Genomic DNA, 57,671 nt, shown 5'->3' with positions numbered 1-57,671 from the left:
AATCCGATGACACCACCCTGGCCGGCCGGGTCGCCGAAATCGCCTCCCGGCTGACCGAGGCCGCGGCGGCCCCGCAGGACGTGACCGTCGACGATCCGCTCGTCTTCCGCACGGTCTTCGGGGCCGGCCGCGGTCCTGTGACCTCGGCACGCAACCCCATCGCCCCACCCGTGGACGTCGACTTCGACGGCGAGCAGGCGGTGGGCCTGGTGACCCTGGGCCTGCAGTACCAGGGCCCGCCCAACCGCGTGCACGGCGGTATCGTGGCCCTGTGCTTCGACGATGTGCTCGGCGCCGCCGCCCATGTGGGCGGCCGGGTCCCGGCCTTCACCCGCGAGCTGACGATCACCTACGATGCGGCCACTCCCCTGGATACGCCCCTGGAGTTCCGCGCCTGGATCGAGTCGGAGTCCGGCCGCAAGCGCTTCATGGCCGGCGAGGTCAGAGCAGGTGGACAGGTCACCGCCCGGGCGCGCGGGCTGTGGATCTCCCCGCGCGAACCCATCGAATTCCCCGTACTGTAGGAGGACCAGGATGACAAACTACCCCATGACGACGACACCGTATGCCGAACACACGGCCCGCCTGGCCCGCGAACTCACCGCAGCGCTGACCACGCTCGACGACGATGCGGAGCTGGCGGGCCGGGTGCGCGTCCTGGCAGCGGAACTGGCCCGGACCTCGGCGGCACCGCAGGACGTCGTGGTCGACGATCCTTATCCGCAGTCCGTCTACGTGTCCACGGGCATCAACCCGATCGCCTCGGCGCGCAATCCGATCGCCCCGCCCATGCCGATCCGCTACGAGGGCGATATCGCCGTGGGCGAGGCCTCCCTGCCCCTGCAGTACCAGGGCCCGCCGAACCGCGTGCACGGCGGCATCCTCGCAGCCTGCTTCGACCAGGTCGCCGGAGCCGCGGCCCATGTGGGCGGGCGCCGCCCGTCCTACACCCGGGAGCTGACGATCACCTACGACGCCGCGACTCCCCTGAACACGCCGCTGGTGTTCCGCGGCTGGATCGACCGCGAGGAGGGCCGCAAGCGCTTCATGGCCGCCGAGGTCACAGTCGACGGGCAGATCACCGCCAGGGCCCACGGCCTATGGATCGCGCCGCGCGACCCAGCTGACTTCGGGAAGTAGTCTGCAGGGTGGCCGATAAACCCGAAGGACCGTGGTACGCATACGCCCCGCGCAGCGGAGCGGTCTTCAAGGGCGGCGACCCGGATGGATCCACGGCCGGTCCGGAGGACGACGAGGAACCGATGCTCGATGCGCAAGGGCGCAGAACGATCCGGTTCATGGAGGAGTACACCGTCGAATATCCCTTCTGGGAGGTCGGCCCAGGACCACTCGACGCCGCAGACCTGAGTCTGTCGGATGCGCTCGACCGGCGCTCCCGCAAGCTCATGGAGTTCTGGGAGGCGCATCACGAGTACGATTCGGGTTGGGACGCCGAGTCCAACCGCAATGAGTGGTACCGGCGCGGCGATGAGGTGATCGGGCACCTACTGCGCGAACTGGGCCCGGACTTCGTCGTCAGGGATGAGCGCTGGTCCTGAGCGCGGGACCAGCGCGAGAAGCGATATAGGCTGAACACCACTATGGAAGACCACGCCGTTCCCCTGCTCGACGATACGGACCTGCGGATCGTCGCCTGTCTGCGCGCATCCGGGCGGGCCACGGCAACGGAGATCGCCGAGGCCGCGGACATCGACTACGCCGCCGCCCGCCGGTGCCTGGCCCGCCTCCTGGACTCCGACACCGTGCAGATCACCGCCCTGGTCGACCCTGCACTGCTGGACCAGTCAGTCGTGGGCTTCCTATGGTTGCACTCACGCGCACTGCATACGGACATCGGCGTGCGCCTGGCGGCCAAACACGGAGTGAACTGGGCGACCCTGACCATCGACGGGCGCACCGCCGTCGCCCAGATCAACTGCGCCACGCCCGCCGAATTCCTCACCCTGACCGATGAGATCCGCTCCTGGCCGGGCGTCGACGCACTGGAGTCGGCGATCGTCATGCGCTCCTATATCGGCCCGCGCTCGGCCAGCACCTTCCGGCTGCCGGGGGCCTCGGCCACGGCCGAGCACTCCCCCACCCAGTGGCTGGGCAGCACCGCTCTGGAAGCGGTGGACGATACGGACCGGGAGATCCTGCACGTGCTGCGCGCCGATGGCCGCGCCACCCTGACCCAGATCGCCGAGGCCGTGGACATCCCGCTGTCCACCGCCCGCCGCCGCGTCAACCGGCTGCTCAGCTCGCCTGGCGTGCGCATGCAGTGCCGCGTCAAGCCGGCGGCCCTGGGCCTGGACTACTACGCCGGGGTCAGCATCAGGGTGCACCGCGACGCCGGCGGCCTGGCCCGCACCCTGGCCGTGCACCCGGCGACCTCCTGGGTGTCCGAGGTGACCGGCCCTGCCGCCGTGACCATCGAGTTCCTGGCCGCGGACCAGGCGGAGATGACCCGCGCGATCGACGCGGTACTGGCCGATGAGCGGGTCGCCGATGTGCGCGTCGACTACTACTCGCAGAACGTCAAGGACACCGGCCTGTGGTGACCGCTGGACACCCGCCTCAGTGATCGAGCATGTCGGCGGGGCTGCACCCGACCTTCGGCACTTCCTTGAGCTCGGGATTCTCCTTGTAGATCTCGTCGAGCAGCGAGGTGTCGAACAGGTCCTCGCGCTTGATATCGCCGAACCCCGACTGGGCCAGTGACTGCATGTTCTTCTCGATCAGGTCATCGCTCATCGTGAACAGCCCGTTCTTGCGCGTCTCATCGGTGACCATGATCTGCGAGTCCGCGCACAGGATCTTCTTCTGCGCATCCGCGTCGAGCCCCAGGTCCTTGCCGTAGGTGTGCAGGGCGTAGTCCGCGGCCTGGTCCGGATCTGCCAGAGCATCGCGCCAACCGCGCACCTCGGCCTTCAGCGCCGCCTTGATCTGCGGTCGCTTGGTCTTCAGCGCATCGCCGGTGACCTCATAGCAGTACGTCATATTGTGGATCCCGAACTGGCTGACCAGATCGCGCCGGTAATCGAAGCCGATGTTGTTCAGCGCCACCATGTACTCCGGCCCGAAGGCCAGCACCGCGTCGACCTCGCCGCCGGCCAGGGTCGTCGCATCACCCTGCCAGGGCACCACGGTCACGGACTTCGGGTCGATCTTATTGGCCTCGAAGATCGCCTGGATGACCGGTTGATTCGCGTCCTGGACCGCGATCTTCTTGCCCACCAGATCCTTGGCCCCGGCGATCCCGGAATCAGCCGCGGAGATCACCGCGATCGGCGTCTCCTGGTACTGGCAGCCCACGATCGACAGCGGAGCGCCGGCCTTGATCGCCTGGGCGGCGTAGTCGGGCCCGTCGATGCCGTAGAGCGCATTGCCCTGCACCACGTCGCTGGCCACCGGGGGCGAGGCCTGGCCGCCGGAGAGCAGCTCCGCCTTGGAGAAGCCCTCGTCGGTGTAGTAGCCGTGCTGATCGGCGAAGTAGGCGCCGGCCGCGGTGATGTCCTTCTGCCAGGACAGGCGCACATAGAGTTCGCCGAACTCGCTGGTGTCGGCCACGGACCCGCAGCCGGTCAGGGCCATGACGCCTGCGGTGAGCACGGCGCCCAGGGACAGGCCCCGGCGCTTGGAGAAGAGTTTCATACCAGCCTCCTGGACCGGCGGTAGGCGATTTCGATGAAATCGACCAGCGCATAGAGGATCACGGACGCGGCGGTCGCGAAGACGACGCCGGACCACAGGCCCGCGAAGTTGAACTTGGTGACGTCCTGGATGAAGGCGGCGCCCAGGCCTGTGCCGGTGGCCAGCCATTCGGCCATCAGCGCGCCCATGATGGCGTTCGGCAGGGTCACCCGCAGGGCGGAGAACAGATACGGCACCGAGGCCGGCAGCACCACGAAGCGCGCCTGCGCACCGGACTTCCCGCCCAGCGAGTCGACGATCCCCAGCAGCGCCTTGGGCGCCGTGGCCATGCCCTCGAGCATGATGAGGAAGGCGGGGAAGAACACGATGATCGCGACGATCACCGTCACCGCGGTGTAGGACCGGCCGATCGCGATGAACATGATCGGGGCGATCGCCACCAAGGGGGCGGCTCGCAAGATCATGGCGATCGGCATGATGAGGTCGGCGAACCAGCTCACGCGGGTGGCCAGCAGGGCGCACAGGATCGCCAGCACGATGCCGACGGCGAACCCGCCCCCGGCGTCGCCCAGGGTGATCCACAGATTGTGGAAGACCTCGGCGCGACCGGTCGGATCGGCCGCGAACAGGTAGCCGGCCACGTCCAGCGGGGACTTGCCGATCACCGGGTTCATATCGGCCAGGCCGATGCCCACCCACCAGATCGCCACCAGCACGATGGCCGAGCCGATGATGCCGAAGACGTTGACCCAGATCCGCTGATCGGGGCTGGACTGCACGGGCGTGATGTCCGCAGCCCAGCGCAGCAGGCGCTTGCCGATCCACGCGACGATCGCATACCCGATGCTCGAGACCAGCACCATGACGACGATGATGCCCCAGGCCCGGTCGATCTCCAGTTCCTTCTGCGCGCGCACCAGGACGACGCCCAGGCCGTTGTCCACCCGGCCCAGGTACTCGCCGAAGATCGCGCCCATCAGCGCGCCGGGCACTGCCAGTTTCAAACCGGAGAACAGGTTGGGCAGGGCGTACCACCAGCGCACGAAGCGCAGCTTCTGGCCCTTCGACCCGCCCAGGGAGTCGACGATCGACAGCGTGCCCTTATCGCTCATCGACAGGCCGTCGATGACGTTGTTCAGGGTGATGAAGAGGACCGCGGCGGCCGACAGCACGACCATCGGGGTGCGCCCGTGCAGGGCGGTGACCAGAATCGGGCCGATCGCCACGATCGGCACGCTATAGGCGAAGAGCGCCAGCTGGGATACGAAGGGCCTGATCACGGGGAAGAACGCGGTGAGCGCGCCCAGCAGGATCGCCAGGCCGTTGCCCCAGACGAAGCCCTGGGCGGCCTCTCCCAGGGTGGCCAGCAGATTGCGGCCGTAGAAGTCCCAGCCGTCGGCGAACAGCCGGCTGAACACGGCGCCGGGTCCCGGAACCACCCCGCCACGCGATTCGAAGGCCAGGGCGGTCAGCCACCAGACCACCACGACCAGCACCAGTACGCCCGCATAGCGGGTACTGCGGACCAGGCGGGTCACTGTGCGTCCTCGCCGAACAGGATGTCGGAGATCTCGTCGACGACCCGGTGGAACTCGGGGCTGCGCAGGGTCTCGGCGGTGCGCGGACGCGGAATCGGGACCTCATAGACGGCGGCGATCGTGCCGGGGCGCCCGCTCATCACGATGACGCGGTCACTGAGCAGCACGGCCTCGGGGATCGAGTGGGTGACCATCAGGGTGGTGGGCTGGGAGGCCAGCCAGATGTCCTGGAGTTCGAAGTTCATCCGCTGTCGGGTGACATCGTCCAGGGCGCCGAAGGGCTCGTCGAGCAGCAGCACCTCGGGGGTGCGGACCAGGGCGCGCGCGATGCTGGCGCGCTGGCGCATGCCGCCGGAGAGCTGGCTGGGGTAGGCCTTGGCGAAATTGCTCAGGCCCACCAGTTCCAACAGTTCGTCCACCCGGGGGTGTCCACGGTTTCCCCTGCGATCTTGTACGGCAGTTCCAGGTTCCCCCGCACCGTGCGCCAGGGCATCATCGCGGAATCCTGGAAGGCCACGCCCACCCGGTGGGCCCGGCGGACCGCGTCGGGGCTCTGCCCGTGGATCGTGGCGGTGCCGGAGAATTCCGTGTCCAGGCCACCGAGGACGCGCATCACGGTGGACTTACCGCAGCCCGAGGGCCCGATGATGGACACGAAGTCGCCGCGGCTCATCGCGAAACTCACATCGGTCAGCGCTGTGACGTCGCCGGAGCGGGTGTGGAAGACCTTCTCCAGGTCATTCACCTGGACGCCGGGCGCATTGCCGCCCGGGCTGGTAGGTACAGGGGTGGGGCGGTCTGTCGCCATGAAGGACTCCGAAATCTCCGGTAAGAGGGTGCCGTGAAGGCGCGATGACTGGTGTTGCATAGCATATTTCGCCGTTGCTATCCTGGCAACTATTGAACGTCTTACCGGCTGAGCTGACAAACTCTTGCCATCGATACACATGTATTGGCATATTCCTAGGAGCCGCCCTGTGACCGCACCCAAAACCGTCGACACCATCGTCGAACATGCCTATATCGTCACCTTCGACGACGCCGGCACCGTCCTGGCGGACGGCTCGATCGCGATCGCAGACGGCGCGATCACCGCGGTCGGCGAGGCCGCGGACATCGCAGCCGCCTACACCGCCGCCGAGGTCATCGACGGGCGCCACCGGCTGGCGATGCCCGGCCTGATCGACGCCCACACCCACATCGCGCAGACCATGATGAAGGGCCTGTTCCCCGAACTGCAGCGCAAGGGCAAGCAGGAATGGCCCGTGTGGCGCCGCTACCTCATCCCCTTCGAGGCGAACCTCTCGGGTGAGGACATGGAACTGTCCATGCAGCTGGCGGCGGCGAACATGCTGGCCCACGGCACCACCACCTTCTACGACGCCGGCGGCCCACACCCGCACCACACTGCGCGCGCGGCCCTGGCCACCGGAATGCGCGGGATGATCGGCCGGTCCACCCTGGACGACTCCACGGAGATCCCCGAATCCATGCGGATGACCACCGACGAGGCGATCGAGGAGAACATCCGCCTGGTCGAGGACTACCCCGCCGGCGGTCTGATCACCGGTTCCATGGCGCTGCGCCAGATCATGAACTGCTCCCCGGAGCTCATCACCACGATCCACGCCGAGGCCCTGGCCCGCGGCGCCAAGGTCCACTCCCACCTGCTGGAGGGCACCGACGAGATCGACTACGCGGTGGCCCGCTACGGCAAGCGCCCCATCGACTTCCTCGTCGACCTCGGCGTCTTCGATGAGACCCTGCACGCCGCCCACGCGGTCTACGCGACCCCCTGGGACGTGCAGAAGTTCCGCGAACACGGCCCCAGCGTGGCCCACTGCCGCAACAACTACAACTTCGGCACCCCGCGGGCCCTGGAGTACTGGCGCGCAGGCGTCCCGATCGGCCTGGGCACCGACGGCGCCGCGACCAGCCAGGGCATGCTCGACATGTTCCGCATCGCCTCGGGCGTGACCATGGGCCAGCAGTACACCTACGGCCCCGTGGTCCACGAACTCGACGCGATCGCCCCGGACGAGGCCCTGCAGATGGCCACCCGAGGCGGCGCCGCCGCGCTGGGCATGGCCGGGCGGATCGGCCAGCTGACCGCCGAGGCCAGGGCCGATATCGTGCTGCTCGACCTCGACAGCGTCGACGCCTCGGTTTCGGTCACCCCGTTCAGCTACCTGGTCGATGGCGCGACCGGTCACGATGTCGATACCGTGTTGGTCGACGGGCGCACCGTCGTGTCCGGCGGCGAGGTTCTGACCGTGGACGTGGACCGCGTCGTGTCCGCCGCGCGCACCCGCCAGATCGAACTCGTCAACGACTTCAACGTCTTCTAAAAGGAGAAAACCCATGGAACCCTTCGACCTCGACGGCGGCCGCAGCCACCTGGTGCCGGAACTCATGGTCCTCGACATCGCCAAATCCCGGACCTTCTGGGTCGACCTGCTGCCCAGCGAGGTCGTCATGCACCGCGAGGCGCACGACTACCTGCGCATCGGCGAGGCCGAGATCATGATCTGCCAGGCCACCCGCCACTGGTCCACCGGCCCCTTCGATCCGCCGCTGGGCCGCGGGGTCAACTTCAAGATCTTCATCGACGACCCCGACGCGCTGCGCAATGAGCTGGTGGCCGCCGGCTACCCGATCTTCGAGGATATGAGCGAGGAATGGCCCGTGCAGGACGGCCTGGCCCGCGGCTACCGCCAGTTCCTCGTGCAGGACCCCGACGGCTACCTGGTCCGCTTCGCCAAGAAGCTCGGCGTGCACCCCGAAGAGGAGGAGACCGCACCCCCGGCCGACGCCGTTTTCGCCTCGGACACGGACGCCGAGGCAGCCACGAACGCCGAAGACCGCGCATGAGAGACTGACCACATGTATTTCTCCCCCGCTATCGCGAACATGCCCGCCTCCGGAATCCGTCGCATTGGAGAACTGGCCGCGGCCCGGCCCGGCACCATCACCCTGCAGGTCGGCGAACCCGATGCCGACACGCCCGCGAACATCAACGCGGCAGCCGCCAAGGCGATGACCGATGGCCACACGCACTATGAGCCGAACGCGGGCATCGTGCCCCTGCGCAAGGCCCTGGCGCACAAGGTCACCACGGTCAACCGGGTGCCGGCCGACTGGTCGAACATCGTCGTGACCAATGGTGCGGTGGAGGGCCTGTTCACGGTCCTGGCCAGTGTCGCGCAGGCCGGGGACGCGGTCATGATCCCGGACCCCAGCTGGCCGAACTATTCGATGATGGCCAAGATCCTGGGGGTGACCGAACAGCTCTACCCGATGGACACGCGCACCGGCGCGATCGACGTGCAGGTGCTGGAATCGATGGTCACGCCCGCGACCAGGGCGATCATGATCAACTCGCCCTCGAACCCGCTGGGCACCCTGCTCAGCCAGGAGAACCTGCGCGAGATCTACGATTTCGCGGTCCGCCACGACCTGTGGATCCTCGCCGACGAGGTCTACGACCAGTTGGTCTTCAACGGCACCATGGTCTCCATGGGCCGCGTCGAGGCCGATGCACTGGGTCTGCCCGACGATCAGATCCCGGCTGCCAGCCGAGTGATCAGCGTGTACTCCTTCTCCAAGACGTATGCGATGACCGGCTGGCGCGTGGGCTACCTGGTCGTGCCCGATGCGCTGACCGATGCGCTGACGAAGATCCAGGAGCCCGTGGTCTCCTGCGTCAACACCCCCGCCCAGTACGCGGCCCTGGAGGCCCTGACCGGCCCGCAGGACTTCGTGACCGAAGCGCGCGCCCGCTACGGCGAACGCGCCAAGCTGGCCCAGCGCCTGTTCGCCGATGCCGGCATCGACGTCACCGCCCCGGACGGCGCCTTCTACCTGTGGGTGGACACGCACGGAGATGCCCAGGAGATCGCGGAGAAGCTCGTGATCGACCACGGCGTCGCGGTGGGTCCCGGACCGGCCTTCGGACCCTCGGGCAAGAGCGCGATCCGCCTGACCCTGGCCTCTTCGGAAGCGGACCTGACCGAGGGCATCCGGCGCATCATCAACTCCGGGCTCATCGAATAATGGATCTCGGCGGCGAACTCTTCTCCGGGCCCCGGCAGTGGGACCGCTGGCCGGCCGGCGATGAGCTGGGCCGGGCGAATCTGCTCGACGCGGCCAACGTCCTGCGGGCGGCCTCGGCGATCCGCACGGGCAAGCGGTACTCGCTGGCGCTGGTGCTCAACTCGGCCGCCGGCGACGCCGTGCTCGAGGGCCGGCCGGCCACCGAGCACCGGATGCTGCGCGAGCACGCGGACTACGTGTCCGGGCGCGTGGCCGAGGTGCCCGGCGGGATGCGCTCGACCGACGACACGATCATGCTGGCCTGCCACGGCACCACGCACATCGACGCACTGGGCCACGCCTACGCCGGGGACACGCTCTACGCCGGGGTGCCGGCTGAGTCCACCAATGGTGGGTTGGAGCATGCCGATATCGCCGCCGTTGCCGCCCGCGGCGTGGTGGGTCGCGCCGTGCTGGTCGACCTGCCCCGCTTCCGCGGCACCGAACGCGTGCCACGCGGTGAGCACATCACCATCGCCGAGGTGAAAGCCGCCCTGGCACACCAGGGCACCCGGGTGCAGGCCGCGGACACCCTGTTGATCCGCACCGGCACGGCGCCGTTCCTCTCGGTGGAGGAACCGGTGGACGAGCCGGGGCTCAGTTTCGAGCCGGAGCTGCTGGACTTCCTCGACGAATTCGATATCGCGGGCCTTGGCACGGACACCCTGTGCAATGAGCAGGCACATTCGTCGACAGTGGCAGCGGACTATCCGCTGCACGTGGTGCTGCAGCGCAATCTGGGGATCCTGTTCCACGAGGCCCTGTGGTTGGAGGACTGGGCTAACGACTGCGCCGCCGACGGTGTCTACGAGGCCTTCTACGTCGCAGCCCCCTGCGCCTGCGCCATGGGTCCGGTGGGCCCGTGAACCCGATCGTCATCAAATAATCCAAGCGTCAGGAGCATCATGTCAGCCGCCACCCCCAGCATCATCGCCTCCCTCGACGGACGCAGGATCGTCGCCGTGCTGCGTGCGTCTTCCGCCGATGCCTACCGTCCCGTCGTCGCCGCCCTGGTCGAATCCGGGGTCGAGGCGATCGAGCTGACGCTGACCACGCCTGGCACTCTTGAGGCCCTACCGGAACTGGTCGAGCAGTTCCCCGACGCCCTGCTGGGCGTGGGGACCGTGCGCACCGCCGAACAGGCGAGCGCCGCGGCTGCCGGGGGTGCGAAGTTCGTGGTGGCGCCCAATCTCAATGAGTCCGTGGTCGCCGCAGCACACGCCGCCGGTGTGCCCGCCCTGCCGGGTGTGATGACCCCCAGCGAGGTCGCCCTGGCCCTGGAACTGGGCTGCGATGCCGTGAAGGTCTTCCCCGCCCAGACCCTGGGCGCGGGCTATTACAAGCATCTGCAGGGACCGTTCCCCGGACTCCAGGCAATCCCCTCGGGCGGCGTCGACCTGGCCGAGGCCCGGGCCTGGTTGGCAGCCGGGGCGCCCGCCGTGAGCGTGGGCGGTCCGCTGCTGGGCGACGTGTTCAAGGGTGGTTCGGTGGACGCGTTGCGGCAGCGCACCGCCGAGTTCGTGGCGGCACTGAACGCATGATGGAGTTCCGGCACGTCGTCAGCATCGGCGAGACCATGGGCTTGATCCGGGCGGGGCAGGCCGGGCGCCTGGCCCCCGGGTCCGCACTGGTCGCGGGCATGGGCGGGGCCGAGTCGAACTTCGCGATTGCCCTGGCCAGGTTGGACCGGCCGGCGGCGTGGATCAGCTGGGTGGGCGATGACGACTTCGGCCGGCTCATCATGCGCGAGCTGCGCGCCGAGGGCGTTGTCGCAGTGCACCAGGATTACGCCGAGGGCGCACCCACCGGTCTGATGGTCAAGACCACTCCCCTGCCGGGGCGGCAGTCGGTGACGTATTACCGGAAGGGTTCGGCGGCCTCGCGCATGACACCGGCCGATGTGCCGGACGATCTGATCGCCCAGGCCGGGGCCCTGCACATCACGGGCATCACCCTGGCGATCTCGGAATCGGCCAGGGATACGGCCTTCCATGCCGCCCGGGTGGCCCGTGCCGCCGGGGTGCCGGTGTCCTTCGACGTCAACCACCGCGGCAGGCTGTGGACCGAGGCCGCGGCCCGGCCGGTCTACCGTGAGTTCGCCGCGCTGGCCGATATCGTCTTCGCCGGGCCGGAGGAGGCCCGGCTGGTCCTGGGTTCCAAGGAGTCGGACATCGAGTGCCTGCTGCACGGCCTGGCAGAGCTGGGCTCGGGCCTGCCCGTGATCAAGGACGGGGCCAATGGCGCCCATGCGCTGGTGGACGGCACGTCGATCTTCCAACCCGCGGTGCCCGTGGCAGCGGTCGACACGGTGGGTGCAGGCGATGGCTTCGCCGCGGGCTTCATCGATGCCCGGCTGGACGGGTTGGACGCGGCCCGGTGCCTGGAGTTGGGCGCCCAGGTCGGCGCCTTCGCCTGTTTAAGCCACGGCGACTGGGAGGGCTACCCCACCCGCGCGGACCTGACGGCCTTCGCCTCCGGCGGCGACGCGGTGAACCGCTAGGGTTTCATGTATGACGAACGCCCAGAGCCCGGAACCACATTGGCAGCCCAATCGGCGGGATATCGATTGGACGTGCGATCCGGTGCCCTCGGCGCCATACGAATTCCATCGTGGCCTGGCCGGCTATGCGCCCACTACCCTGGTCGACCTGCCGGAGCTGGCGCAGGAGCTCGGCGTGGCCCGCGTCCTGGCGAAAGACGAGTCCAACCGATTCGGTCTGCCCGCGTTCAAAGCGCTGGGTGCATCCTGGGCGCTGCATCGCGCCCTTGAGGCGCGCGGCGGCGACGCTCAGGAACAGTTCGCCGTGGTCACGGCCACCGATGGCAATCATGGCCGGGCGGTGGCGCACTTCGCCCGGCTGGCAGGCCATCCATCCCGCATCTTCATCCCGGCCGGGGGCGTCCATCCCAGCGCGGTCATGGCCATCAGGGCAGAGGGCGCGGAGATCGTCGAGGTCGCGGGCAGCTACGACGATTGCGTGCGGGCCGCCGCGGCCTCGGCCTCCGAACAGGGCGACGTCCTCGTGCAGGACACCGCCTGGGACGGCTACCGGGATGTGCCGACGTGGATCGTCGAGGGCTACACGACCATGTTCACAGAGCTCGATGCCCAACTCGGGGCGCTGGGCGCCGGTGAGCCGGATGCGGTATTCGTGCCCACCGGAGTCGGATCCCTCCTGCAGGCGGCGCTCGCACACTACCGCGCACGCAACGCGGTGCCGGGGACCGCCGTCATCGCCGTCGAACCGAGCGATGCGGCCTGTATTGCGGCGAGTCTGCACGCAGGTCGGCCGGTTTCGGTCGATACACCGGGGACCATCATGTCTGGGCTCAACTGCGGGACGCCGTCCTCGCTTGCCTGGCCATTCATTCATCACGGTTTGGACGCCGCGGTGGCCGTTGCAGATGCCGAGGCCGTGGCCGCCGGGCACCGACTCGCCGAGTTCGGGGTGGCGGCCGGACCCTGTGGCGCCGCGGCCCTGGCCGGTGCCCGACGTGCACTACTCGGTGACGACGCCGCTGAGCGCCGCCGTCACCTGGGTGTGAACGCCACGAGCACGCTGGTGTTGACGATCACCGAGAGCATCGAGGCGAACCCTCTCGACTAGCTCTCAAGCATCGCAAGCGCAGATCGTTCAACCACTCAGATGGCGAATTCCTCGACCACGCGGTTGTCCAGCAGCGGGATGATCTTGGCCTTGCCGATGGCCGCGAAGTGCTCGGACTCGCGGTGCACGGTGAAGGCATCGGCGTCGACATAGCGCTCCACGATGAGGATCTCGCCGGCGTTCGAGCCGGGGGCGTAGAAATCGTAGGACACATTGCCGGCCTCCCGACGGCTGGCCTCGGTCAGTTCGACCAGCAGTTCGAGCACCCGCGCCTCGTTGCCGGCGGCCGGGTAGTAGTGGGCCAGCGCTAGGAAATGCGCGGTCTGTCCGGCGGTCTTGTCATCGGTCATTGTGTCTCTCCTTATTACAGTCCGACGGTGTCGGGCTTACAGCCTGATTACGGAACTTACAGCGTGAAATCCCACAGCTCGCTCTGACTGGTCGACACCGCGAGTGCCCCACGATCGAAGGCGCGGCGGATATCGTCCTCGGTGCGTACGAAACCGGCCACGATGAACGGCCCCAGCTGCTCCAGGAAATCCCTGTCCACGAACGGCACGACCGGCCAGGGCATGAGCTGGACGAAGTGCGCATGGCTGGCCTTCACGGTCGCCGCCGCCCTCTTCAGGTTCGACCGGTCGGTCACGAAGACCTTCTGCACGGCCAGCATCCCCATCCCCGCGGCCCGGGCCACTGCCTGGGAGTGCGTGGACACGATGCCGGGCACGCCGACGCCCTTGAGATAGTCGAGACCGTCGGCGTTGGCGGTCAGCCCCGCCACGGAATCGACGTTGAGCAGCGGTAACGTCGGGGCCTCGGCCAGGCGTGAGAACACGTGGTCGAGGCGGGACAGGGGCTGGTTCGCGACGAAACTGAAACGCGTGGGTCCCGCACAGAACTCCTCCAGGCCGGCCTCGCCGAACAGCGTGCCGATCACCGGATTGTCGTGCAGGATCTGTTCCAGGGCCATCGTGCCCACCCCTATCCGCCTACCCTCGACTGCGCAGGACTCTACTCAGAGCCCCAACTTACCCGGGTTCAGAATCCCCTTGGGATCCAGGGCCTTCTTCAGATCGGACAGCACGGTGAAGCCGGTGCCCAGCGAATCCGCGACATAGGGCGAGCGCAGCAGCCCACAGCCGTGGTGGTGGCTGATCGAGGCGTTCTCCTCGATCAGCACGCTGTTGACGGCCTGCCACACCTGGTCGTACCAGGCCTGGCGCTCATCGGGTTCGACGGTGCCGCGCAGCGAGAAGTACAGGCAGGCCCCATCGACGTAGGCGTGCGACTGGTGGGCCGAACCCGCATTGGTGCCGGGCACCGCGTTGATCGCGGCGACCACGCGCTCGTAGATGCCCGGCAGCTTCGACCAGGGCGCCACCATTTCCAGGGTGTCGGCGACGAAGCCAGCGCTGGCCTTGAAGCCCTCGGCGGACTTGCCGGTCAGGTAGCGGGTGTCCAGCCTGGTCTCCAGGATCGCGTCCTGGTCGAGCACCACGGCGTCCTTGCACACATCCGCGACAACGGCCATGACCGCGTCGATGATGATGGGGTTGCCCTCATCGGCGATGAGCAGGACGTTGGTCTCCCCGTGGCCGAATTGCACGCCGGATTCCAGTTCGTCGTACAGGCGCAGCACGGCGGGGTTGGCCCCGCGCTGCAGGATCTCGCGGCAGGCGTCCAGCCCGGCGGCGAAGCTCGGGAATCCGAAGGCCAGGGCCTTCGTGTAGTCGGGCAGGCGGTGCACCCGCAGGCTGACCGAGGTGATGACGCCCAGGGTGCCCTCGGAGCCGGTGAACACCTGGTTCAGGTCGGGGCCGACGGCTGCGCGCGGGCTGCCACCGGTGGACACCAGGGTGCCGTCGGCCAGCACGACGTCCAGGCCCACGACCATGTCCTCGATCTTGCCGTAGCGGGTGGACAGCTGTCCGGCGCCGCGGCAGGCGACCCAGCCGCCCACCGTGGAGATGCCGAAGGAGGAGGGCCAGTTGCCCGCGGTGAACCCGCGGTCCTGCAGCCACTGCTCGAAGATGTCGCCGAAGATGCCCGGCTGGACCGTGATGATCTGGCTCTCCTCGTCGAAGTCCAGCACCTGGTCCAGGGCCAGCACGTCGAGCACCACGCCGCCGGCGGCCGGCAGGGCCGAACCGGTGACATTGGAGCGGGCGGCCGAGGCGGTCACGGGCACGCCGGCCTCGTTCGCCGCGGCCAGCACGGCCTGGATTCCCTCCACGGAGGAAACCTTGACGATGACGGTGTCGGGGTACTGGCCGCGGTGATCGGTTTCGGCGATCATCGTGCCGGCCCACCAGTCGCGCACTCCGGCGGTGACGGCAGCGGCCTCGGTGACGACCTCGGTCACGCCTGCCAGGCCGGCCAGGTTCTCGACGAACCCGGCGGGCAGGGCCGAGGTCTGGAACCGGGCCGTGGTGGCCTCGGGTGCGGCTTCACGGGCGAACTTCGGCACGGTGTGCGCGCCCACGGTGTAGTCGCCGCGGTTGTACTTGCGTTTGAGGGCTTCCTTGCTGAGCATCAGGCATATTCCTTGTCGTTGACGTAGGTGTTCAGGGCGGTCTTCTCGGCTTCGATCCCGGTCAGGTAGTCGGCCAGCTGCGCATCGGCGCCGGCGCGGTCCGTCACGCCTTCGGCGACCAGCAGATCGGCCACTGCGGGGGCTGCCGCGGCCGAGGCGTCGCGGGCGTGCAGGCGGGCGCGCATCCGGCGGTCGAGCACATCGGAGATCGTCGTGGCCATCTCGCGGCGGATCGCGTAGACCGCCTCACCGGTGCGGTACGGCAGGCCCTCGACCAGCGGGGCCGAGGCGCCGGCCTCGTGCTCGATGATGTCGGCGACGAAGTGGCTCTCGTTGCCGTAGCGCTCACCCAGGTGGGCGACCAGGCCGCCGGTGGCGGTGGTGGACTGCGCATCGTAGCCGGCGCCGCCCAGCAGCGGCTGCTTGACGGTGCGGGTGCGCGCCTTGGAGTCCAGTACCTTGGCCACTGCGTCGATGGTCTGTTCGGCCATGTGGCGGCTGGTGGTCAGCTTGCCGCCGACCACGGTGACCAGGCCGTCGGAGTCGATGCGGATCTCGTGGTTGCGCTTGACGTCCACGGACTTCCCGCCCGGTGTGGCGGTCAGCGGGCGGGTGCCGGCGATGGAGCCGAGCACATCGTCGGCGTCCAGGTCCGTGTTCAGCGCCGTGCGGGTGCCCGAGATGAGGAAGTCGCGCTCATCGGCGGTGCAGTAGACGTTGTCCAGATCGCCCTGGTAGTCGTCGTCGGTCGTGCCCAGCAGCGCGATGTCGCCCCACCGGGTGATGGTGGCGCGGCGGGCGCGGCCGGGCACGGGGGTCGTCACGGTGCAGTCGTTGCGGATCTTGGACCACGGCACCGCGATGTGCACGCCCTTGGCGGGGCGGATCGGGGGCACATCGGCGTCCGGGTGGGCGCCGTGCCAGTCGCGCAGCCAGGAGCCGGTGGCCATCACCACGGTCTTGGAGCGCACGCTGAGGCTGCGGCCGTCGGAGGTCTCGACCTCGACGCCGGAGATCTTGCCACCGGAGCGGCGGATGTCGGAGACCTTCGCGTGGTTGAGCACGGTCGCGCCGAAGTAGGCGGCGGTGCGCGCCACGGTCAGGGTCAGGCGGGCGTCGTCGACGCGCGCGTCGTAGTACATGAAGCCGTACTTCAGGCGCTCGGACTTGAAGGTCGGGCAGTGGGACAGCACCTCATTGGGCGCCAGCTTCTGGTGCAGGACGCCCTCGCGCCACCCACCGGCCAGGTCATAGGTCCACAGCAGGGCCTCGAAGCCGGCGGCCAGGCGCGGGTCGAACACGCCGTTGTCGGTGAGCACGGGGAACAGGAAGGGCAGGCGCTGGATCAGGTGCGGGGCGTTGTTGCGCAGGCGCTGGCGCTCCAGCAGGGAGTGGCGCACCAGCGGCAGATTCCCCTGTTCGATGTAGCGCAGGCCGCCGTGGACCATCTTCGAGGACTTCGACGAGGTGCCCGAGGCGAAGTCGTCCTTCTCGATCAGCGCGACCTTGAAACCGCGGGACGCCGCGTCCAGGGCCGCGTAGCTGCCCGTGATGCCGCCGCCGACGATGACCACGTCGTAGACGCTCGATTCCAGTTCGTCGAGCATTTCGCGCCGGCTGAAGCCCAGGGGGTTCTCCAGCACCATCTTCGCGCGCGCGTCGTTGACTTTTCTTCCCGGAAGCGAAACCATCCGAGTCTCCTTACTGTTCCTGTGAACTACCGGTCCGTAGAACCTGCGTAGACGGCTTGTGGAAAATTATGGGGCATCAGGCTGCGTCCAGGGCCGCGCGCTGGCGGTCCACGAAGGCCCGCCAGGAATCCGTGCGCTCGATCCGTTGGTCGTCCGTCAGCTGCGGTGTGAAGACCTGCGGGCGGCCCATGGCGGCCGCGGCGTCCGGCAGGGAGTCCCAGAACAGGCCCACCCCGGCCAAGAAGGACGCCCCGCGCAGAGTGGCCTTGTCCGTGTCCGGGTAGCGCAGCATCGGCACTCCGGTCAGGTCGGCCTGCATCTGCACGAGCGGATCGGACTGGCTCAGTCCCCCGCCCACGCACAGCCGATCGGGGCGGACACCTGCCACCGCGACGTTCGCGTCGACCGACTGGGCCACGCACTGCGCGATCCCCTCGAGCATGCCGACGGCCACCTCGCCACGGGTCGTGGACAGGTCCATCCCGGAAATCGAGGCGCGCACCCGCGTGTCGATCACCGGCAGCCGGATCCCCGTGAGCGCGGGCACGAAGCGGGGCGCGGTACCCGTCCACAGGGTCTCCCGGGAGGCCAGTTCGGTGATCTCCAGGGGGTCGACGAACATGCGCATCTCGCGGCACAGCCAGTTCAACGCGGACCCGGTGGCGGCGGTGAAGTTCTCCACCGCCGGCACCGTGGCGCCGGCCCGCCAGCCCACCGTGCCGGTCACGGCCTGGGGCACGGTGACGTCGAGTGCGGCGCGGCTCGCCAGGATCTGGTCGATGAAGCTGCCGGTGCCGTGGATGCAGGTGGATTGTCCGGCGTCGAAGCAGCCCAGGCCCAGGATCGCGCCGTGTTGGTCGCCCATCACGGCGCGGATCGGCAGTTCGGCACCCAGGATCTCCGGGGCGAGGCGGCCCAGCTCGGTCGCCCCGTCGTCCGTGATCTCCGGCAGCAGTTCGACGGGGAAGCCAAGGGCGGCGATCCAGTCGTGCAGGTACGCATCACGGCTCAGATCGTAGCCGCCGCAGGCGGCCAGATTGGTGGGCGTCGTGATGTACGTCCGACCGCCGGTGAGCTTCCAGGTCAGCCAGGTGTCGACCGTCCCGAACCGCAGGGTGCCGTGTTCCAGCGCCCGGGCCACCTCGGGTTCTGGCAGGCGTTCGGCTGCCCACAGGTACGGCGAGCGCACCCCGGCGGGTCGGCCCGTCGTCCGCCGCAGTTGAGCGTCCCAGTCACCGGCGTATTCCGCCAGCTTCTCGGCGTAGCGGGTGTCCTGCCAGACCATCGCGTGCCCGTAGGGCTGACCCGTCGCCGCATCCCACAGGCCCGAGGTGGCCCGCTGGGTGGCCACCGAAACGGCCACCGGCTCGATCCCCAGGTCGCGGGCGCGCGCATGGGCGTCCCGCAGCACCTCCAAGGTGACGTCCCACAGCAGTTCGAAGGACTGCTCGACGACGCCGGGAGCCGGATTGTGTGTTTCCAGCTGCCGGTAGGAGATGTAGGGGATGTCGCCGGATTCGGTGACGATGGCCGCGCGGGTGCCGGTCGTTCCCTCGTCGATGGCGAGGATGCCGCGCTGGGTCGGATTGCTTGACACGCTTGGTTCTTCCTATATCTTTCCGGGTTCTCCGTTACTCATGCGGTTGCGCTCATGCGGCGAACTGCGGGGCGTCCGTTTCCTCGTCCACGTTCGTCGCGGCCCTGGTCGGTTCCCACTTGATGACGGCGCAGATGATGAAGGCGGCCAGCGGGAAGACGGAGACGATCAGGAAGGTCGGGCCCAGGCCCAGCGATTCCTGCAGCAGCGGGAAGACCAGCAGGCCCAGGGCCGCGCCCAGGGCGCCGATCGCACCGATGAAGCCATTGGCGGTGGCGCGGACCTCGGAGCGGAACGACAGCGAGGACAGGGACTTGCCGTTGGCGGCCGGGCCGATCGCGTAGGCGAAGATGAACAGCGAGGGCAGCACGAAGCCCAGCCATATGGGCAGCTTGTCATAGGCGAAGCCGAAGATCACCAGGATGACGAAGACGATCAGGAAACCCCACTTCGAGGCGATGCGCTGACCGATCTTGGTCGACAGCAAGGCCGAGGCGAAGCCGCCGATGATGCCGAAGACGTTGAACACCAGGGAGCCGACGGAGTTGAACACGAAGTCGCTGCCGAACAGGGCCACGGCGATGATCGGCAGGTACCAGCCCACCCCGAAGTACTGGATGGACTGGACCAGCTGCACGGTGGCGGCCAGGATGGTGCGCGGCAGGTAGGTGCCGCGGAAGATCAGGGCCAGGTTCTTCAGGCCCTTGCTGGCCACGGGTGCGCCCTGTTCTTCCGGGGCGACCTCGCCCGCGACGAATTCTTCGCCGTAGGCCTTCGACATCGACTTGGCTGCTCCGGCCAGTTTGCCGCGGCGGGCCTGCCAGGTGGGCGATTCGACGAGGAACTTCCACTGCAGGACCAGCAGCACCAGGGAGACCAGGCCACACACGGCCAGCAGGTAGCGCCAGATGGAGTCACCGGTGCCCACCTGGTAGAAGATGATCGCCAGCACCAGGTTCAGCGACACCGCGGTGTACCAGATGCCCTGCCAGGTGTTCAGGCGTGCGGCGAAGCGCTTGGGGGTGAACTCGGCGAGCATCGCCATCGCAATGGCGAAGTCGATGCCATAGGCCATGCCGACGAAGACGCGGCCCACCGCGACCTGGAACACACCGGCGGCGGTGAAGGCCAGGACCGAGCCGAGAACAGCGAAGATCTTCGCTGCGATCAGCGGGGGGACGCGGCCAATCCGATCGGCGACGGCGCCGCCGATCGGGTTGAACAGCAGCGCGACCCATGAGGACAGCGATGTCAGCAGGGCGACCTGGCCCGCGGACAGGCTCAGGTCCTTGGTCATGGGGCTCAGGCCCGCGCTCATCGCCGAATTGGCCAGGGCCTCTAGGAATAGACCGCCCAGCAGCAACCACCAGATGATGCCGGCGCGTCCCCGGATCCCGGGGCGCGCATCGATGTAGTCGGAAACGTCGCCGACTCCGCGGATGACAACCGCCATAGTGTGACCTCCTTGTCGTGGACCTCCACAGGGCCGGACAAGGAATGAGGATGAGGGTTGAAAAAAGGGCAGCATCCGACCACTGGTAGGAGGTCTAAGATTCTTGCCCTACGGATCGCAACTATAGGGCATAGTTAGGGGATGCTCAACCCTACCCGCGCCGAGTTCCTCACCGGCCAGTTCGGTCCGCCGGATCACACGATCCTGCACATCTCCGATACCCACATCACCGCAGCCGGGCCATTACTGGGTCGCATCGACCCGCTGGCGAACCTGGCCGGGCTACTCGCACGGGTCCAACGCTCCTCGATCTCACCCGATGTCCTGCTGTTCACCGGGGACCTGACCGATGCCGGGGAACCCGCCGCCTATGCCCGACTGCGCTCCCTGGTCGAACCAGTGGCGCAATCGCTCGGGGCGCAGGTGCTGTGGCTGATGGGCAACCACGATTCCCGTTCGGCCCTGCGCCGCGGACTTCTCGATCTACCCGGCACCGAGGCACCCCTGGACCGCGTGCATATGCTCGGCGGGCTGCGCCTCGTCGCCCTGGACACCTCGGTGCCCGGCGAGGACTACGGGGAGTTGTCCGCGGCCCAACTGGACTGGCTGGCGAGTGTTCTAGCCGAGCCGGCCCCCGAGGGCACCGTACTGGCCATGCACCATCCGCCCCTGCCCAGCCCCCTGGGCGTGGGAGCCTCGATCGAACTGCACGATATCGCCGGGCTGGAACGGGTGGTGGCGGGCACCGATGTGCGCGCAGTGCTGGCCGGGCACCTGCACTATGCCACGACCTCGACCTTCGCCGGATCGATTCCCGTGTCCGTGGCCGCTGCGACCTGCTATACCGAGGACCTGCAGGTGGTCTTCCCCTATGCCAACGGGGTCGACGGCGGGCAGAGCTACAACCTGGTCCACGTCTATCCCGACCGGCTGTTGCACTCGGTGGTACCGCTGGGCGACTTCGCCACGGTCATGGAGTTCACGGAGGCGGATCTGCGGGAGGTTACGAAGGGTTAAGGGTCGCTTCCGGCGGGACGACGGAATGAAACCACTCATAGGATTCAATGAGACAAACATCGAAAACTATTTTCGATTAAACCCTTCCCATTATGAGTGATCTGCGCTACACTTGAAGTAGGTCAGGAAACCCGAATCGGACAGCGAAGTCCCGTCAGGTTTTACGGCTCGTCTTCCCCGACATTCATCAAGCACGCACGCGTGTAGCCAGTTCGGCCGGCGTTTCGGTCGGGATACGGGAGGAGGGGAGAGATCATGACCATCGATTCCACCCTCCCACGTGCTGGTTTTCCCGATGACGACCAGAACGCAGGGGCCTTCGCCCGTCCAGCAGACCCCTTACTGACCCCCGACGATTGGGAGCGTTTGCAGGAGATCGCTCCGGAACTCGCTGTTGCGGCCGAGGCCCTCACTGGTCTGGGTGCCGGTGTGGGCACGGATCCCAGTCTCGACGCTTCCGACCTGCTCCTGGTGCTCAAGGGAATCGAACACCTGTCCCGCGTGACCACCTCGACGGAAGCTGTTGTTCTGGCGCGGGCCGAACACGAGGTGCCCACCGTTGATTATGGTGCGAAGACTCTTCCGGCCCTGGTGACTCGCCTATTGAGGATTGATGGGGCGACCGCCCGGCGGCGGGTGCGGTTCGCACACGCGATCGGTGCCGGCCGGTCTCTAACGGGTGCGCGTCTGGAACCCGCCTACCCCCATGTTGCCCTCGCCCTGGCGGACGGGGGTGTGTCGGTGGATCAGGCGCAGGCGGTGATCCGGGAGATCGAGAAGATCCCCACCCAAGTGCGACACGTCCATCACGCCACGGCCGAGAGACTACTCGTGGACACGGTGCCGAGTGTTGATGTGGACCAGGTCCGCGTGTTGGGTTCTCGGATCCGAGCCTACCTGGATCCCGATGGACGCTTCGCCGAGATCCCACCGTTGGTTGATGAGTATCACGTGACCGTGACGCCGCGGAGGAATGGTGCGTGGAATCTCACGGGTCTACTGGATCCGGTGACGGGCGGGAAATTGCATGGTTTGTTGACCAATCGGCAGGAACCCGGACAGGACACGAGCGAAGTGAACTCCGGGGAGGCCCAGCGAGTCGGCACTGATGTGCCCGACGGTGCGGAATCCGTTACAGCTGATGTGCCGCCCGGTGCCCTGCCACCTCAGGATCCACCGGCGACGGCGGTGACGGTCGATGGCCGGCCCACCACGAAGGCGGATCATCCGTTTGGGTATCGGGAGCGGCCCGATGGCGCCAGGCGTCATGACATGTTCGCCACCTTGATTGATCGGGCTGCGGGTTCGGGTCCGCAGGGTGCGGGGATGGCCCTGATCGTCACGGCGACTGCTGAAGAGTATGCGCAGGGCAAGGCGGAGGTCGAATCCACTGCCGGCCCGATCGGGTTACAGGATTTGGAGTCCCTGTCTCCGGGTGCGCTCGTGTATTTCCAGGCCAACCAGCCCGGGACGCGGGAGGTGACTGTGAGGAGTGCGGGCAGGTTTGCTACGCGGCGGCAGGTTGAGTTGATTGCGGCCAGGGATCGGGGGTGCACGTTCCCGGGCTGCGATATGCCGGTGGGGTGGTGCGATGCCCACCATATGATCCCCTGGTCCTCCGGTGGACCCACGACGGTGGAGAATTTGACCTTGGCGTGCCGGTTCCATCACACGTGGCATGACCAGCATGGGTGGAGGGCCGAACTGATCGGGGGCCTGCCGGCGTGGATTCCTCCCCGGCATGTCGATATCGAGCAGCGGCCGGTGTTTCATTCCCGGTTCGCTGCTGCCCTGGTTGATGTGAGTGCTGCGCGGAATGCGGCGGGTTTGCCGCCGGTGTGGGTGCCGGAGGATTTCTCCCCACCTTACTGGGACACAGCATCAGACCCACCTGATCCACCAGGCTCACCGAACTCCTTAGGACTGTCCAGTACTCCGAGCGCAGACCCTCCGGGTACCGGCACGCGGTGGGGCACCCACGGGTCCTATGCCGCCTCGGACACGGACGATACCGACGTCCCGCCCTTCTGAAGCCCGGTCAGGGCACTGGAGCGCCCAGCGGCATTCATCGCGTGCATTACTTATCCGACCAGCGCAGGGCGTCGGCGAAGATCCACTGCAGCAGCCGGTCGGTGACATAGCCGCACAGACCCAGGGTCGCCATCGCGGCGATCACGTAGTCGAAGCGGAACTGGTTGTAGGAGTCGATGAGCACATAGCCCACGCCGGACTTCGCGCCCAGGATCTCGGCGACGACCACGGTGGTCCAGGCGATGCCGGTGGCCACCCGCAGGCCCGTGACGATACTGGGCGAGGCCGCAGGCAGCACGATCTTCATGATGAGCTCCGTGGGCTTGGCCCCGAGCATCCGGCCCGCGCGCACCAGCCCCGTGTCCACTCGGGACACCCCGGCCAGGGTGTTGACGTAGACGGGGAAGAAGGTCGCCAGTGCCGTCAGGAACACTGCGGGCTTGTCTCCGATGCCGAAGATGATGAGCGCCAGGGGCACCCAGCCGGTCACGGAGATCGGCCGGATCGCGTTGATCGTCGGGTCGATCATCCGGCGCCCGTGCAGGCTGACGCCTGCGATCACGCCGAAGACGATCGCCAGCAGCGTGCCGATCAGGAAGCCGATGAGCACGCGACCCACCGATGCTCCCACATGCACCAGCCAGGAGGCCGAGTACACGGTCGAGGGGTTGAACTGATCGCCGAACAGGTGGAGTCCGAAGACCCAGTCGGCCAGAGCCGCCACGCACAGGCTCAACGGCGGGAACAGGCCGTTGGCGATCCAGTGCATCCGCCCGGCGAACTCCCAGACGATCGCGATGATCACGGGGATGATCAGGCCCAGGCCCACCGCACTCAGATTGCCGGACAGGCGGGACCGCCCGGGCCTCACCTTGCCGGTGATGGCGGTGGAAGCGGACTGCTTCTTCGCCCGCGTCTTCTTCGCAGATGCCATGACGCCCTCCTCAGTCCGTCTTGCCCAGTTGGTCAGCCGGCTTCCCGGTGATCTCCTCGAGCAGCGAATAGTCCAGGTAGCCCAGCAGGTCGCCGCTGGTGTCCTTGTCGATGATGCCCATGGTCGTCAGTACCTTGGGCACCCGCAGGATGTCCTCACTCGGCATCTCGTAGACGCCCTTGAAGTGGCCCTCCTTGAGGGCATCGGCGATGCCCGCGCCGGTTCCGCCCGAGGTGGTGGCGAAGTCGTCCTGCCACTTCTGCGGATCGGCCTGGAGTTCGTCCAGCCGTTTCATATAGGCCTCGACCACGGTCTTGGCCTTGTCCCGATCCTTCTCCAGGAAGGAATCGGTCGCCGCGATTCCGCTGCTGACCTCGAACGACCCCTCGTAGAGGGACTTCTGGATCGTGGGCACAGTGGAGCCGTAGCCGGCGGCCAGGACCTCGCCGGACAGGGGCGGGAAGGTGGTGATGGCGTCCACGTCGCCGCGCTGCAGGGCCAGGTTCATATCCGGGAAGGCCTGCATATTGACGAAGGTGGTGTCCTTGTCGACGTCGATCCCGCGGGCCTTCATCGCCGCGGTCATATTGACGTACTGGGTCGAGCCGCGCACCCCGCCGATCTTCTTGCCCTTGAGGTCGTCCCAGTCCTTGATCCCCGAGCCCTTGCGGGCCAAGAACACCGAGCCGCGTGAGGAGATCCCGCTGACGAACTTGAGCCTGGGCTTGGCCGATGTCAGCAGGGAGGCGACGTTGTTGTAGCCCACCGGCGACATGTCCAGGGAGCCGTTGGACAGTGCTGTGAGGACATCGTTGGAACTCTTGAACTGGACGTATTCGACGTCGATGTCATCGGGGAGTTCCTTGTCCAGGGTGCGCCAGGGTCCCCAGGTGGCAGATGACACCCAGCCCAGGCGGATCCGGTTCTCACCGGAGGCGCCGGATGCCGCTCCGTAGACGCGGCCACCGGCGACGACCAGGCCCAGCAGGACGACGGCGATGACCAGCCGGGCGATCCAGTTGCGTGGCACGATGCTGCGGGTCGCGGCCATCAGCGCTCACCCCCGTGGGTCACGCCCATGAGCTCATCGGCGCGCTGGGCCTCCTGCCGCAGCTCTTCGAACAGCCGCTGGCGCAGGGCCACGTATTCCGGATCCGTGATCATGTCGTAGCTGCGCGGGCGCGGCAGGTCCACATCGATGATGCTGCGGATGCTGCCGGGGCGGGCCGTCATCACGATCACCCGGTCGCCCAGGATCAGGGCCTCGTCGATGTCGTGGGTGACGAACAGGACGGTCTTGCGGTTGCGCTCCCAGAGCTCCAGCAGCAGTTCCTGCATGGTGATGCGGGTCTGCGCGTCGAGTGCACCGAAGGGCTCGTCCATCAGCAGGGTGGGCGGATCGTTGATGAGCACGCGGGCCAGGCCCACGCGCTGGCGCATCCCGCCGGAGAGTTCGCTGGGCAGGTGGTCGCCGAAGCCCGCCAGGCCCACCCGCTCCAGCAGTTCGTCGACCCGCTCGTGCAGGCCGGACCGGTCGGCCCCGCGTCCCAGCTTGGGGCCGAATGCCACGTTCTCCCTGACGCTGAGCCAGGGGAAGATGGTGGCCTCCTGGAACACCACCCCGCGGTCGGGGCCGGGGGCCGTGACCGCGGCACCGTCGACGGTGACGGCGCCAGAGGTGGGGCTGGTGAAGCCCGCGATGAGGTTGAGCGCGGTGGACTTGCCACAGCCGCTGGGGCCAAGCAGGCAGACGAATTCCCTGTCTGCGATCTCCAGGTCGAGATCGGCCAGGGCGTGCACCTGTTCGTTCGCGTCCCCCGGTTTGGGGAATGTGACGTCGATATCGTCGAGTCGGATCATGCGGGCCACCCCTCATCTGTGATTCACACGACAGTTGTCAGGTCGATCTTATAGACCAGGGGGTATCGGCACAACGCGGCTTGGCGGGGTGGCCCTCAGCCCATGCTTACTCCCGTGCCTTGAGGGTGGCCACGGCGGCGAACACGTCCACCCCGTCCAAGCGGGCCAGGGATTCGGCGGCGGCCCAGCGGTAGACGCCCTTGGACATGGTCGAGGTCGACACCCGGACCAGTTCTGTGAACACCTTGAGCCGCGCCTCGTCGACGTCGCGGGTCACCTCGTCCGAGGCGTCCCCGGCCAGCTGCGCGAACTGCGCGGCCAGCCGGTGCTCGCCGAGCTCCAACAGGACAAGTGCGTGTTCTGCCAGGGCCTGCGCATCGCCTACCAGCTCAGCGAGCTCGGCGGCCAGTTCAGCCCGCGGGGCCGGTTTGAGCCGGGCGGGATCCCCGTCCCACCAACCGCCGTAGAGCCGCCAGACATTGCGCACGATGAACTCCGGTTCGTCGTAGCTGGGCTGCAGATACCGCTTATCGCGCAGGTGTTCGGGCACCGCGAAGGAGCCGGCGATCGTCTCCAGGTCCGCTCCCGCATTCATCCCGTCGACGGTGTGCTCGACCAGGTGGGACAGGTACTGGGCGGTGTCCAGCAGGGCGCTGCGGATCCGCTCGGCGCCGAAGATGGGCGCGCCGTGGCCCGGCAGCAGGACCTCGGCGCCCAGACCCGCCATCCATTCCAGCGCCTCGGCCCATTCCCAGGCGTAGCGCTGGACCTTCTGCGGATTGCCGGGATTGGGCGCGGCCCAGATGAAGAAGTCGCCGGTCAGCAGGATCTTCTGCTGGGGCACCCAGCCGATCGTCGCATCGTCGGTCTCGCCCCTGCGGTGGTGCAGCTCCATCTCCAGCTCGCCCAGCCGCAGTCTCAATGCGTCGGAGTATTCCAGATCGGGCATGCGGAAGCGGTCGGGAAAAGTGTGCTCGGGAGAACCGAACTGCCGCCGATTGACCCGGGTGTTGTAACCGGCCGTGCGCTCGTAGCGGCGGAACCGATGGGCCACGTTCCGCTGCGCCACCACCCGGGGCCGGGGCACCCCGGTAGTCCCGGCCTCGGCGTCGAAGGGGTCGACCCCGCACACGTGGTCGATGTGGCCGTGGGAGTACACGGCGGTGTGCACGGGCTTGTCGGTCATGGCACGGATGGCTGCGTACAGGGAGTCCGCCGCACGGGCCTCCCCCGTGTCGAAGAGCAGCAGGCCCTCCGAGGTGTCGAAGATGTGGACATTGCCGAAGGCCGGCCACATCCACACGCCCTCGGCCACACGGTGCGGCCCGGTCTCCTTGTAGACGGCACTGCCGGTGGCGGTCACGGGCCTGGTACCAGACCAGGCGGATTCTGCGTATTCGAGGAGTTCTTTCGCAGGCTTTGGAGCGGTGGAGGAGGTCATGTCATTCCTTTCAGCGGGCGACGCGGAAGCCGATGTTCGAGGCGGATGATTCGGGGGTGTTCGACGAGCGCGCGGCGACTCGGTAGCGGTTGCAATAGGAGTCGTGGCACAAAAACGACCCACCGCGCATCACCCGCCGCTGGCCCTCGGCGGGGCCGGGCGGGTCCTGCTCGGGCGAGCGCGGATAGTAGGCGGGGTCGAAGTAGTCCGCGCACCACTCCCACACATTGCCCACCGTGTTGTACAGGCCGTAGCCGTTGGGCGCATAGGCATCCGCCGGAGCGGTGCCGGAGTACCCGTCGGCGGCGGTGTTGCGGGTGGGGAATTCTCCCTGCCAGATATTGCAGGGCCAGACGCTCTCGTTCGGCGTGCCACCGTCACCCAGCAGCCGGTTGCCCCAGGGGTAGCGGCGGCCGTTCAGCCCGCCGCGCGCGGCGAACTCCCATTCGGCCTCGCTGGGCAGCCGGGTTGACGACCAAGCGCAGTACGCCAGCGCATCGGCGTGGCTCACGTGCACCACCGGGTGGTCCCAGCGGTCCGCGATATCGGAACCGCCGCCCTCGGGAGCTGCCCAGTGGGCGCCGGCCACCTCGCACCACCAGGGGATCTGCGGATCGCGGCCCAGCACCCGCGACTCGGGTCCCAGCAGCAGGTGGAACACGGCCGAGGACCCGAAGTGCTCGGCGGTCGTGACATAGCCGGTCGCGGCTGTGAAGGCGGCGAATTCGGCGTTCGTCACGGTTCTTGCCCCGATCGAGAAGGGGCTCAGCAGCACCGCGTGGCGCGGCGCCTCGCCGTCGTCTAAGTCCCCGTCGCCGTGGGCGTCGCCCATCGCGAACTCCCCACCGGGCAGGGCGAGCAGGTCGGGCGGGCTGTCGGTCATCCGGGATTCCGGAGCCGAGGCCGCGGCAGGTGCCGCTGCGCCCGTTGGACGCGCGGGCCCACAGCAGCAGCCGGACTGCCCACGCGCGGAAGCGTCGCTCACCGCCGCCCCGCTCACTGAATCGTCTCCGCGATCTGCCTGGCCTTCTGAGGCGGGGTGGGCAGCGCGCCGGCGTCGGGGAAGATCTCCACGTCCACGTACTCGATGTCCCCGGTGAACCCGCCCTGGGCCCGCCGGTAGCCGGAGATGATCCCGCTGCCGGTATCGCAGCCCACATCTGTGGTGCCGCTGAAGATGAACGGGACGGTCTTGGGCACCCGCCCGCGTGCGGCCTCGGCCCCGTCGACGGTGAGCACCACGGTGCCCCCACGGCCGAACCCGGGCTCCTCATCCACCGTGAAGTCCATCCGCAGCACGTGCTCGCCCGGCGCCAGCGCGTCAACGGCGGCGACGGTGAAGACCTCGGTCGAGAAGTAGTTGTGCGTGTAGGCCGGCCGACCATCGACCATGTGGACCAGCCAGCCGCCGAACCGGTCCCCCTGGCTCAGCAGCGCCCCGTCCGCACCCTCACCCACGGTAACGGCCGAGGTGACGGCGAAGGACTTGTTCTTGACATTGGGGATCGCCGATTCCGGGAGGCGGCGCATCCCCGGGTGCAGGCGCATCCGCAACCGACCACGGGCCAAATCGGGCCGGCCGGCGATATCGGGGTTGAATAGCTGTTTGCGGCGGTCGTCGAGCGGGTAGACCTTGTTCGCCACGGCCTCGCGGTCGAACAGCTCTTTCAGTTCCCGCAGTTTCTCCGGCATCTGAGCGGCCAAATCATGGACCTGGGTCCAGTCGTCCGGGGCGTAGAGCTCCCAGCGGTCGTCGGCGAAGGCCGGCGTGTCAGCGCTGGACCAGGGGGTGCCGTGCTTGGTACAGGCCGACCAGCCGTCGGCGTAGATGCCGCGGTTGCCGAACATCTCGAAGTACTGCACCACCCCGGATTCCCGCACGGTGTCCGCCGCGAAGGTATCGGTCATGCTGGTGCCGTCGAGGCGCTGCTGGGCCACACCCGCAACCGTCTCCGGCACGGGCAGGCCGAGCGCCTCGAGCACGGTGGGGTAGATGTCGTTGACGTGGCGCCAGTCGTTGCGCACCCCGCCCTCCTGCTCGATCCCGGCGGGCCAGTGCACGATCATCCCCACCCGGGTGCCGCCCCAGTGGGAGGCGACCTGCTTGGTCCACTGGTAGGGGGTGTCCATGGCGTGCGCCCAGCCGGCCGGATAGTGGTTGAACGAGGTCTCGGAACCGATCTCGTCGAGCCGCTCGATCACCTCGTCCAGCGAATGGTGGACTCCGTTGAGCGAGGCCTTCTCGTTGATGGTGCCGTGGATGCCGCCCTCGGCGCTGGCTCCGTTGTCGCCCAGGATGTAGAAGACCAGGGTGTTCTCCAGGCGGTCGATCCCGTCGAGCGCATCGAGCAGCCGGCCCACCTGGTGGTCGGTGTGTTCGGCGAAACCCGCATAGGCCTCCATCAGCCGGGCGGCGACCATCCGCTCCTTGTCGCTTAAGTCCGCCCAGGCCGGGATCTCCGAGTGGCGGGCCGTCAGCTCCGCGGCCTCGGGCACCACGCCCAGGGCCTGCTGGGAGGCAAGGATGCGTTCGCGTTCGGCATCCCAGCCGGCATCGAAGCGGCCCCGGTACTTCTCGATCCAGGACTGTGGTGCGTGGTGTGGGGCGTGGGTGGCGCCGAAGGACAGATAGCAGAAGAACGGCCTGTCCGGGGCCAGCGTGTTCTGCATCCGCACCCAGTCGATCGCGTGATCGGTGATGTCGACGCTGAAGTGGTAGTCCGGGTCATCCGGTTTCTCCACGGGCACGGTGCCGTCGTAGAGCAGGGGGTTGTACTGGTCGGATTCCCCGTCGAGGAAACCGTAGAACCTCTCGAAGCCCTCCCCGGTCGGCCAGCGGTCGAAGGGCCCCGCCGGGGTCGATTCCCACTGTGGGGTCTGGTGCATTTTGCCGAACGCCCCGGTGGCGTAACCGTTGAGGCGTAGCACTTCCGGCAGAGTCGCCGCGGTGTTGGGCCGCACGGAGGTGTAGCCGGGGACCGAGGTGGCCATATGGGTGATGCCGGCCATATTGACCGCGTGATGGTTCCGCCCGGTCATCAGAGACTGCCGGGTGGGCGAGCACAGTGCGGTGGTGTGGAACCGGGTGTAGCGCAGGCCGGACTCGGCCAGGCGTTCGGCCGTGGGCATCCGGCAGGGCCCGCCGTAGGGCGAGCTGGCGCCGAAACCCATATCGTCGAGCAGCACGATGAGGACATTGGGTCCGGCGTGGTCACGGGCGGCCGAGCCCAGGCCGACGGTCTGCGCCCCGGCGAGGTCCCGCGAGGTGTTGACCGGGCCCCATTCATCGGCGATCGGCAGGTGCTTGCGGGCCTCGGCCGGGGCGGGCGCGGTGTGTTTGAGATTGGACACGGATTGCCTTTCGCTTGTTCTTCAGGCTTTGACGCCCAGCTTGGCGATGGTGGCAGCGGGGTGGATGAGGGGGACCGACACAAGGCCGCAGACGGCCACCAAGATGCCCGAGACGATGAAGACGGTACTGGCGCCGGCTGACATCGAACCGGCCGATGTCAGCAGGGATCCGATCGCGGATGGGGCGATGACACCGGTGAAGGTGACGATCGCGGTGGTCGTGGCGACGACCGCACCGCGGGACTTGACCGGGGAGAACTGCGCCATCACCAGGAAGGACAGCGGGAACATCATCCCGCCGATCCCGAAGGCGATGACCAGCGCCGCCACCAGGGCCCCGCCGCTGAGTGCAGGGGCGATGAACAGGGCCAGGGCGGAGACGGCCATGACGGCTCCGACGCCCCCGGTATAGCAGGCGCGCTGACTGTACCCGGCGAATACCAGCCGGTTGAGGATCGGCGGGATCACGAGCATGGACAGGGCGGATACGACCGAGGGCAGGGCCGCGAGGAAGGCGGTCTGAGAGAAGTCGAAGCCCTTGGCCTCCAGCAGACTGGGAAGCCAGGCGATACCGCCGGCGACCAACCAGTAGCAGCCGATCCCGGCGACGATCAAGCCGATGGTGGTGCGGTTGAACATGAGTTTCCAGAAGGACACGGGTACGTCTTCCTGGGCGTCCTTGGCTACATCGCCGGAGTCCGCTGCGGCCAGGGTCTCCAGCGGCCCCTCCTTACCGATGACCAGCCAGGCAACGGCCCAGACGAGTCCGGCGACCGCCAGGACGGCGAAGGCACTGCGCCAGCCGTGATGGGAGATGAAGTACCCCAGAGTCGGTGTTGCCACCGCAACGCCCAGGGCCGCTCCGATCTGGGTCATCGCGGTGGGAAGGCCACGGCTGCGGGCGGGAAACCACTTCTGCACCGCGTGGACGGACATCGGGCTGGCCGGGCCCTCGGCAGCGCCCAGCGAGATCCGGCTCAGGTAGAGCATCGGGATGCTGGCAGCGAAGATGATCGGGGTCGCGGTGATGGCCCACAGCAGGGCCAGGACCAGCAGGATCACCCAGGTGGAGAACTTCTTGGACAGCCAGCCGACGATGAGGGCGGCCACGCTGAACAGGAAGTAGAAACTACTCGAAATCGCACCGAACTGGGCTGCGCTGATCCCCAGTTCCTTCATAATGGGGGCGGCGGCCAGCCCGAGGACGGCCTTGTCGCCGAAGTTGATCATCATGAGCAATACGACCATGACGGTCACGGCCCAGGCCCTGCCCATGCTCGGGGAGGTCGCGGCATGGGTCCGCGCGGGGTTCTGTACGGAAGTCATCTCAATCCTGCATCGTTGAAGAAATTGGATACGCCCCAAGATTAGGGCTCCACCGAATATATTTCCAGTGCATATAACTAATAGATAGTATGTCCCGCATGCATATATCGAATCTCGATCTGAACCTCATACGCTCTCTCCACGTCCTCTTAGAGGAACGCAGCGTAACAGCGGCCGCGCGCCGCCTCGGCATCACACAGGGGGCCTGCTCCCACGCCCTCGGACGCCTGCGCACGGTGTTCGCCGATGAACTGCTCTACCGCTCGGGCCGAGAGATGCTACTCACCCCCGAAGCGGACCGCCTGCTTCCCATCACCTCGGAACTGTTGGGCATCGTGGAGAACCGCCTCCTAGCCGACGACTTCGATCCCGGCACCGAGGCCAACGAGTTCAACCTGCTGCTCCCCGATTTCATCTCCGCCGTCGCACTCCACGAGATCTACGCGCGCTTGTCCGGCCTGTCCCCTGATTCCACCCTCGCCCCCTGGACGCTGACCCACGCGAATATGACACAGTTCCTGGACAGGAAGAACTTCGGCGTGGCCATGGTGCCCACCCGACGCGTCCCAGCTGGGATGTCGAGTGAACCGGTTGGCCGGGCCACCTTCAAGCTCATGGCGGGCAGGCACAACCGCCTGGTCCACCCGGACATGACAACGGCCGAATACGCCGCGCTGCCCCATATCGTGATCCGCGAGGCACTCATCCACGAAGTCATCGAAGCGGAGCTGGCCGGCCGGGGTCTGCACTTGAATACGAGGATCACCATGGAGACCACGCCGGCCCTGCGCTCGCTGGTCACCAGCAGCGAACTGGTCGCACTGACCTGGCACGGTGCGCGGCGCTCGCCCGATGTGAGAATCCTCGATCTGCCGGTCTCGAACGACACGATCGAATTCTCCCTGGTGTGGCCAACGATCCTCGACACTCATCGGCCCACCGTCTGGCTGCGCGGCCTGGTCCACGACGTCATCGCCGGCCATTTGCAGGAGTGACAGGCGCCCTGGGCAGGGGTTATGCACCTAAACGAGCGCGTGTTGTCATCTCCCATAACCGGGTTTACGATGGCGGGGACGGCGGCCTCCACAATGCAGTGTCGACACTGGCCGCCTGCACACCGACTCAAGCAATCCACTCGTGTACGGCCCGGACGCAACGCCGCGTTCAGCGTCCGCCATGGTGAGAACACACGCCCAGGAGCTGATCCATTCGTGACCATAGGAACTTCGGAAACCACCAAGACCTACATTCCCAGGGTCCGCATCCCGATCGCGGGAACGTACAACTTCAGAGACCTCGGCGGCATTACGCTGGCGGACGGCCGCCTCGTGCCCAGCGGCAGGGTCTTCCGATCCGACGGCCTGCAGCGACTCGACGTTGCAGGGCGCGCGGCACTGCGCCGGCTGGGAGTCGGGCGCATCATCGACCTGCGGCGCCCGCAGGAGGTCAGTGGCCAGCCCAGCGCCATAGATCCGCAGTTCCAGCAGATCATCCACGCCCCGATCGCCGATGACGCCGCACTCGACCAGCAGACCACGATCCGGCCATTGGCCGAAATCTACCAGCGGATGATCGAATCGTGCGGGCAGCGCCTGGCCCATGCCGCAACCGCCGTAGCGGAATCGCCCGGCCCCGTCGTATTCCACTGCACCGCGGGCAAGGACCGCACAGGCGTGCTCGCGGCACTCATCCTCGACGCCCTCGGAGCCGATCGACACGCGGTGATCGCCGACTACGCCTCGACCGCGACGAACCTGGCCGGCGAATGGACCCAGCTGACGTTGGACTATCTGGCGCACAGCTCCGGTGCCGACATCGGCGACCCCGTCCTCATCGAAATGGTCACCGCCAGCCCCGCCGCGCTCATTACCGCGACCCTGGAACGAGTCGACGAGGAATACGGCGGCGGCGCGGAATACCTGCGCGCGCACGGCCTGAGCCCAACGGCGCTGCAGCGCCTGCGAACCACGCTGTCCGCCTGACCCACCGACGAACCGACACCAGGAGGCTACTTCTATGAGCACCGCGCCGACCAGCGAGCCCGACACCGCGGAATACGGACTGCCCAAGGGACAGTTCGGCAAACCCCTGCACACCATCCTGCACATCTCCGATACGCACTTCGTCGAATCCGGTGAACTGCTCTACGACACTATCGACTCGGATGCGAATCTGGCCCGGCTGTTCCAAGGGCTGAAGAAGTCCTCGATCCGCCCCGACGCCCTGGTGTTCACCGGGGATATGGCCGATACCGGCGCTCCCGACGCCTACGCCCGACTCCGCGCACTGGTCGAACCCGTCTGCCGGCACTACGGTGCACAACTCATCTGGCTGATGGGCAATCACGATTCGCGCCCCGAGTTCCGACGCGGCCTGCTCGACCTGGAACCCACGCAGGAATCAGTCGACCAGGTCTTCGACATCGGCGGCCTGCGGCTGATCGGACTGGACTCGACGGTGCCCGGCCACCACTACGGCGAGATCACCGATGAGCAGCTGGACTGGCTGGCGGATCAGCTGCGCACCCCGGCCGAACACGGCACCCTGATAGGCCTGCACCATCCGCCACTGCCCAGTCCGCTGGGCCTGGGCGTGCTCATCGAGCTGCGCGATCAGGAGCGCCTGGAGCGCGTGGTCGCCGGCACCGATGTGCGCGCCATCCTGGGCGGCCACTTCCACTACACATCGCACGCCACCTTCGCCGGTGGCATTCCGGTGTCAGTGGCCTCGGCGACGTGCTACACCGAGGACCTCAATGCGATCTATCCGAATGCGCGCGGGGTCAATGGCGCACAGAGCTACAACCTGGTGCACGTCTACTCCGACCGCGTCCTGCACAGTGTCGTCCCGATCGGGTCCTTCCCCACTGTGCACGAACTGACCCCGGAGATCCTCAAGGCCTTCGCCGAACGCACCAAGGAGGGACAGGCGAAGATGATTGGCAGGGCCGATGCCACCGAGGACGTGGAGACGATCCTGGCGGATTAGCGGAAGCCCCACACCTCTTGGAATAAGCGCCCGGATTGTTAGGGTCGGAGCATGCACGTGAGTAGACGAACGACGAAAGCCCTGGTCGTCGGCTCCGCCTATGCGGCCTCGACCATGATCCCCTTCGGACGGCTCCGCGGTCGCCGCCTGGCCCTGGCCGCGGCGGTGGGTGCCGTGGGCGGAGCAGCCCTCGCCGGGACAGTGGCCTATGTGAACCCGGTGAAGTCCCAGGAGAAGTCCCCCACGCCCGAGTCGCCTCGGGCCGAACCATCCGGGGAACGGCCGACACCCTCCCCCGTCATCATTGCCGTGGCAGCCGGGATGGGGGCCGTCCTGGGCGCCGGAGGCACGCTGCTGACGGTCTACCTCGACCGCTGGATCGAACACGGACTGCGCCGCGCCGGGGTGCGCCGGCCACGCCCGTGGATGGTTGCCGGGGCGGGCCTACTCGGCGTGGCACAGGAGGCGTTGGAGTCCAAAACCGCGGCGGACTAGACGCCCCGGATGCAGTCCTCAGGCCAGGGTCTGGCCCTTGCGCTCGGGCAGCATGAACATGGCCAGGAACTGCACGACATAGATGATCGGCAGGAAGGCGAGTGCCGCGCCGAAGCCCACGGAACCGGCCAGCAGCGCGATGACCACAGGGGCGAACCCGCCCAGGGCCCGGCCCACATTGAACAGCAGGTTCTGCGCCAGCGCCCGCACGTGCGTGGGATAGAGCTCTGCCAGCAGGGCCCCGTGACCGCCCAGCATGCCGTTGGCGAAGGCGCCCATGAAGAAGCCGCCCACCAGCAGTGCCGTGGGACCGGTCAGCTGGCTGTAGACCAGGATGGACACGATCGCCCCCGCCTGGAAGATCCAGAATGCCGGTCGACGGCCCAGCTTGTCGGCCAGTACCCCGAAGATCAGGATGCCGCACAGCATCCCGGCCACGGTCACCGCGGTCCACAGCGCTCCCTTGGTCACGCCCAGGCCCAGGGAGGTCGCCAGGTAGTTCGGCAACCAGGTGATGATGCCGAAGTACCCGAAGTTCTGCACGGTCGTCAGGATGATCATCGCAATGGTGATCCGGGTGGTGCGCGCGTCCTTGAACAGCTCCCCCACCTGGTGGACGAACGATGCCCCGCCCAGTTCGCCGGCGGCCTTGGCCTGGGTGAAGTGCTCCGGCTCATCGACCCCGCGGCGGATGAAGAAGGCCGCGATCGCCGGCAGGATGCCGATGACGAAGAGGGCCCGCCAGCCCCACAGTGCGATGACCGGGCCGGATGCGATGGCGGCGACGAACACGCCCAGCTGGAAGCCCACCCCGACCCAGGAGGTGCCGCGGGCCCGCTGGTGACTGGCCACGGCCTCGGCGGCCAGGGCCATGCCGATACCGAACTCACCGCCGATCCCGATACCCGCGATGAACCGGTAGGCGGCCATGTCCCAGTAGCCCTGGGCAACGGCGGACAGACCTGTGAACACTGCGAACAGCAGGACCGTCCAGGTCAGCACCTTGACCCGGCCCAGCCGATCGGCCAGGGCGCCGAACACCACGCCGCCGACCACCGCGCCCAGCAGGGTGATGGTCGACAGGGAGCCGGCCTGGACATCGGTCAGGCCGAAGGAGGCGATGATCCCGGAGAGCGCGAAGCTCAGGATCATCAGGTCGAAGCCGTCGAGGCCATAGCCCACGGCCGCGGCGACGATTGCCTTGCGCTGGTACTTCGGATCGTGCGCGTTGGGTGTGCTCGCCGGGGGCCGGGCTTCGGCGGTGGGTTCGGGCGTGGGCATACGGGTGCCTTTCACGGTCGGGGTGCGGGAATGGGTCCAGCCGCCGGGGGGGGGCTGGCTCATACGCACCCCACCGGATGAGGGCCACCGACTATTATGCACCCGCTGGGATCTGTGCACGTGTTGGGGACGGCCTCAGCCGTACGCCACCGTGCGCGCATCGCGCACCTTCGTGCGGATGCGGTAGATGCTGGTCGAACCGCAGATGTACAGGGTGCGCCCATCCGCCCCGCCGAAGCAGCAGTTCGCGACCTTCTCCGGCACCGGGATGTCCGCGATCCTCTCCCCCACCGGGGTGTAGATCTGGATACCGGTCAGCGAGGACGTCCACACATTGCCGTGCACATCCACCCGGAAGCCGTCGGGCAGGCCCGGTGCGACCTCGGCGAAGGTCCGCCCGTTCTTCGCCGTATACCCCTCGAAGACGTCATAGGCGTGGATGGCGTGCCCACCGGGGCGCAGCGGGTTCGGATTGTCGCGGTCCGGCGGATCGATCGAGGAATCAGAGACATAGAGAATCGACTCGTCCGGGGAGAAGGCCAGTCCGTTGGGAGCCTCCACATCGATGACCACCGGGCGCACCTCACCGGTTTCCGGATCGAACCGGAAGACGAAGCGGTCGCCGTATTCCTCCTCGCCGGCGTGACCCTCCACCGGACGCTTGATGCCATAGGAAGGATCGGTGAACCAGATCGTCCCATCGGATTTCACCACCACGTCATTGGGCGAATTGAGCCGCTTTCCCAGATAGGAATCGACCGCGATCTCCACGGAGTGGGCCGCGTCCACCTGCGCGGTTCTGTCGATCTGGATCGCGCGCCGGCCATGGGAGCACTCGACGACACCCCCGTCGGGCGCGACGGTGCGCCCATTGGTGAACTCCGCGGCGGCATCGACGACCGTGACCTCACCGGTGGCCTCGTCGAACTCGACCACCCGGTTGTTCGGGATATCGCTGAAGCGCAGCACCCCGCGCCCGGCGATCCAGGCGGGGCCCTCCGTCCAGACGAATCCCTCCGCCACCTTCTCCAGTTGCGCGGTCGGATCGAACAGTTCACGTGTCATGGGATTACTCCTTGTCCTTCTTGACGGCCACCGCGACCGTCTCGGTGATCCGGGCCAGCGGGATGAAGCCCACCAGGCAGATCAGCGCCAGAATGATGTAGTGCCAGGTGAAGCCCAGGTGGGTCACCACGATGCCGGAGACCGCACTGGCGAAGATGCCGGAGACACCCATCGCCACGCCGATCATCAGGCCCATCGAGGTGCCGGCGGCCTTGGGAGTCGAATCGACCAGCAGGGCGTAGAGCACGGGGAAGGGCGCATTGCGGAACAGACCCCAGGCCAACAGCACGATCCAGGCCGAGGTCAGGTCGTGGATGAAGATCATGGCCAGCAGGGTGACGACCCAGCCGATGATGAGGAAGGAGATCGAGAACTTCCGCCCCAGTTTGTCCGACAGCGTGCCCCAGACGACCTGACCGATCCAGCCGGTCAGACCGGAGGCACCCGAAACCAGGATCGCATCCGCGGTGTTCATACCGAAGTCGGCGAACTGTGTGGTCAGGAATGTCACCGCGCCGGCCTCACCCCAGAGGAACAGGAAGCACAGGAGGACGGACCAGCGCACATTGGCGTGCTTGAGCGCCTCCTTGACCGGTCCCCACATCGTCCCGTCGCCCTTGGTCGACAGTTCTTCCTGCGGGGGCGTCTTGCCCATGGCCTTGATCTGCCCGTAGAGCTTGGCCTGCTTCTTCTGGCGACCGATGAACGATTGCCAGATCACCACGGGGATGCCCAGCAGCGGAATGACGAGGAAGGCATGTCGCCAGTCCCCTGCGCCCAGCACCAGTGCGATCAGCGCACCGGCCAGGAACTGCCCCAGGGGGAACCCTGTATGGTGCACACCCACGGCGAACCCGCGATGCTCCTTGGGCCACCATTCGGCCACCATCGCGACGTTGACCGGCTCCGAACCGCCCCTGCTGATGCCCATGGGAATGCGCAGCAACAGGAAGGCCGCAAAACTACCGGCCATCCCGAAGGTCAGCGCACCGCCGATGATCCCGAACAGCATCGCGACGTTCCACGTCCAGGTCCGCCGATAGCCCGAGCCGATCCGGTCGGACAGGTACCCGAACAGAATGCCGCCGCCCACCAGGCCGGCGAAGTAGACGGAGTTGATCAGACCCGCCTGATCGGGACTGAGCCCGAAGTCCTCGGATATCTGCGGCAGCACCGCAGGCAGGATCTGGTGATCCACCGAGGTCATCAGAATCGCAAGCGTGGTGATGACCAACATCCACCACGACAGCGCGGGGGCCCGGGGGACCAGGCTGTGCGTACCGGGATTCACTCCCTTCTCCTGGTCCTCCGGGCCACCGAAAGACGATCCATCATTCATAGGATCTTGTGATTGCGCCACGCTGCGCCACCTCGCTTTTAAACTAGGCCAGACCGCATCATTACCGTCTGCACGTGGCAATCATCACAATATCCTATAGGAAAGTCAAGGCTTTCATCCGATGACTGCCCTCAGTTTCCCCGCGGCGCCGGACCCAGTTCGGCCAGCAGCTGCTGCATCTTCGCATAGGCCTTATTGCGGTAGGCGATGAGTTCGGCGGAGGTCTCCTCGTCGAACTCGCCGGTCAGACCGCGCCCGTTCTTCACGCCCTTGGCGCCGGAGGCAACGGCCTCGGTCAACAGGGCCGGCTGCGCCATCCGCTGCCCGAAGGCCTCTTCGAACGTCTTGAAGCAGTTCGCGTAGACGTCCAGACCGGCCTGGTCGGCGATTGCGAAGGGGCCGAAGAAGCCCAGCCGGAATCCGAAGGTGGTCCGCACGATCGTGTCGACGTCCTCGACGTTGGCCACACCCTCTTCGACGACGGACGTCGCCTCCTTCAGCAGCGCGTACTGCAGACGGTTGAGCACCATTCCGGGGGTGTCGGCGACCTGTGCGCCCTCCCGGCCCGCGGCGGCCAGCAATTCCTTGACGGTCTCGATCACCTCGGGGGCCGTCGCCTCGCCGGCCACCAGTTCGACACCGGGGATGAACGGCGCCGGATTGGAAAAGTGCACGGTCAGGAAGCGCTCCGGGTGGCTGACCGCGGACACCAGTTCGTGGACCGGGATCGTCGAGGTGTTCGTGCCGATGATCGCATCGGGGCGCGCGTGTTCGCTGATCGTCGCCAACACGCTGCGCTTGACGTCGAGGACCTCGAACACCGCCTCCTCGATGAAGTCGGCGTCCGCGACCGCCTCGGCGATGGTGCCGTTGGTGTGCAGGTGAGCGGTGATAGTGTCGGCGGCACCGGCGGGGAACAGACCCTGCTCCTCGAACTCCCTGGCTTCGCGCTGCAGGCGGGTCAGTGACTTTTCAGCGGCTTCCACACTGACGTCGGCGATGGTGACGTCGAAGCCGACCATGGCCAGGGACTGGGCGATGCCGCCGCCCATATAACCGGCGCCGACGACTGTGACCTTTTCGATGTTCATCTGTGCTTTCCTTCTCTCCACCAGCGTGGATGTCAGTGTGTATAGGGACGGTGCCGCGGAATGTCCTCATTGAGCTCCACCCCGAACCCGGGGGTGTCCGGCAGCTTCAGCTGGCCATTGACCGGCACCGGCTCGCCGATCAGCATCGGGGAGAACATCGGGACGACTTCCTCGGCGCTCGGGTGCATCATGAGGAACTCCGTGAATGGGGAATTCATCCGCGTGATCACGAAGTGATAGGAGTACACCGAGGAGCCGTGGGGCACGACCAGTGCGCCGTGGGCGTCGGCGAGCGCCGAGATCTTCGCGAGCTCGGTGATCCCACCGCACCACCCGACGTCGGGTTGCAGGATGTCGGCGGCCCCCATCTCCAGCAGCTGGCGGAAGCCCCAACGGGTGGCCTCGTGTTCGCCGGTGGAGATCAGCATGCCCGCAGGCGCATTCTTCCGCAGCTGCCGGTAGCCCCAGTAGTCGTCGGGGATCAGCGCCTCTTCGAGCCAGCGCAGACCGTATTCGTGGGCGCAGTGGGCCAGGCGGGTCGCATAGTCGACGTCCAGCGACATCCAGCAGTCGTACATCAGCCAGAAGTCATCGCCGACCTTCTCGCGCATGTCCGCGAGCAGCTCGATGTTCTTCTCCAGCCCCTCCTCGCCCTCTGCCGGGCCGTGGTGCAGGGGCATCTTGCCGCCGATGAAGCCCAGTTCCTTCGCCTTATCGGGCCGGGCGCCGGTGGCGTACATGGTGAGCTCATCGCGCACGGGCCCGCCCAGCAGTGCGTACACGGGTTCCTCGCGCAGCCGGCCCAGCAGGTCGTACAGGGCCAGGTCGACCGCGCTGATCGCGTTGAGCACGATGCCGCGGCGCCCGTAGAAGATGGTGGACCGGTACATCTGGTCCCAGATCTTCTCGATGTCGGTCACCGCCGCACCCTCGACGAAGCGTGCCAGGTGCTTCTCGACGATCCAAGCACCCGGTTCGCCGCCTGTGGATACGGCGAAGCCCACGGTACCGTCGTCGGCCTCGATCTCGACGAGCAGGGTGCCCAGCACGTTGAGGCCGAAGGACTGTCGCGAGGCCCGGTACTCCGGATAGACCGACATCGGGGTCGCGATGTGGTCGTCGATCCAGTGGTCGGCGTCCTGATCGTGGTAGTCCGCTCCCCCGCCGGTCAGCGTATAGGCACGGACCTGCTTGATCTTCTTGGTGTGCACGCTCATCGCAGGGCCTCCTCGGCATCCGGATCGGCATCCGCATCGGCGAAGCCGACCAGGATCTTCCCCGGCACTTCGGCACCGGCGGCCAGACGCGCGAAGGCGTCCTGGGCCGCGTCGGGGGTAACGGTCTCGGAGACCATCGGGGCCACCACGTCCGCGTGTGTCCCGACCCAGGCCGCGGCGTCCGCGAAGTCCTGGGCGGTGTAGGTGAAGGAGCCGAAGACCGTCCGTTCCTCGGTGCTGATGGCGAACGCCGGCACGCTCAGTTCGGGGCTGCCCATGCCCACGAGCACCACGGACCCGCCCAGCCCGGTGACCTTGAGCGCATCTGCGAAGGTCGGGGTGATGCCCACGGCGTCCAGCGCCAGATCGGCGGGTGCGCCGAAGTGTTCCCGCACGACCTCGTCCAGGGGCCCGTCCGCGGGCCCGACCGCATGGGCGCCCAATCCTGCGGCCAGCTCCCGCCGGGGCGCGCTGGGTTCGGAGAGCACAATGTCGGTGATGCCCTCGATCAGCAGGGCCAGCACGACGCTCTGGCCGATCGGCCCGCCGCCGATGACCACGGCCCTGGCATCGGGTGCCGCGCCGGCGCGGCGGACAGCGTGCAGGGCCACCGCCACGGGTTCGATCAGGGCGCCCAGGGCCACGGGCAGGTCCTGATCGAGCAGGACGATATTGCGCGCGGGGACGACCACGTAGTCGGCGAACGAGGCCCGGTAGTCGTGGGCGACGCCCACCACCGTCTTGTCCGGGTGGTGTTGTTCGCGCCCCGCGTATGCTGCCAGGTCCTCTGCTGGGACGATCACGGGGTTGAAGGTGGCGGCGGCTCCGATCGGGTAGGCGGCGGGGTCGACTCCGCCGCCGAGGCCCGCGATCGTGCCGGCCGATTCGTGACCCATGATCTGACCGGGGATCCGTCGGCCGTTCTCCCCGGTGAATCCATGGAAGTCCGAGCCGCAGATGCCCGTGGCGACGATGCGCAGCAGCACCTCGTCGGGGCCGGGCTCGGGAGTGGGCACCTGGACGACGTCCAGCTGATGGAAATCGGTTAGGACCAGTGCTCTCATGGGGATTCCTCCTCGGAAGTCGTTGTCAGCCCTGTGCGGTCTGGGGCCTGCGGTTCTTGTCGCGCTTGTCGAAGACCGCGGTGCCCACGCACAGAATCGCGGCGATGAACGGGCAGATGCCCAGGACGATCAGGCCCATCGATTCGGAGCCGGTGCTCTCGACGATCCACACGCGCATATTGGGCGCGACGAATCCGCCCAGGTTGCCCACGCCGTTGATCAGACCCACAGACGAGGCCAGGGCGGCGCCGGTCAGGTACGAGGTCGGGATGTTCCAGAACACGGGCTGGGCCGAACAGAAGCCCAGGGCCGCCAGGCACAGGCCCAGCATCGCCACGAACGGCTGGTCGAACAGGGCTGCGACGAACAGGCCCACCCCGGACACGGCGAGCAGGATCGAGGTGATGGTCCGGTAGCTGCCCGTCTTGTCCGCGATCCGGCCGGAGAGGATATTGGCGCACAGACCGACGAACCAGGGGATCGCGGTCAGCAGACCGACGTAGAGGCCGACCTGGGCTCCGGCGATGGAGGCCACCTGCTTGGGCAGGAAGAAGGTCAGACCGTACACGGCTATCTGCAGCATGAAGTAGACCAGGCAGAAGTACAGGATGCGGCCGTTGAACAGGGCCCTCCACCAGCTGAGCTTGTGCTCACTGTCCTGTTCGGCCTCCTCGGCCTCGAGGATCGCGGTCAGCTCCGTGCGCTCCTTGGCATCGAGCCACTTGGCGTCCTTCGGCCGGTCGGTCAGGTAGAAGATCGCCACGATGCCGACCACGACGGCGATCAGGCCCTCGATGAGGAACATCCACTGGTGGCCGAACAGTCCGCCGACTCCGTCGAGTTCGATCAGGCCACCGGACAGGGGGCCGCCGATGACCTGCGCGATGGGCAGGCCCATGTAGAACAGGGCGGTGGCGTTGGCGCGCCGGCGGCGCGGGAACCAGTAGGTCAGGTAGAGGATGACGCCGGGGAAGAAACCGGCCTCGGCCACCCCCAGCAGGAAGCGCAGCAGGTAGAAGATCGGTTCGTTCGTCACGAACATGAAACAGGCGGCGATGATGCCCCAGGTGATCATGATCCGGGCCATCCACCAGCGGGCCCCGACCTTGTGCATGATCAGGTTCGAGGGGACCTCGAACACGGCATAGCCGATGAAGAACAGCCCGGCGCCGAAGGCGTAGGCCGCGGTGGACAGGCCCGCATGGATTTCCAGGGACTGCTCGGCGAAGCCGATGTTGGTGCGGTCCAGGAAGGCGATGACGTACATCAGCATGAGGAACGGCAGCAGCCGGACCAGGGCCTTACGGGTCGCGGTCTTCACCGCGGGGGTGTAGTGCTCTTCGCCTTTGACGACGGAGGCATTTCGCAATGCATCAGGGGAAGACATCCTCGTCTCTCCTTTAACTAGGTAGGGATTTTCGGGGAACTGTGGATCAGACCATGTGCTTTCCGCCGTCGACGTTGATCGAGTCGCCGTTGACGAAGCTGGATTCCTCGCTGACCAGGAAGGCGATGAGTCCGGCGACCTCCTGCGGCTGGCCCACGCGCTGCAGGGGGATGTCGGCCGACATTCCGGCCTTGCGGTCGTCGGTGAGCTTTCCGCCCATGATGTCCGTGTCGATGGGACCGGGCACGATCGCGTTGACGGTGATGCCGTAGCGGCCCAGTTCCCTCGCCCCGCCGCGGGTCAGGCCCTGCACCGCGGCCTTGGCAGCGGCGTAGCCGATCTTGGAGAAGGTGCCACCACCGTCGTAGGCGGTGATCGAGGCGGTGTTGACGATGCGTCCACCGGTGCCCGCCTGGGACATCCGGGCGGCGGCGGCCTGCATCATGAACAGGGTGCCGGTGGCGTTGACCCCCATGATCCGTCCCCAGGAGTCCTCGTCGAGTTCGAAAATGCTCTGTGGGCCGGGGATGCCGGCCAGGTTGACCTCGGCGAGCACCGGTGGCAGTTCCGCGTCGATCCGGGCGAAGGCGGCGTCGACGGCCGCCTTGTCGGTGATATCGGCGCCGATGCCCACCGCCTGAATGCCGGCGGCCTCGGCGAGTTCGGCCGCGAATGCCTCCACTGCCGCGCCGTCGATGTCGAGCAGGGCCAGGTGCCAGCCGTCGGCCGCCAGTCGGCGCGCCACATGGCGCCCGATTCCGCGTTCGCCGCCGGCGCCGGTGATGACGGCGGTCCTGTCAGCAGGGAATTCCTGGACTTTGTGGATGTCGATGGTCATGGGTTGCCTTTCGATGGAGGAGGGATGGAGAGGGGATGTCTCAGGCGGCCAGCGCAGAGGAGAGGACCTGTCGGATGTAGGCGACGTTCTCCGCGATGACCCCGAGCGAGTCGGAGCCGTAGTGCTCGCAGCAGAACGGGCCCGTGTAGCCCAGTTCCACGGCGCGCCTGATCACCTGGCGGTAGTTGATGTAGCCGTACTTCAGCGGCAGCGGGGCGGACGAGTACGCGCCGGTCGCCGGGTCGAAGTCGCGCGAGTAGTTCTTGATGTGCCAGAAGTTGGCGTACGGCAGGACCTTCTCGAACATGTCCTCCCAGGGTTCGACCTCCCGGTGCAGGCGCACCAGGTTTCCGATGTCGGGGTTGAGGCCGACGGCCGGATGGTCGACATCGGTCACGAAGCCCACCGCCTCGTCCGCGGTTCCGACGAAGGTGTCCTCGTACATCTCCAGGCTCAGTTCGATCCCGGCGGCCTGGGCACAGTCGCCCAGTTCTCTGATCCGCTCGATGGCCAGATCGCGCAGGGCCGGATCGTCGTGGTGGCCGTCCTCGAGCCAGAACCAGATGGCGGCGTTCTGCTGCGGAGTCGTCGCCTGCATGAAACCGGTGTTGACCACGGAGACGTCGAAACTGGGGGCGATTTCGATGAAGCGCTTGGCATCGCGCACATTGTCCTCGCCCGAGGCCGTGTCGACGACCGAATTGCGGGTCATGGAGATCGAGGACAGGCCCAGGCCCTCGCCGTCGAGGACCCGGCGGAATTCCTCGAGCCGCTTATCGTCCAGTTTCGCCAGGGACAGCCAGGCATCGGTCGGGTCGACCAGGTCGACGCCCAGTTCCTTGACCTGGCGCAGCTGTGTGGCCCAGACGGTCGAGGGGGCGTCCACGAGCGGTCCCCCATCGGGTGCCCGGTTGCCGAAGGTAAGCATATTGGCGCCGATCGGCCAGGTTTCAGCAGTGAACATCTTCGTCCTTCTCCAGGGCTCTAGGGGGTCGAGTGGGTGTCGATTGGGTAGTCGATTTCCCAAGCTTCACATATCCTATAGGATATTCACAATTGTGGAACATCCCCGGCCATAGCAGTTCACCCGCCCTGGCCGCCCGAACGGCAGAGGACACGACGATGACGTATTTGTTCAACGACCCGGACGACTTCGCCGCCCAAGCCGTAGCAGGCCTGGTCGCGGCCAATCCGGACCTCACCCAGGTCCACGGCGGCGTGGTCCGCTCCACCCGAACCCCGGCCGGGCAGCCCGCCCTGGTCGTCGGCGGCGGCTCCGGGCACTACCCCGCCTTCGCCGGCTGGGTCGGTCCCGGTATGGCACACGGCGCCCCCTGCGGCAATGTCTTCGCCTCGCCATCGGCCTCCCAGGTGTATTCGGTGGCGCGCAACGCCGAAGCCGGCGGCGGTGTCATCCTGGGCTTCGGCAACTACGCCGGTGACATCCTGCACTTCGGCCTGGCCGCGGAGAAACTGCGCGCCGAGGGCATCGACGTGCGCATCGTGCCCGTGGCCGACGACATCGTGTCCAACACCGAAGACAAGCACCGCGAGCGCCGCGGCATCGCCGGTGACCTGCCCGTTTTCAAGATCACCGGAGCTGCGATCGAAGCCGGCGCGAACCTCGACGAGGCCGAACGCATCGCCTGGAAGGCCAATGACGCCACCCGCTCCTTCGGGGTGGCCTTCGCCGGCTGCACCCTGCCCGGCGCCCCCGAGCCCCTGTTCACGGTGCAGCCAGGGCAGATGGCCGTGGGCCTGGGCATCCACGGCGAACCCGGAATCCACGATGAGGACCTGGGCAGCGCCGCCGATGTCGCCCGACTGCTGCTCGAGGGCATCCTCGCAGAAGAGCCCGAGCGCGCAGCCGACGGATACAACGGTCGGGTGGCCGTCGTCCTCAACGGCCTGGGCACCGTGAAGTACGAAGAGCTGTTCGTGCTCTACGCCGCGCTGGCCCCCCTGCTGGCCGAGCACGGCCTGACGCCGGTCGCCCAGGAGGTCGGTGAGTTCGTCACCAGCCTCGACATGGCGGGTGCCTCCCTGACCCTGGTCTTCCTCGACGACGAACTCGAAGAGCTGTGGACCGCGCCGACGTGCACCCCGGCCTTCCGGCGCGGCAGCGTGACCTCGGCCCCCTGCGAACCCCGCGACGAGATCTGGACCCCCGAGGCCGAGGCCGTCCCCCCGGCAGACGCCGCGTCCCGGACCACCGCCGCGGGCATCACCGAGGTACTCGACCTGTTCTCCGAGGTCTGCCTGCGCGAGGAGGACGAACTCGGCCGCCTCGACGCCATCGCCGGCGACGGCGACCACGGGATGGGTATGGTGCACGGTTCCCGCGCCGCAGCACTCGCCGCCCATGCGGCCACCGGCCAGGGTGCCGGCGCCCGCACCGTCCTACTGCGCGCGGGAGCCGCCTGGGCCGAGGGGGCCGGCGGCACCTCGGGCGCCCTGTGGGGAGCGGCACTGACCGCGGCCGGCGGCGTCTACTCCGATGAACGGGCCGGTGACGATGCGACCCTGCTGTCCGCGCTCGCGGCTGGCGTCGACGCCATCTGCCGGCTCGGCGGGGCCAAGCCCGGCGATAAGACCATGGTCGATGCCGCACTGCCGTTCCGCGACACCCTGGCCGCCGATTCCAGCGGATCGGCCGCCCGGGCGATCGTCGCCGGGGCCGAGGCCGCGACAGCGGCCGCCGCCGCCACCGCGGACATCACCGCACGCCTCGGCCGCGCCCGTGTGCTCGGCGAGAAGTCCGTGGGCACCCCCGATCCGGGGGCCCTGTCGTTCGCGATCCTGATGACCGAACTGGGCGCGCGCCTGAACCACCACTAGAGGAGACACATCATGGCATTGAAGATCATCGTCGGCAGCGATAACGCCGGCTACGGCTACAAGGAAGAGCTCAAGACCATCCTCGAGGCCGACCCCAGGGTCGAACTCGTCGCAGACGCCGGAGTCACCGGGCGCGAGGACGGCACGTTCTACCCGAACGTCGCGACTGCGGCCGCCGAACAGGTCGCCGCCGGTTCCTTCGACCGGGCCCTGCTGTTCTGCGGTACCGGGCTGGGCGTGGCGATCGCGGCGAACAAGGTCAAGGGGATCCGCGCCGTAACCGCCCACGACCTGTACTCGGTTCAGCGCTCGGTGCTGTCGAACAACGCCCAGGTCCTGTGCATGGGTGAGCGCGTCATCGGGCTGGAGTCAGTCAAGGCCCTGGTCGACGTCTGGCTCGGCCTGGAATTCGACCCGGCCTCGAGCTCCGCGGCCAAGGTCGACGCCATCTGCTCCTACGAAGAGGACTGAACCGTGGACCTGTGGATCGGCACCAGCTGGAAGATGAACAAGACGCTGGACCAGGCGCGCGACTGGACGCGCGATGTACTGGCGGCGCTGGCCCCCGGCGGGACTCTGGCGGACCTGCCGGAGCACATCCACCCGTTCGTCATCCCGTCGTTCACCGCGACGGCGCTGGTCCACGGGCTGCTGGGAGAGGACTCCCGCATGGCCCTGGGCGTGCAGAACGCGCATTGGGAGGATGCCGGCGCCTGGACCGGCGAGGTCTCCGTTCCGCAGGCCAAGGACGCCGGCGCCCGAATCGTGGAGATCGGCCATTCGGAGCGCCGCGAGCACTTCGGGGAGACCGTGGAGACGACCGCGCTGAAGGTGCGCGCGGCCCTGCGCCACGGCCTGACACCCCTGTTGTGTGTCGGGGAACCGGATGCGGTCAAGGCCGCAGGTGAATCGGCCGCGTACATCGTGGAACAGGCCGAGGGCGCTCTGGCGGGGCTGGACGAGGCGGAACTGTCCCGGGTCCTCATCGCCTATGAACCGATCTGGGCGATCGGCGAATCCGGCCGACCGGCGCGGATGGAGGAACTCGTCGAGCCCTTCGCCGCCCTGGCCACCCGCTATCCGAACCAGCTGCGGGGCCTGCTCTACGGTGGCTCGGTCAACCTCGACAATGCCCGCGACATCCTTTCGGTCCCGCACGTCTCCGGACTGTTCGTGGGGCGGACCGCGTGGAACAGTGCGGGCTATATCGAACTGCTCCGCCTGGCGGCCGGGGCCCAGGAGGACAGTGCCGCGTCGATAGACTAGTCGCAGGGCCGCTGTGGCCCGCGACGCGAAAGGAAGCACCGTTGACCTCGATTTTTCCCGGTGTCCCCCAGAAGCTCCAGCGCCGCGGTTTGCGCGACGAGGTCTATGAACAGCTGCTCGACCTGCTGCAGTCGGACACCATGCCGGCGGGCACCAAGCTGAGCATCGACGGGCTGGCCCGCGAACTCGACGTCTCCCCCACCCCGGTCAGGGAGGCCCTGGTCAAACTCGAGGCCACCCATCTGATCGAACGTAGGGCGCTGCGCGGCTACACCGTGGCCGAGCCCCTGAGCGCCGGCCAGATCGCGGACCTGTCCGAGGTCAGGAAGGCCCTGGAGGTCGCCGCCGGGGGATTGGCGATCGCAAACCCCGCGGAACTCTTCCCCGGCCTCGATGACGCCCATGAGACCCATCGGATCGCCTCCGAGCGCGTCATCGGGTCCGCTGTGCCGGTTCCCCTGGAGCTGACCAAGGCCTATTTCGCCGCCGACAAGGCCTTTCACATGGCCATTATGCGGGCCACGGGCAATCCCTATCTGCTGGAGACCTACACGGGGATCGGCGCGCTGACCAACCGGATGCGCCAAAGCGCCCACAGCGGGCCCGATGACGTCAGGGAGGCTGCCATCGAACACTCCGCGATCCTGACCGCCCTGCACGCGGGCGACGCCGCCGCCGCAATGGCCGCGGCCGCCGCCCACGTCGACAATGTCAGGGACCGTTCGATCGCCAGCATCCGCTGAGCCGGGGCGTGGGGCCCCGCGCGGAGCCCAGAACATACGGAAACCTGCAGGCCATACGCGTATACGCGTATGGCCTGCAGGTTTCCGTATGGGATGTGCTCAGCTCGGCCCTATCCCAGTCCCAGCATCCCCGGCAGCCACAGGCTGATCATCGGAATGAAAGAGAGCAGGCACAGGGTCACGAGCATCGGGATGAAGAACGGCACGGCGCCCTTGATCACGGTGGTCACCGGATACTTCGTGACCGATGACAGCACGAACAGCACCAGCCCCACCGGTGGGGTGAGCAGGCCGATCATCAGGTTGAAGATCATCATGGTGCCGAAGTGGATCGGGCTCAGTCCGAAGGCCTCGGCCACCGGGACCAGCACCGGTGCCAGGATCAGGATCGCCGAGGTCGGTTCGAGCACCGCGCCCACGATCAGCAGCAGGATATTGGCCAGGATCAGGAACACCAGGGGCCGATCGGTGATCCCCAGGATCACATCGGCGGCCAGCTGCGGCGCCTGCTCACGGGCCAGGACCCAGCCGAACAGGCCGGCCGCGGCGACGATCAGCAGGGTGCCGCCAGCGGTCTCCACCGTGGTCACCAGGGCGTGCTTGAGGTTCTTCCAGCTCAGGTTCCGATAGCAGATCGCCAGGATCGCCACATAGGCCACCCCGATCGCGCTGGCCTCGGTCGGGGTGAAGATACCCGAGAGGATGCCACCGAGGATCACCACGGCGGCCCCGGCCGGCGGAATGGCCTTGAGCGCCTTCTTACCGCGCTCACCCCAGCTCGCCTTGTCCAGGCGCAGGTCGCCGCGCTTGCGCATCATGAACCACACGGTGATGCACAGCAGGACGACCAGGATCAGCGCGGGGATGATGCCGGAGGCGAACAGCGACCCGACGGACACGCCGGCGGTGACCGCGAAGATGATCGCGGGGATCGACGGCGGCAACATCGGGGCGATGAGCGAGGAAGCGCCGGTGATGCCCAGGGAGAATTCCTTGGGATAGCCGCGGCGCACCATCGCGGGCACCTGGATCCGGCCCATCGCAGCGGCATCGGAGATCGCGGCCCCGGAGATCCATGAGAACCCGAAGCTGGTGAAGATGTTGACATAGCCCAGGGAACCGCGGACGTGGCCGATGGCCGAGACCGCGAAATCGTAGAGTTTGTCGGTGGCCCCGGAGATGTTCGCCAGATTGCCCAGCAGGATGAACATCGGAACGGCCAGGATCGCGAAGTCGAACACCCCGGAGGTGCTCTGCTGGGCTGCGATCGCCAGCGTCGCCGTGGGGTCGAACAGGATGTAGAGCAGGGACGGCACCAACAGGGCGACGGCCACGGGCACGCGCAGTGCCAGGAGGACCAGCAGGCCCACGATCATCCATACGAGCGTCATCAGATGCCCTCCATTCCGGCGGCCTTGTCGGCGGGGTCGGGTTCGTCGTCGGGGTACCGCAGCTGCAGGTACAGGGCGATGAGGGTGTGGAACAGGACGCCCACGAAGCCAATCAGCGCAGCGGCGTAGAGCAACCCGGTGGGCAGACCGGTGGCCGGCAGGGTGACCGTGTGCACGATGTCGACGAGCATGATGCCGCCGATCGCGATGACCACGGCGGTCGCTGCGACGATGATGTCGGCGATCACCGAAATCACCTGCGCCACCCGCCTGGGCACCACGGTGGCGATGAGGTCCACGGTGATGTGGGCGCGGCGCGAGGATACGAAGGCGGCGGCCAGGAAGGTCAGCCAGACCAGGCACAGGCGGGCCAATTCCTCGGTCCACGACAGCGGCGACTGGAACACATAGCGAGTCACGACCTGGGTGATGACAAGGACGAACAGACCCACCAGCAGGATGCTGGTGATGAAGCGCTCGATGTTGATCAGCCAGCGGTAGACCGCCGAGCGCCGCTCGATGTGATCCTGCGGGAATTCGAGATCGTCTGCGACGTCTTCTGTGGACTCACTCATCACTTCTCACCGCCTGCAGAGGCCTTGCCGGCCGGCATCCCCGCAACCTCTTTCTGGATGTCCAGATAGAGCTGCTGATAGGGGGTCTTGGGCAGCATGCGCTCCTTGATGCGGTCGCGGAACCCGTCCACATCCACATCGTCGACGACCTTGATCGTGTCATCGGACTTCCACTTGGCCAGGATGTCGTGCTCCTCGTCCTTGACGCACTGCAGGTTCGCCTGGCGGGCCGAATCCGCCGCGTGCATCACGGCATCCCGGTCGGCCGGCTCCAGGCCGTCGAGGAAGTGGTCACTGGTGACCAGCTGAATGCCCTGGACGATGTGTCCGGTCAGGCTGATGGTCGACTGGACCTCTTCGAACTTGTTCGAGGAGACCGTCGGAATCGGGTTCTCCTCCGCGTCGATCGCGTGCTGTTGCAGGGCCAGGTAGACCTCGGTCAGGGCCATGGGCGTGGCGGTGCCGCCGAAGGCGTTGATCATCTGCAGGTACAGCGGCGCATCGGGCGTGCGGATCTTCAGACCCTTGAAGTCATCCGGGGTGCGCACGGGCTTGTTCGCCGTGACGTGGCGCGCCCCGTAGTACCAGGAGCTGAAGACGTGCAGGCCGGTTTCGGCGGCCATATCGTCGTAGACCTTCGCCAGTTCCTTGCCGCGGGTGCCCTGATCGTACTCATCCGCGGTCTTGAATAGATAGGGCGCGTCGACCACTGCCGCGTCGGGGTACCAGACCCCGAAGAAGGCGCCTGAGGAGATGCCGATGTCCAGGGCGCCGGTGGCGACCTGTTCGACGATCTCGGCCTCGGTGCCCAACTGGGACGAGGGGTAGACCTGCAGGTCGATGCCCTTGCCCGCCAGTTCCTTCTTCATGGTGGCGGTGCCGCAGCGATTGGACGGATGTTTGGACTCGTAGACATTGGCCAGCCGGATCACCTTGGCGTCCGGATCCGGGGCGTCCTTGGCGAAACCGCTGATGTCCACGGGGTCCATCAAGCCGCAACCGGACAATGTCAGTGCGAGCGCGCTCAGGCAGGCGGCGGCAGCCGTTGCCAGTCGTCGTCTCATATCGTTCTCCCTCGAACGGTAAGTGGGGGTCCATTCCCCCAGAGCTTTCCCATAGTCCTATAGGAATCCTGAACAAACTATATGAATGTGATGTACATTGCAAGAATCATCCCATGTTTCGGATCCAAATGAATCCGATGGATCCACAGTGATCCGAAACACGGGATGCCCTCACATCGAGATACCCAGTGCCCCGCGCGTGAGCTGGAAGCCCACATCGGCCCGCGGCGGAGTCTGCGAGGCGAACTCACCGGCCAGCGCCGCGGCCAGCGCGGAGCGCACGGATCCCTCGCCGCCGGCCCTGGTCGGCGCCGCCTCGGAGGCCCCGGACAGCACGACGTCCAGCCCGGCGACGGGTGCTGCCCCCACCTGCACGGTGGGGATGAAGCGGTGCGGCTGCCAGGGCCGGCCGGAGGTGAACACGAGCAGGGCCAGGGCACCGCAGGCACCCATCCCGGTCGCGGCCTCGAGCCAGTCGCCGGTGCCCAGCTCCATCACGTGCAGTCCGGGTTCGGTCACCACGCCGGCATAGGCCAGGGTCGGAGCCACCGGGCCGGTGCCCGGGATGCCGAAGGCCGTGCGGAATCGCGGATCGGCCAGCAGCGGATCTCCCTGGGCCACCAATACGGAGCCGCCCTGGGCCAACAGTCCGCGGATCACCTCGATCGCCTCGGCCACGAGTCCGTCAGCGGCCCCCCGGCCGGTGGCAATCCCGACGACGGGACCGTCCAGACGGCCGGCGGCCGGGGCCCCCGCATCGTCCCGGTCGCCCAACAGGCCGCGCACGTGCGCGGTGGCTGCCGCGATTCCGCCGTCACCCTGGATGCTCGCCCAGCCAAAGGCCCCGGCGTCCACCCCGCGTTCGGCCAGGGCCGAATGGAAGTAGTCGTTGTGCGTCTTCTCGCAGCCGTGTTCCAAGAACACGCAGCTGCCCACATAGGGGTGCGTCGCATAGCCGATCAGGGTATCGCGGAAGATCTCCTCGGCACTGCCACTGGACACCCCGCAGCCCTCGGTGTGCGGCAGGGCGATCACCGGCAGTCCGGCGCCGCCCTGCCCGGGACCCGGGGCACTCTCGCCGTGGGCGATCTGCTCGGCCACCTGGCCCGAACACAGACTGGTGGGCAGCACCAGGTCCACCCGGGCGGACACCGGCGCACCGGCGCCGAGGTCCCCGCCAGCGGCAGCGGCCGCGACCAGCGGATGCCCCGCGGGCCGGGCCGAGGCCACCGGATGATCGCTCCAGGACCGCCAGATCTGCGTCTGCGACTGACCAGAGGCCTCGCCCTTGGAGCGGACTCCCCCGGCCGTGGCCAGGGCCAGTTCGAACAGCTCCTCCCCGCAGACGGACAGGGGCAGCCCATCGAGCATCCGGCCGGCGTTGAAGTCCATATCGGACTCCAGCTTGGTGAAGCGCTCGGTCGTCGTGACCACCTTGAGGGTGGGCACGAAGGGGAAGTTCGTAATCGAGCCGTTGCCGGTGGTGAAGATGATGAGATTGCAACCGGCGGCCACCTGGCCCGCGATGGACTCCAGGTCATTGCCGGGTGAGTCCATGAAGCAGTAGCCGGGGGCCGTCATCGGCTCGCCGTAGTCGATCACGTAGTCGATCGCCAGCCGGGGATCCTTCTTGCGCGATGCGCCCAGGGACTTCAGAGTGATGTTGTACAGGCCGCGGTAGATATTGCCACCGGACACATTGCCCTCCGCCGTGTGCCCATGGGCCGCGGCATAGTCCTTGAACCGCTGCTGGACGCTTAAGAACCTGTCCGTCACACCGGGCTCGGCGACCCGGGCCAGGGTGTGGACCTCGGAGCCGATCAGCTCATCGGTCTCGGCCAGGTTCGCCGCTCCCCCGTGGTCGACCAGGCGGAACATCGCATCGCCGAGGACCTGATTGGCGCTCGCCCCGGAGAAGGCGTCCGAGCCGCCGCACTGCAGGCCCACCCGCAGGGCCGACAGGGGCGCCGGCGTGCGGCGCTGGGCCACGACCCGCGGCGCCACGGTCTCGGCCACCCGCACGATACCCTCGACCGCCTCGTCTCCGGCATCGGCCGCCAGGCAGAAGCGCACCGCGTACTCCTGCGGGTCCGCGTACACATGTGCCAGGGCGGCGAGCACCTCGGCGTTGCTCACCGCATTGTCCGGATCGCCCACGAACACGGCGGCGCCCACGTTCGGATTGACCGCGAAGCCGGCCAGGGTGCGCAACAGCAGGTCCTTGTTCGCCGGTGCCGTGGCCCCACCGGCCTCGGTGTGGACCACGGGGACCACCCCGTCGAAGTCCGCGGTGGCGGGGTGGATCTCGGCCAGTCGTGCGGCGGCGGCGAACACCGCGGCCCGCGAGCGCGAGGTCACCCCGATGATCGCCAGGTGGTTCCGCGTCCCCCAGCCCCGTTTGGGTCCCCGGTGGAAGCCGGGGAAGGTGCGCTCATGGGCCCGGGTGGGCACATTGGGCCCGTATTCCGGATGTTCGGGCAGGGTCCGGTCGGCCACGGTGTCGCGGTCGCGGAAGGTCACGGGCAGGTCCGCCGGGAACTCGCCGGGGTGGCGCGCCAGCAGCACCTGGCGCATCTTCTCATTGCACACATAGTCCCCCGGCAGCAGATCGGCCAGGGCGTGGCCGAAGGGCATCCCCCAGGAGGTCAGTGCCGCACCCCGGGCGATCGGGCGCACGCAGATGCGGTGGCCCTGCAGGACAGGGTGTGCGAGCACCCGCGGCACCCCCTCGATGAGAACGGTGGTCCCGGCTTCGAGGCGGCGCGGCACGATGGCGACGTTGTCTTCGGGTGTGGGCAGAATGTACTGGGGCGTCTTCGGCCCAGTGGTCTCGTGGCTCATGGCGGAACCCTATCCCACCGCGGTCAGCGCCGCGGCGTCCACGTCCAGGCCAGTGGCCAGGGTGCGCAGATCGGCGACCAGGGCGTCGCCCAGTTCCACTGCGGCCGCATACTCCCGCTGCAGGGTGTATTCCTTCTGACCGGGCACCAGGACCGCGGCCCGGCTGCCGTCGGCGGCCCGGGCGCCGGCGCCGTGGACGGCGTCCTGCAGGGCCGCGACCTTGGTTTCGACCGCACTGCGGCCGGCGAAGCGCTCCGTGTCGAAGGCGATGAGGAAGTGGCCGTTGTTCATCCGGGAGGCGGGGTTGTCCCAGATGTCCTGGGTGTCGAATGCGTAGGTGGCGGTGTTCAGGGCCGAGGCCAAGCCTTCGAGCAGCACGGACACGCCGGACCCCTTGTGGTCGCCGAAGGGCACCAGGGCCCCGTCGATCGCACCCTGCGGATCGGTCGTCGGATTGCCCTGGGCGTCGACCGCCCAGCCGGCGGGGATTGGCTGCCCGGCCTGCTTGGCCGCCATCACCTTGCCGAAGGCCCCGTTGGAGGTCGCCATATCGGCCGTCAGCGGGTCGGTCCCAGCGCTGGGCATGGCGATGGTCAGCGGGTTGGTGCCCAGCACGGTGGACACGCCGCCGTAGGGGGCGACGGTGGGTCCCGTGGACGAGGTCAGGAAGCCCACCAGCCCGCGGGCCACCAGCTGATCGGTCCAGAACTGCCCGGCACCGTAGTGGCTGGAGTTATCCACGGAGATCGCGGCGATTCCGTGCTCGGCCACGGCCTGCACGGCCCAGTCGAGCGCGCGCTGCATGACGACCTGCCCCAGGCCGGCGTCACCGTTCAGCGTTGCGGTGGCACCGTTTGCCCGCAGCACGGGTTCCGGATTGGCCTTGATCCCGCCCTCGCGCAGGGCGGAGACGTAGAGCGGCAGGCGCAGCAGGCCGTGGGAGTTGATGCCGCGCTGGTCGGCCTGGACCAGGCTGCGGGCGGTCAGCCGGGCCGCATCGGCCGGCACGTGCTGGGTCTGCAGGGCGGCCGAGGCGAAGCCCAGCAATCCGGTGACGTCGTACTTCATGGGTGGTTTCCTTCGGGAGTTCGGGAGTTCGAGGGTTCGGGAGGCGGTGATGGGGTGCGCGGGGTCAGTCCTTGTACCAGGCGCGAGTCGCGAAAGCGGTGATGGCGCCGATCACGGCGAAGCCCACGAACAGCAGGGTGACGGGCCAGGGCTTGTCCCCGGCGGCCGTGACGAGGGCAGCTGCAACCGCGGCGATGGGCCCGGCCAGGAAGGCGGACATGGGCTCGCGCACCAGGACCAGGCCGGACAGCCGGTGCTCGGGCTTGAACAGGCGGGACAGCAGTACGCTGTGCGAGGCGTAGCCGCTGGCCAGGGCGATGCTCAGACCCAGCACCATGGTGGCGATGATGATGAGCTCGTTACCGGTGCCGAAGAGTCCGAAGGCGGTCAGACCGAAGACGACGAACATCAGCATGGAGAACAGCCAGACGGTGACACGGCCGACCTTGTCGGTCAGCCAGCCGAAGAAGGGCACGCCGGCGACGGCCAGGATGGAGGAGACCAGGTTCGCGGTCAGGCCGAAGCTGGCCGGCATGCCCAGGGTCTTAGTGATGTAGGACAGCATGTAGACCTGGACCAGGGTGGAGAAGGCCAGATAGGGTCCGGCGATCCCCCAGCCCACCAGGATGCGGTTCCACTGCTGTTTGATGGCCTCGAGCGCTGGGACCTTCGTGACCTTGCCCTGGTCCTCGACCTTGGAGAACTCCTCGGTCTCCGTGATCCCGAAGCGGATCCACATGCCGATGGCGATCGTGATGACGGCGAAGAAGAAGGGCAGGCGCCAGCCCCAGCTGAACAGGGCCTCCTCCGGCAGCGTGGAGACCACTGCGAAGACGGCGGTGGCGATGACGATGCCACCGAAGGTGCCCATGCCGGGCAGGGAGATGCGCAGGCCCAGGCCCTTCCTCCCGCCGTTCTCGGCCATCATGACCATGGTGCCGACCTGTTCGGCGCCGGCGCCCATGCCCTGGACGATCCGGCAGATCGCCAACAG

53 protein-coding genes (2 of these 53 running past the window's edge) are annotated in these 57,671 nt (G+C 67.5%); 21 read left to right on the top strand and 32 right to left on the bottom strand.

All coding sequences use genetic code 11. The annotated features are described in order from the left end of the window. The 4 genes in view from NQ038_RS06235 to NQ038_RS06220 are tightly spaced (at most 42 nt apart) and all read left to right on the top strand, a layout consistent with a single transcriptional unit that may run on beyond the window. A protein-coding gene (locus NQ038_RS06235) for a PaaI family thioesterase (protein WP_257062135.1) crosses the window boundary here: on the top strand, positions 1-524 show its 3' portion. It extends 76 nt beyond the left edge of the window; 524 of the gene's 600 nt are visible here — the last part of the coding sequence; its start codon lies off the left edge, out of view; the stop codon is at positions 522-524. A gap of 10 nt (positions 525-534) precedes the next feature. Then, positions 535-1,140, top strand: a complete 606-nt coding sequence (locus tag NQ038_RS06230; protein ID WP_257062134.1) for a PaaI family thioesterase — start codon at positions 535-537, stop codon at positions 1,138-1,140. 8 nt (positions 1,141-1,148) lie between these two features. Next, complete coding sequence (locus NQ038_RS06225; RefSeq protein WP_257062133.1) at positions 1,149-1,559, top strand: hypothetical protein; 411 nt, start codon at positions 1,149-1,151, stop codon at positions 1,557-1,559. A 42-nt stretch (positions 1,560-1,601) separates the two neighbouring features. After that, positions 1,602-2,561, top strand: a complete 960-nt coding sequence (locus tag NQ038_RS06220; RefSeq protein ID WP_257062132.1) for an Lrp/AsnC family transcriptional regulator — start codon at positions 1,602-1,604, stop codon at positions 2,559-2,561. 16 nt (positions 2,562-2,577) lie between these two features. Here NQ038_RS06220 and NQ038_RS06215 read toward each other — a convergent pair whose 3' ends face one another. The 4 genes from NQ038_RS06215 to NQ038_RS06200 are packed head-to-tail and all read right to left on the bottom strand — an operon-like array spanning position 2,578 to position 6,000. Further along, complete coding sequence (locus tag NQ038_RS06215; RefSeq protein WP_257062131.1) at positions 2,578-3,654, bottom strand: ABC transporter substrate-binding protein; 1,077 nt, start codon at positions 3,652-3,654, stop codon at positions 2,578-2,580. After that, on the bottom strand, positions 3,651-5,192 hold the full coding sequence (locus tag NQ038_RS06210) for an ABC transporter permease subunit (protein WP_257062129.1): 1,542 nt from the start codon (positions 5,190-5,192) through the stop codon (positions 3,651-3,653). The genes NQ038_RS06215 and NQ038_RS06210 overlap by 4 nt, the downstream gene beginning before the upstream one ends. Continuing rightward, the gene (locus NQ038_RS06205; RefSeq protein WP_257048131.1) at positions 5,189-5,611 is read right to left on the bottom strand and encodes an ATP-binding cassette domain-containing protein; all 423 of its coding nucleotides are present in this window, start codon (positions 5,609-5,611) and stop codon (positions 5,189-5,191) included. Before NQ038_RS06205 ends, NQ038_RS06210 begins: the two co-directional genes overlap by 4 nt. Continuing rightward, positions 5,581-6,000, bottom strand: a complete 420-nt coding sequence (locus NQ038_RS06200) for an ATP-binding cassette domain-containing protein (RefSeq protein WP_257062128.1) — start codon at positions 5,998-6,000, stop codon at positions 5,581-5,583. The genes NQ038_RS06205 and NQ038_RS06200 overlap by 31 nt, the downstream gene beginning before the upstream one ends. 169 nt (positions 6,001-6,169) lie before the next feature. Between NQ038_RS06200 and NQ038_RS06195 the strand changes: the two genes are divergently transcribed. Genes NQ038_RS06195 through NQ038_RS06165 form a run of 7 tightly spaced genes read left to right on the top strand, consistent with a single transcriptional unit; the run spans position 6,170 to position 12,892 of the window. Continuing rightward, positions 6,170-7,540 (top strand): amidohydrolase family protein, encoded by a 1,371-nt coding sequence (locus NQ038_RS06195; RefSeq protein ID WP_257062126.1) that lies wholly within the window; start codon positions 6,170-6,172, stop codon positions 7,538-7,540. A gap of 13 nt (positions 7,541-7,553) precedes the next feature. After that, positions 7,554-8,063 carry a hypothetical protein gene (locus NQ038_RS06190; protein WP_257056953.1) on the top strand — a complete coding sequence of 170 codons (510 nt, stop codon included), beginning with the start codon at positions 7,554-7,556 and terminating at the stop codon, positions 8,061-8,063. A 12-nt stretch (positions 8,064-8,075) separates the two neighbouring features. Next, complete coding sequence (locus tag NQ038_RS06185; RefSeq protein ID WP_257062124.1) at positions 8,076-9,245, top strand: pyridoxal phosphate-dependent aminotransferase; 1,170 nt, start codon at positions 8,076-8,078, stop codon at positions 9,243-9,245. Continuing rightward, positions 9,245-10,150 carry a cyclase family protein gene (locus NQ038_RS06180; RefSeq protein WP_257062123.1) on the top strand — a complete coding sequence of 302 codons (906 nt, stop codon included), beginning with the start codon at positions 9,245-9,247 and terminating at the stop codon, positions 10,148-10,150. Before NQ038_RS06185 ends, NQ038_RS06180 begins: the two co-directional genes overlap by 1 nt. A 39-nt stretch (positions 10,151-10,189) precedes the next feature. Next, positions 10,190-10,825: a bifunctional 4-hydroxy-2-oxoglutarate aldolase/2-dehydro-3-deoxy-phosphogluconate aldolase gene (locus tag NQ038_RS06175; RefSeq protein ID WP_257062122.1), complete on the top strand. Its 636-nt coding sequence runs from the start codon at positions 10,190-10,192 to the stop codon at positions 10,823-10,825. Then, positions 10,822-11,784, top strand: coding sequence for a sugar kinase (locus NQ038_RS06170; protein WP_257062121.1), 963 nt, complete (start codon positions 10,822-10,824; stop codon positions 11,782-11,784). Before NQ038_RS06175 ends, NQ038_RS06170 begins: the two co-directional genes overlap by 4 nt. Before the next feature lie 10 nt (positions 11,785-11,794). Then, the gene (locus NQ038_RS06165) at positions 11,795-12,892 is read left to right on the top strand and encodes a diaminopropionate ammonia-lyase (RefSeq protein WP_257062120.1); all 1,098 of its coding nucleotides are present in this window, start codon (positions 11,795-11,797) and stop codon (positions 12,890-12,892) included. 35 nt (positions 12,893-12,927) lie between these two features. Here NQ038_RS06165 and NQ038_RS06160 read toward each other — a convergent pair whose 3' ends face one another. The 6 genes from NQ038_RS06160 to NQ038_RS06135 form a co-directional block, all read right to left on the bottom strand. Next, positions 12,928-13,242 carry a putative quinol monooxygenase gene (locus tag NQ038_RS06160; RefSeq protein ID WP_257062119.1) on the bottom strand — a complete coding sequence of 105 codons (315 nt, stop codon included), beginning with the start codon at positions 13,240-13,242 and terminating at the stop codon, positions 12,928-12,930. A gap of 56 nt (positions 13,243-13,298) precedes the next feature. Further along, on the bottom strand, positions 13,299-13,862 hold the full coding sequence (locus tag NQ038_RS06155; RefSeq protein WP_257062118.1) for a glycerol-3-phosphate responsive antiterminator: 564 nt from the start codon (positions 13,860-13,862) through the stop codon (positions 13,299-13,301). Positions 13,863-13,907: 45 nt separating this feature from the next. Next, positions 13,908-15,425: an FAD-binding oxidoreductase gene (locus NQ038_RS06150; protein WP_257062116.1), complete on the bottom strand. Its 1,518-nt coding sequence runs from the start codon at positions 15,423-15,425 to the stop codon at positions 13,908-13,910. Further along, on the bottom strand, positions 15,425-17,116 hold the full coding sequence (locus NQ038_RS06145) for a glycerol-3-phosphate dehydrogenase/oxidase (protein ID WP_257062114.1): 1,692 nt from the start codon (positions 17,114-17,116) through the stop codon (positions 15,425-15,427). The genes NQ038_RS06150 and NQ038_RS06145 overlap by 1 nt, the downstream gene beginning before the upstream one ends. A 76-nt stretch (positions 17,117-17,192) precedes the next feature. Then, positions 17,193-18,713 carry an FGGY family carbohydrate kinase gene (locus NQ038_RS15590; protein WP_257062113.1) on the bottom strand — a complete coding sequence of 507 codons (1,521 nt, stop codon included), beginning with the start codon at positions 18,711-18,713 and terminating at the stop codon, positions 17,193-17,195. Between the two features lie 52 nt (positions 18,714-18,765). Further along, positions 18,766-20,166, bottom strand: coding sequence for a sugar porter family MFS transporter (locus tag NQ038_RS06135; RefSeq protein WP_257062112.1), 1,401 nt, complete (start codon positions 20,164-20,166; stop codon positions 18,766-18,768). 141 nt (positions 20,167-20,307) lie between these two features. On the opposite strand from NQ038_RS06135, the gene NQ038_RS06130 reads away from it, so the two are divergent. Beyond that, positions 20,308-21,183, top strand: coding sequence for a phosphodiesterase (locus NQ038_RS06130; protein WP_257062111.1), 876 nt, complete (start codon positions 20,308-20,310; stop codon positions 21,181-21,183). 255 nt (positions 21,184-21,438) lie between these two features. After that, positions 21,439-23,214, top strand: a complete 1,776-nt coding sequence (locus NQ038_RS06125; RefSeq protein WP_257062109.1) for an HNH endonuclease signature motif containing protein — start codon at positions 21,439-21,441, stop codon at positions 23,212-23,214. Between the two features lie 46 nt (positions 23,215-23,260). On the opposite strand, the gene NQ038_RS06120 is transcribed toward NQ038_RS06125, so the two are convergent. The 7 genes from NQ038_RS06120 to NQ038_RS06090 all read right to left on the bottom strand — a co-directional run bounded on the left by NQ038_RS06120 (position 23,261) and on the right by NQ038_RS06090 (position 32,126). Then, complete coding sequence (locus tag NQ038_RS06120) at positions 23,261-24,148, bottom strand: ABC transporter permease (protein ID WP_257062108.1); 888 nt, start codon at positions 24,146-24,148, stop codon at positions 23,261-23,263. A 10-nt stretch (positions 24,149-24,158) separates the two neighbouring features. Next, positions 24,159-25,199 carry an ABC transporter substrate-binding protein gene (locus tag NQ038_RS06115; RefSeq protein WP_257062107.1) on the bottom strand — a complete coding sequence of 347 codons (1,041 nt, stop codon included), beginning with the start codon at positions 25,197-25,199 and terminating at the stop codon, positions 24,159-24,161. Beyond that, positions 25,199-26,008 (bottom strand): ABC transporter ATP-binding protein, encoded by an 810-nt coding sequence (locus NQ038_RS06110; RefSeq protein ID WP_257062106.1) that lies wholly within the window; start codon positions 26,006-26,008, stop codon positions 25,199-25,201. Before NQ038_RS06110 ends, NQ038_RS06115 begins: the two co-directional genes overlap by 1 nt. Positions 26,009-26,114: 106 nt before the next feature. After that, a complete protein-coding gene (locus tag NQ038_RS06105; protein ID WP_257062105.1) occupies positions 26,115-27,449 on the bottom strand; it encodes an alkyl sulfatase dimerization domain-containing protein in 1,335 nt (444 codons plus the stop codon). Between the two features lie 10 nt (positions 27,450-27,459). After that, the gene (locus tag NQ038_RS06100) at positions 27,460-28,434 is read right to left on the bottom strand and encodes a formylglycine-generating enzyme family protein (protein ID WP_373456787.1); all 975 of its coding nucleotides are present in this window, start codon (positions 28,432-28,434) and stop codon (positions 27,460-27,462) included. Between the two features lie 11 nt (positions 28,435-28,445). After that, a complete protein-coding gene (locus NQ038_RS06095) occupies positions 28,446-30,800 on the bottom strand; it encodes an arylsulfatase (protein ID WP_257062104.1) in 2,355 nt (784 codons plus the stop codon). A 21-nt stretch (positions 30,801-30,821) separates the two neighbouring features. After that, positions 30,822-32,126: an MFS transporter gene (locus NQ038_RS06090; protein WP_257062102.1), complete on the bottom strand. Its 1,305-nt coding sequence runs from the start codon at positions 32,124-32,126 to the stop codon at positions 30,822-30,824. Between the two features lie 98 nt (positions 32,127-32,224). Here NQ038_RS06090 and NQ038_RS06085 point away from each other — a divergent pair, with 98 nt between their 5' ends. The 4 genes from NQ038_RS06085 to NQ038_RS06070 all read left to right on the top strand — a co-directional run bounded on the left by NQ038_RS06085 (position 32,225) and on the right by NQ038_RS06070 (position 35,609). Continuing rightward, complete coding sequence (locus NQ038_RS06085) at positions 32,225-33,121, top strand: LysR family transcriptional regulator (protein ID WP_257062101.1); 897 nt, start codon at positions 32,225-32,227, stop codon at positions 33,119-33,121. Positions 33,122-33,337: 216 nt separating this feature from the next. Beyond that, entirely contained in the window at positions 33,338-34,108 is a 771-nt protein-coding gene (locus NQ038_RS06080) for a tyrosine-protein phosphatase (RefSeq protein ID WP_257062099.1), read from the top strand. A gap of 34 nt (positions 34,109-34,142) precedes the next feature. Further along, positions 34,143-35,114: a phosphodiesterase gene (locus tag NQ038_RS06075; RefSeq protein ID WP_257062098.1), complete on the top strand. Its 972-nt coding sequence runs from the start codon at positions 34,143-34,145 to the stop codon at positions 35,112-35,114. Between the two features lie 57 nt (positions 35,115-35,171). Further along, positions 35,172-35,609 carry a hypothetical protein gene (locus NQ038_RS06070; protein WP_257062097.1) on the top strand — a complete coding sequence of 146 codons (438 nt, stop codon included), beginning with the start codon at positions 35,172-35,174 and terminating at the stop codon, positions 35,607-35,609. Positions 35,610-35,627: 18 nt separating this feature from the next. Here the strand turns inward: NQ038_RS06070 and NQ038_RS06065 are convergent, their stop codons facing one another. The 9 genes from NQ038_RS06065 to NQ038_RS06025 form a co-directional block, all read right to left on the bottom strand. Then, a complete protein-coding gene (locus tag NQ038_RS06065) occupies positions 35,628-36,890 on the bottom strand; it encodes an MFS transporter (protein ID WP_257062095.1) in 1,263 nt (420 codons plus the stop codon). Positions 36,891-37,025: 135 nt separating this feature from the next. Beyond that, entirely contained in the window at positions 37,026-37,955 is a 930-nt protein-coding gene (locus tag NQ038_RS06060; RefSeq protein ID WP_257062094.1) for an SMP-30/gluconolactonase/LRE family protein, read from the bottom strand. Between the two features lie 4 nt (positions 37,956-37,959). Next, positions 37,960-39,246 (bottom strand): MFS transporter, encoded by a 1,287-nt coding sequence (locus tag NQ038_RS06055; RefSeq protein ID WP_257062093.1) that lies wholly within the window; start codon positions 39,244-39,246, stop codon positions 37,960-37,962. 179 nt (positions 39,247-39,425) lie between these two features. Then, a complete protein-coding gene (locus NQ038_RS06050) occupies positions 39,426-40,385 on the bottom strand; it encodes a 3-hydroxyacyl-CoA dehydrogenase family protein (protein WP_257062092.1) in 960 nt (319 codons plus the stop codon). Between the two features lie 32 nt (positions 40,386-40,417). After that, positions 40,418-41,602, bottom strand: a complete 1,185-nt coding sequence (rhmD, locus tag NQ038_RS06045) for an L-rhamnonate dehydratase (protein WP_257062091.1) — start codon at positions 41,600-41,602, stop codon at positions 40,418-40,420. Then, the gene (locus tag NQ038_RS06040) at positions 41,599-42,666 is read right to left on the bottom strand and encodes a zinc-binding dehydrogenase (RefSeq protein WP_257062090.1); all 1,068 of its coding nucleotides are present in this window, start codon (positions 42,664-42,666) and stop codon (positions 41,599-41,601) included. The genes rhmD and NQ038_RS06040 overlap by 4 nt, the downstream gene beginning before the upstream one ends. A 25-nt stretch (positions 42,667-42,691) precedes the next feature. Then, the gene (locus tag NQ038_RS06035) at positions 42,692-44,053 is read right to left on the bottom strand and encodes an MFS transporter (RefSeq protein ID WP_257062089.1); all 1,362 of its coding nucleotides are present in this window, start codon (positions 44,051-44,053) and stop codon (positions 42,692-42,694) included. 46 nt (positions 44,054-44,099) lie between these two features. Continuing rightward, positions 44,100-44,891 (bottom strand): SDR family NAD(P)-dependent oxidoreductase, encoded by a 792-nt coding sequence (locus tag NQ038_RS06030; RefSeq protein ID WP_257062088.1) that lies wholly within the window; start codon positions 44,889-44,891, stop codon positions 44,100-44,102. A 40-nt stretch (positions 44,892-44,931) separates the two neighbouring features. Then, the gene (locus NQ038_RS06025) at positions 44,932-45,855 is read right to left on the bottom strand and encodes a sugar phosphate isomerase/epimerase (RefSeq protein WP_257062087.1); all 924 of its coding nucleotides are present in this window, start codon (positions 45,853-45,855) and stop codon (positions 44,932-44,934) included. Between the two features lie 158 nt (positions 45,856-46,013). On the opposite strand from NQ038_RS06025, the gene NQ038_RS06020 reads away from it, so the two are divergent. From NQ038_RS06020 to NQ038_RS06005, 4 genes are read left to right on the top strand one after another with little or no spacing between them, the layout of a single operon-like run. After that, entirely contained in the window at positions 46,014-47,729 is a 1,716-nt protein-coding gene (locus NQ038_RS06020; protein ID WP_257062086.1) for a dihydroxyacetone kinase family protein, read from the top strand. 12 nt (positions 47,730-47,741) lie between these two features. Next, positions 47,742-48,200 (top strand): ribose-5-phosphate isomerase, encoded by a 459-nt coding sequence (locus tag NQ038_RS06015; protein WP_257062085.1) that lies wholly within the window; start codon positions 47,742-47,744, stop codon positions 48,198-48,200. 3 nt (positions 48,201-48,203) lie between these two features. Next, on the top strand, positions 48,204-48,995 hold the full coding sequence (locus NQ038_RS06010; protein WP_257062084.1) for a triose-phosphate isomerase: 792 nt from the start codon (positions 48,204-48,206) through the stop codon (positions 48,993-48,995). Positions 48,996-49,036: 41 nt separating this feature from the next. Beyond that, entirely contained in the window at positions 49,037-49,738 is a 702-nt protein-coding gene (locus NQ038_RS06005; protein WP_257062083.1) for a GntR family transcriptional regulator, read from the top strand. A gap of 110 nt (positions 49,739-49,848) precedes the next feature. Here NQ038_RS06005 and NQ038_RS06000 read toward each other — a convergent pair whose 3' ends face one another. The 6 genes from NQ038_RS06000 to NQ038_RS05975 all read right to left on the bottom strand — a co-directional run. Further along, a complete protein-coding gene (locus NQ038_RS06000; protein WP_257062082.1) occupies positions 49,849-51,129 on the bottom strand; it encodes a TRAP transporter large permease in 1,281 nt (426 codons plus the stop codon). After that, positions 51,129-51,704 carry a TRAP transporter small permease gene (locus NQ038_RS05995; protein ID WP_257062081.1) on the bottom strand — a complete coding sequence of 192 codons (576 nt, stop codon included), beginning with the start codon at positions 51,702-51,704 and terminating at the stop codon, positions 51,129-51,131. Before NQ038_RS05995 ends, NQ038_RS06000 begins: the two co-directional genes overlap by 1 nt. Beyond that, a complete protein-coding gene (locus NQ038_RS05990; protein ID WP_257062080.1) occupies positions 51,704-52,768 on the bottom strand; it encodes a DctP family TRAP transporter solute-binding subunit in 1,065 nt (354 codons plus the stop codon). The genes NQ038_RS05995 and NQ038_RS05990 overlap by 1 nt, the downstream gene beginning before the upstream one ends. Before the next feature lie 171 nt (positions 52,769-52,939). Further along, on the bottom strand, positions 52,940-55,609 hold the full coding sequence (locus tag NQ038_RS05985; RefSeq protein WP_257062078.1) for an altronate dehydratase family protein: 2,670 nt from the start codon (positions 55,607-55,609) through the stop codon (positions 52,940-52,942). Positions 55,610-55,618: 9 nt separating this feature from the next. Beyond that, a complete protein-coding gene (locus NQ038_RS05980) occupies positions 55,619-56,677 on the bottom strand; it encodes an Ldh family oxidoreductase (RefSeq protein ID WP_257062077.1) in 1,059 nt (352 codons plus the stop codon). A 64-nt stretch (positions 56,678-56,741) separates the two neighbouring features. Continuing rightward, positions 56,742-57,671 carry the 3' portion of an MFS transporter gene (locus NQ038_RS05975; protein WP_257062076.1) on the bottom strand. It continues 396 nt past the right edge of the window, so only the last 930 of its 1,326 coding nucleotides appear in the window; the start codon falls outside the window, past its right edge; its stop codon occupies positions 56,742-56,744.

This window comes from Brevibacterium sp. 50QC2O2 (genome assembly GCF_024580675.1).
Classification (GTDB): Bacteria; Actinomycetota; Actinomycetes; order Actinomycetales; family Brevibacteriaceae; genus Brevibacterium; species Brevibacterium moorei.
The sequence above is the reverse complement of the archived record's forward strand: the minus strand, read 5'-3'. Positions and strand labels throughout refer to the sequence as shown.

Coding starts and splice junctions, on each gene's coding strand:
- NQ038_RS06230 (WP_257062134.1), top strand. CDS start 535: ATGACAAACTACCCCATGACGACGACACCGTATGCCGAACACACGGCC.
- NQ038_RS06220 (WP_257062132.1), top strand. CDS start 1,602: ATGGAAGACCACGCCGTTCCCCTGCTCGACGATACGGACCTGCGGATC.
- NQ038_RS06215 (WP_257062131.1), bottom strand. CDS start 3,654: ATGAAACTCTTCTCCAAGCGCCGGGGCCTGTCCCTGGGCGCCGTGCTC.
- NQ038_RS06200 (WP_257062128.1), bottom strand. CDS start 6,000: ATGGCGACAGACCGCCCCACCCCTGTACCTACCAGCCCGGGCGGCAAT.
- NQ038_RS06190 (WP_257056953.1), top strand. CDS start 7,554: ATGGAACCCTTCGACCTCGACGGCGGCCGCAGCCACCTGGTGCCGGAA.
- NQ038_RS06185 (WP_257062124.1), top strand. CDS start 8,076: ATGTATTTCTCCCCCGCTATCGCGAACATGCCCGCCTCCGGAATCCGT.
- NQ038_RS06180 (WP_257062123.1), top strand. CDS start 9,245: ATGGATCTCGGCGGCGAACTCTTCTCCGGGCCCCGGCAGTGGGACCGC.
- NQ038_RS06175 (WP_257062122.1), top strand. CDS start 10,190: ATGTCAGCCGCCACCCCCAGCATCATCGCCTCCCTCGACGGACGCAGG.
- NQ038_RS06170 (WP_257062121.1), top strand. CDS start 10,822: ATGATGGAGTTCCGGCACGTCGTCAGCATCGGCGAGACCATGGGCTTG.
- NQ038_RS06165 (WP_257062120.1), top strand. CDS start 11,795: ATGACGAACGCCCAGAGCCCGGAACCACATTGGCAGCCCAATCGGCGG.
- NQ038_RS06160 (WP_257062119.1), bottom strand. CDS start 13,242: ATGACCGATGACAAGACCGCCGGACAGACCGCGCATTTCCTAGCGCTG.
- NQ038_RS06155 (WP_257062118.1), bottom strand. CDS start 13,862: ATGGCCCTGGAACAGATCCTGCACGACAATCCGGTGATCGGCACGCTG.
- NQ038_RS06150 (WP_257062116.1), bottom strand. CDS start 15,425: ATGCTCAGCAAGGAAGCCCTCAAACGCAAGTACAACCGCGGCGACTAC.
- NQ038_RS06145 (WP_257062114.1), bottom strand. CDS start 17,116: ATGGTTTCGCTTCCGGGAAGAAAAGTCAACGACGCGCGCGCGAAGATG.
- NQ038_RS06135 (WP_257062112.1), bottom strand. CDS start 20,166: ATGGCGGTTGTCATCCGCGGAGTCGGCGACGTTTCCGACTACATCGAT.
- NQ038_RS06130 (WP_257062111.1), top strand. CDS start 20,308: ATGCTCAACCCTACCCGCGCCGAGTTCCTCACCGGCCAGTTCGGTCCG.
- NQ038_RS06125 (WP_257062109.1), top strand. CDS start 21,439: ATGACCATCGATTCCACCCTCCCACGTGCTGGTTTTCCCGATGACGAC.
- NQ038_RS06120 (WP_257062108.1), bottom strand. CDS start 24,148: ATGGCATCTGCGAAGAAGACGCGGGCGAAGAAGCAGTCCGCTTCCACC.
- NQ038_RS06115 (WP_257062107.1), bottom strand. CDS start 25,199: ATGGCCGCGACCCGCAGCATCGTGCCACGCAACTGGATCGCCCGGCTG.
- NQ038_RS06110 (WP_257062106.1), bottom strand. CDS start 26,008: ATGATCCGACTCGACGATATCGACGTCACATTCCCCAAACCGGGGGAC.
- NQ038_RS06105 (WP_257062105.1), bottom strand. CDS start 27,449: ATGACCTCCTCCACCGCTCCAAAGCCTGCGAAAGAACTCCTCGAATAC.
- NQ038_RS06090 (WP_257062102.1), bottom strand. CDS start 32,126: ATGACTTCCGTACAGAACCCCGCGCGGACCCATGCCGCGACCTCCCCG.
- NQ038_RS06085 (WP_257062101.1), top strand. CDS start 32,225: ATGCATATATCGAATCTCGATCTGAACCTCATACGCTCTCTCCACGTC.
- NQ038_RS06075 (WP_257062098.1), top strand. CDS start 34,143: ATGAGCACCGCGCCGACCAGCGAGCCCGACACCGCGGAATACGGACTG.
- NQ038_RS06065 (WP_257062095.1), bottom strand. CDS start 36,890: ATGCCCACGCCCGAACCCACCGCCGAAGCCCGGCCCCCGGCGAGCACA.
- NQ038_RS06060 (WP_257062094.1), bottom strand. CDS start 37,955: ATGACACGTGAACTGTTCGATCCGACCGCGCAACTGGAGAAGGTGGCG.
- NQ038_RS06050 (WP_257062092.1), bottom strand. CDS start 40,385: ATGAACATCGAAAAGGTCACAGTCGTCGGCGCCGGTTATATGGGCGGC.
- rhmD (WP_257062091.1), bottom strand. CDS start 41,602: ATGAGCGTGCACACCAAGAAGATCAAGCAGGTCCGTGCCTATACGCTG.
- NQ038_RS06040 (WP_257062090.1), bottom strand. CDS start 42,666: ATGAGAGCACTGGTCCTAACCGATTTCCATCAGCTGGACGTCGTCCAG.
- NQ038_RS06035 (WP_257062089.1), bottom strand. CDS start 44,053: ATGTCTTCCCCTGATGCATTGCGAAATGCCTCCGTCGTCAAAGGCGAA.
- NQ038_RS06030 (WP_257062088.1), bottom strand. CDS start 44,891: ATGACCATCGACATCCACAAAGTCCAGGAATTCCCTGCTGACAGGACC.
- NQ038_RS06025 (WP_257062087.1), bottom strand. CDS start 45,855: ATGTTCACTGCTGAAACCTGGCCGATCGGCGCCAATATGCTTACCTTC.
- NQ038_RS06020 (WP_257062086.1), top strand. CDS start 46,014: ATGACGTATTTGTTCAACGACCCGGACGACTTCGCCGCCCAAGCCGTA.
- NQ038_RS06015 (WP_257062085.1), top strand. CDS start 47,742: ATGGCATTGAAGATCATCGTCGGCAGCGATAACGCCGGCTACGGCTAC.
- NQ038_RS06000 (WP_257062082.1), bottom strand. CDS start 51,129: ATGACGCTCGTATGGATGATCGTGGGCCTGCTGGTCCTCCTGGCACTG.
- NQ038_RS05995 (WP_257062081.1), bottom strand. CDS start 51,704: ATGAGTGAGTCCACAGAAGACGTCGCAGACGATCTCGAATTCCCGCAG.
- NQ038_RS05990 (WP_257062080.1), bottom strand. CDS start 52,768: ATGAGACGACGACTGGCAACGGCTGCCGCCGCCTGCCTGAGCGCGCTC.
- NQ038_RS05985 (WP_257062078.1), bottom strand. CDS start 55,609: ATGAGCCACGAGACCACTGGGCCGAAGACGCCCCAGTACATTCTGCCC.
- NQ038_RS05980 (WP_257062077.1), bottom strand. CDS start 56,677: ATGAAGTACGACGTCACCGGATTGCTGGGCTTCGCCTCGGCCGCCCTG.